Annotated in this window: 48 protein-coding genes, 12 tRNA genes, 3 rRNA genes, 1 pseudogene and 1 riboswitch (1 of these 65 running past the window's edge); of the genes and pseudogenes, 51 read left to right on the top strand and 13 right to left on the bottom strand. The window is 44.3% G+C overall.

Features of this window, described 5'->3' with window-relative positions:
• Positions 1–1,364, bottom strand: the 5' portion of a protein-coding gene (gene ltaS / locus BDD39_RS00320; RefSeq protein ID WP_166907153.1) for a lipoteichoic acid synthase. Its footprint begins 598 nt before the window's first position; 1,364 of the gene's 1,962 nt are visible here — the first part of the coding sequence; it begins with the start codon at positions 1,362–1,364; its stop codon lies off the left edge, out of view.
• A gap of 604 nt (positions 1,365–1,968) precedes the next feature.
• Positions 1,969–2,110, top strand: a riboswitch (cyclic di-AMP (ydaO/yuaA leader).
• A gap of 120 nt (positions 2,111–2,230) precedes the next feature.
• On the opposite strand from ltaS, the gene BDD39_RS00315 reads away from it, so the two are divergent.
• From BDD39_RS00315 to BDD39_RS00290, 6 genes are all read left to right on the top strand, one after another.
• Positions 2,231–4,066 (top strand): APC family permease, encoded by a 1,836-nt coding sequence (locus tag BDD39_RS00315; RefSeq protein ID WP_166907150.1) that lies wholly within the window; start codon positions 2,231–2,233, stop codon positions 4,064–4,066.
• Positions 4,067–4,176: 110 nt separating this feature from the next.
• A complete protein-coding gene (gene ytaF / locus BDD39_RS00310) occupies positions 4,177–4,839 on the top strand; it encodes a sporulation membrane protein YtaF (protein WP_166907148.1) in 663 nt (220 codons plus the stop codon).
• A gap of 106 nt (positions 4,840–4,945) precedes the next feature.
• A complete protein-coding gene (locus BDD39_RS00305) occupies positions 4,946–5,947 on the top strand; it encodes a sporulation protein (RefSeq protein ID WP_166907146.1) in 1,002 nt (333 codons plus the stop codon).
• A gap of 207 nt (positions 5,948–6,154) precedes the next feature.
• On the top strand, positions 6,155–7,075 hold the full coding sequence (locus BDD39_RS00300; protein ID WP_166907144.1) for an ROK family protein: 921 nt from the start codon (positions 6,155–6,157) through the stop codon (positions 7,073–7,075).
• Between the two features lie 228 nt (positions 7,076–7,303).
• The gene (locus BDD39_RS00295; RefSeq protein ID WP_166907142.1) at positions 7,304–8,182 is read left to right on the top strand and encodes an IS982 family transposase; all 879 of its coding nucleotides are present in this window, start codon (positions 7,304–7,306) and stop codon (positions 8,180–8,182) included.
• A 248-nt stretch (positions 8,183–8,430) separates the two neighbouring features.
• The gene (locus BDD39_RS00290; protein ID WP_166912181.1) at positions 8,431–9,252 is read left to right on the top strand and encodes an undecaprenyl-diphosphate phosphatase; all 822 of its coding nucleotides are present in this window, start codon (positions 8,431–8,433) and stop codon (positions 9,250–9,252) included.
• Positions 9,253–9,304: 52 nt separating this feature from the next.
• Here BDD39_RS00290 and BDD39_RS00285 read toward each other — a convergent pair.
• Positions 9,305–9,478 (bottom strand): annotated as a pseudogene (locus tag BDD39_RS00285) (response regulator transcription factor); the annotation flags it as partial.
• A 135-nt stretch (positions 9,479–9,613) separates the two neighbouring features.
• Here BDD39_RS00285 and BDD39_RS00280 point away from each other — a divergent pair.
• Positions 9,614–10,297, top strand: coding sequence for a hypothetical protein (locus tag BDD39_RS00280; RefSeq protein ID WP_243845959.1), 684 nt, complete (start codon positions 9,614–9,616; stop codon positions 10,295–10,297).
• A 641-nt stretch (positions 10,298–10,938) separates the two neighbouring features.
• Here BDD39_RS00280 and BDD39_RS16705 read toward each other — a convergent pair.
• The 3 genes from BDD39_RS16705 to BDD39_RS00265 form a co-directional block, all read right to left on the bottom strand.
• Positions 10,939–11,022, bottom strand: coding sequence for a putative holin-like toxin (locus BDD39_RS16705; RefSeq protein WP_223812257.1), 84 nt, complete (start codon positions 11,020–11,022; stop codon positions 10,939–10,941).
• A gap of 222 nt (positions 11,023–11,244) precedes the next feature.
• Entirely contained in the window at positions 11,245–12,729 is a 1,485-nt protein-coding gene (locus BDD39_RS00270; RefSeq protein ID WP_166907139.1) for an aldehyde dehydrogenase family protein, read from the bottom strand.
• A 715-nt stretch (positions 12,730–13,444) separates the two neighbouring features.
• Positions 13,445–14,518 carry an undecaprenyldiphospho-muramoylpentapeptide beta-N-acetylglucosaminyltransferase gene (locus BDD39_RS00265; RefSeq protein WP_208404308.1) on the bottom strand — a complete coding sequence of 358 codons (1,074 nt, stop codon included), beginning with the start codon at positions 14,516–14,518 and terminating at the stop codon, positions 13,445–13,447.
• Between the two features lie 332 nt (positions 14,519–14,850).
• Here BDD39_RS00265 and BDD39_RS00260 point away from each other — a divergent pair, with 332 nt between their 5' ends.
• The 7 genes from BDD39_RS00260 to cshA all read left to right on the top strand — a co-directional run bounded on the left by BDD39_RS00260 (position 14,851) and on the right by cshA (position 22,284).
• The gene (locus tag BDD39_RS00260; RefSeq protein ID WP_166907135.1) at positions 14,851–15,579 is read left to right on the top strand and encodes a polysaccharide deacetylase family protein; all 729 of its coding nucleotides are present in this window, start codon (positions 14,851–14,853) and stop codon (positions 15,577–15,579) included.
• Between the two features lie 12 nt (positions 15,580–15,591).
• Positions 15,592–16,188, top strand: a complete 597-nt coding sequence (locus tag BDD39_RS00255) for a DedA family protein (protein WP_166907133.1) — start codon at positions 15,592–15,594, stop codon at positions 16,186–16,188.
• Between the two features lie 11 nt (positions 16,189–16,199).
• Positions 16,200–17,342, top strand: coding sequence for an MGDG synthase family glycosyltransferase (locus BDD39_RS00250; RefSeq protein WP_166907131.1), 1,143 nt, complete (start codon positions 16,200–16,202; stop codon positions 17,340–17,342).
• 149 nt (positions 17,343–17,491) lie between these two features.
• Positions 17,492–18,616 carry a D-alanine--D-alanine ligase gene (locus BDD39_RS00245; protein WP_166907129.1) on the top strand — a complete coding sequence of 375 codons (1,125 nt, stop codon included), beginning with the start codon at positions 17,492–17,494 and terminating at the stop codon, positions 18,614–18,616.
• A 15-nt stretch (positions 18,617–18,631) separates the two neighbouring features.
• Positions 18,632–20,008, top strand: a complete 1,377-nt coding sequence (locus tag BDD39_RS00240) for a UDP-N-acetylmuramoyl-tripeptide--D-alanyl-D-alanine ligase (protein WP_166907127.1) — start codon at positions 18,632–18,634, stop codon at positions 20,006–20,008.
• 91 nt (positions 20,009–20,099) lie between these two features.
• Positions 20,100–20,795 carry an alpha/beta hydrolase gene (locus BDD39_RS00235; RefSeq protein ID WP_166907125.1) on the top strand — a complete coding sequence of 232 codons (696 nt, stop codon included), beginning with the start codon at positions 20,100–20,102 and terminating at the stop codon, positions 20,793–20,795.
• An 88-nt stretch (positions 20,796–20,883) separates the two neighbouring features.
• Positions 20,884–22,284, top strand: a complete 1,401-nt coding sequence (cshA, locus tag BDD39_RS00230) for a degradosome RNA helicase CshA (RefSeq protein ID WP_166907123.1) — start codon at positions 20,884–20,886, stop codon at positions 22,282–22,284.
• A gap of 170 nt (positions 22,285–22,454) precedes the next feature.
• Here the strand turns inward: cshA and BDD39_RS00225 are convergent, their stop codons facing one another.
• Positions 22,455–23,072, bottom strand: coding sequence for a rhomboid family intramembrane serine protease (locus tag BDD39_RS00225; protein WP_166907121.1), 618 nt, complete (start codon positions 23,070–23,072; stop codon positions 22,455–22,457).
• 132 nt (positions 23,073–23,204) lie between these two features.
• On the opposite strand from BDD39_RS00225, the gene acpS reads away from it, so the two are divergent.
• The 6 genes from acpS to BDD39_RS00195 all read left to right on the top strand — a co-directional run bounded on the left by acpS (position 23,205) and on the right by BDD39_RS00195 (position 29,453).
• A complete protein-coding gene (acpS, locus tag BDD39_RS00220; protein ID WP_166907118.1) occupies positions 23,205–23,564 on the top strand; it encodes a holo-ACP synthase in 360 nt (119 codons plus the stop codon).
• Between the two features lie 81 nt (positions 23,565–23,645).
• Complete coding sequence (locus BDD39_RS00215; RefSeq protein ID WP_166907115.1) at positions 23,646–24,659, top strand: LolA family protein; 1,014 nt, start codon at positions 23,646–23,648, stop codon at positions 24,657–24,659.
• 444 nt (positions 24,660–25,103) lie between these two features.
• Positions 25,104–26,270, top strand: a complete 1,167-nt coding sequence (gene alr / locus BDD39_RS00210) for an alanine racemase (RefSeq protein WP_166912179.1) — start codon at positions 25,104–25,106, stop codon at positions 26,268–26,270.
• Positions 26,271–26,391: 121 nt separating this feature from the next.
• Positions 26,392–26,673, top strand: coding sequence for an antitoxin endoai (locus BDD39_RS00205; RefSeq protein WP_166907114.1), 282 nt, complete (start codon positions 26,392–26,394; stop codon positions 26,671–26,673).
• A gap of 4 nt (positions 26,674–26,677) precedes the next feature.
• On the top strand, positions 26,678–27,028 hold the full coding sequence (ndoA, locus tag BDD39_RS00200) for a type II toxin-antitoxin system endoribonuclease NdoA (protein ID WP_003253417.1): 351 nt from the start codon (positions 26,678–26,680) through the stop codon (positions 27,026–27,028).
• 238 nt (positions 27,029–27,266) lie between these two features.
• On the top strand, positions 27,267–29,453 hold the full coding sequence (locus tag BDD39_RS00195) for a Tex family protein (protein ID WP_166907112.1): 2,187 nt from the start codon (positions 27,267–27,269) through the stop codon (positions 29,451–29,453).
• Here the strand turns inward: BDD39_RS00195 and cmpA are convergent.
• On the bottom strand, positions 29,448–29,561 hold the full coding sequence (cmpA, locus tag BDD39_RS00190) for a cortex morphogenetic protein CmpA (protein ID WP_017435866.1): 114 nt from the start codon (positions 29,559–29,561) through the stop codon (positions 29,448–29,450). The two genes, BDD39_RS00195 and cmpA, sit on opposite strands and share 6 nt — an antisense overlap.
• An 86-nt stretch (positions 29,562–29,647) precedes the next feature.
• On the opposite strand from cmpA, the gene BDD39_RS00185 reads away from it, so the two are divergent.
• The 20 genes from BDD39_RS00185 (at position 29,648) to tsaD (ending at position 39,937) form a co-directional block, all read left to right on the top strand.
• The gene (locus tag BDD39_RS00185; protein WP_166907110.1) at positions 29,648–30,115 is read left to right on the top strand and encodes a SprT family protein; all 468 of its coding nucleotides are present in this window, start codon (positions 29,648–29,650) and stop codon (positions 30,113–30,115) included.
• Positions 30,116–30,462: 347 nt separating this feature from the next.
• Positions 30,463–30,534: transfer RNA gene (locus BDD39_RS00180), tRNA-Asn, on the top strand.
• A gap of 5 nt (positions 30,535–30,539) precedes the next feature.
• Positions 30,540–30,632, top strand: a tRNA-Ser gene (locus tag BDD39_RS00175).
• A 16-nt stretch (positions 30,633–30,648) separates the two neighbouring features.
• Positions 30,649–30,720: transfer RNA gene (locus tag BDD39_RS00170), tRNA-Glu, on the top strand.
• A gap of 48 nt (positions 30,721–30,768) precedes the next feature.
• Positions 30,769–30,844, top strand: a tRNA-Asp gene (locus BDD39_RS00165).
• A gap of 13 nt (positions 30,845–30,857) precedes the next feature.
• A tRNA-Gln gene (locus BDD39_RS00160) sits at positions 30,858–30,932 on the top strand.
• Position 30,933: 1 nt separating this feature from the next.
• A tRNA-Lys gene (locus BDD39_RS00155) sits at positions 30,934–31,009 on the top strand.
• 4 nt (positions 31,010–31,013) lie between these two features.
• Positions 31,014–31,098 (top strand) — tRNA-Leu (locus tag BDD39_RS00150).
• Positions 31,099–31,107: 9 nt separating this feature from the next.
• Positions 31,108–31,190 (top strand) — tRNA-Leu (locus tag BDD39_RS00145).
• 79 nt (positions 31,191–31,269) lie between these two features.
• Positions 31,270–31,346 (top strand) — tRNA-Arg (locus BDD39_RS00140).
• A gap of 3 nt (positions 31,347–31,349) precedes the next feature.
• Positions 31,350–31,423, top strand: a tRNA-Pro gene (locus BDD39_RS00135).
• Positions 31,424–31,438: 15 nt separating this feature from the next.
• Positions 31,439–31,512 (top strand) — tRNA-Gly (locus BDD39_RS00130).
• 228 nt (positions 31,513–31,740) lie between these two features.
• Positions 31,741–33,297 (top strand): 16S ribosomal RNA (locus BDD39_RS00125).
• A gap of 268 nt (positions 33,298–33,565) precedes the next feature.
• Positions 33,566–36,496 (top strand): 23S ribosomal RNA (locus BDD39_RS00120).
• 161 nt (positions 36,497–36,657) lie between these two features.
• Positions 36,658–36,774, top strand: a 5S ribosomal RNA gene (gene rrf / locus BDD39_RS00115).
• Together the 16S, 23S and 5S rRNA genes with 12 tRNA genes alongside form the textbook arrangement of a ribosomal RNA operon.
• Before the next feature lie 201 nt (positions 36,775–36,975).
• Positions 36,976–37,049: transfer RNA gene (locus BDD39_RS00110), tRNA-Met, on the top strand.
• 270 nt (positions 37,050–37,319) lie between these two features.
• Entirely contained in the window at positions 37,320–37,778 is a 459-nt protein-coding gene (gene tsaE, locus BDD39_RS00105) for a tRNA (adenosine(37)-N6)-threonylcarbamoyltransferase complex ATPase subunit type 1 TsaE (protein ID WP_166907108.1), read from the top strand.
• On the top strand, positions 37,775–38,515 hold the full coding sequence (gene tsaB, locus BDD39_RS00100; protein WP_166907101.1) for a tRNA (adenosine(37)-N6)-threonylcarbamoyltransferase complex dimerization subunit type 1 TsaB: 741 nt from the start codon (positions 37,775–37,777) through the stop codon (positions 38,513–38,515). The genes tsaE and tsaB overlap by 4 nt, the downstream gene beginning before the upstream one ends.
• Complete coding sequence (gene rimI, locus BDD39_RS00095; protein ID WP_166907099.1) at positions 38,475–38,927, top strand: ribosomal protein S18-alanine N-acetyltransferase; 453 nt, start codon at positions 38,475–38,477, stop codon at positions 38,925–38,927. The genes tsaB and rimI overlap by 41 nt, the downstream gene beginning before the upstream one ends.
• Positions 38,924–39,937, top strand: a complete 1,014-nt coding sequence (gene tsaD, locus BDD39_RS00090; protein WP_166907097.1) for a tRNA (adenosine(37)-N6)-threonylcarbamoyltransferase complex transferase subunit TsaD — start codon at positions 38,924–38,926, stop codon at positions 39,935–39,937. Before rimI ends, tsaD begins: the two co-directional genes overlap by 4 nt.
• Before the next feature lie 310 nt (positions 39,938–40,247).
• Here tsaD and BDD39_RS00085 read toward each other — a convergent pair whose 3' ends face one another.
• Positions 40,248–42,194 carry an ABC-F family ATP-binding cassette domain-containing protein gene (locus BDD39_RS00085; RefSeq protein WP_166907095.1) on the bottom strand — a complete coding sequence of 649 codons (1,947 nt, stop codon included), beginning with the start codon at positions 42,192–42,194 and terminating at the stop codon, positions 40,248–40,250.
• Between the two features lie 119 nt (positions 42,195–42,313).
• On the opposite strand from BDD39_RS00085, the gene moaC reads away from it, so the two are divergent.
• Genes moaC through tatC form a run of 4 tightly spaced genes read left to right on the top strand, consistent with a single transcriptional unit; the run spans position 42,314 to position 44,397 of the window.
• The gene (gene moaC, locus BDD39_RS00080) at positions 42,314–42,835 is read left to right on the top strand and encodes a cyclic pyranopterin monophosphate synthase MoaC (protein WP_166907093.1); all 522 of its coding nucleotides are present in this window, start codon (positions 42,314–42,316) and stop codon (positions 42,833–42,835) included.
• A complete protein-coding gene (locus BDD39_RS00075; RefSeq protein WP_166907091.1) occupies positions 42,825–43,481 on the top strand; it encodes a redox-sensing transcriptional repressor Rex in 657 nt (218 codons plus the stop codon). Before moaC ends, BDD39_RS00075 begins: the two co-directional genes overlap by 11 nt.
• On the top strand, positions 43,478–43,630 hold the full coding sequence (locus BDD39_RS00070; protein ID WP_017434444.1) for a twin-arginine translocase TatA/TatE family subunit: 153 nt from the start codon (positions 43,478–43,480) through the stop codon (positions 43,628–43,630). Before BDD39_RS00075 ends, BDD39_RS00070 begins: the two co-directional genes overlap by 4 nt.
• Before the next feature lie 20 nt (positions 43,631–43,650).
• Positions 43,651–44,397, top strand: coding sequence for a twin-arginine translocase subunit TatC (gene tatC / locus BDD39_RS00065; RefSeq protein WP_166907088.1), 747 nt, complete (start codon positions 43,651–43,653; stop codon positions 44,395–44,397).
• Positions 44,398–44,411: 14 nt separating this feature from the next.
• Here tatC and BDD39_RS00060 read toward each other — a convergent pair whose 3' ends face one another.
• Complete coding sequence (locus BDD39_RS00060; RefSeq protein ID WP_341801479.1) at positions 44,412–44,552, bottom strand: YdiK family protein; 141 nt, start codon at positions 44,550–44,552, stop codon at positions 44,412–44,414.
• Between the two features lie 38 nt (positions 44,553–44,590).
• Positions 44,591–45,340 (bottom strand): CPBP family intramembrane glutamic endopeptidase, encoded by a 750-nt coding sequence (locus tag BDD39_RS00055; RefSeq protein WP_166907084.1) that lies wholly within the window; start codon positions 45,338–45,340, stop codon positions 44,591–44,593.
• 272 nt (positions 45,341–45,612) lie between these two features.
• Here BDD39_RS00055 and groES point away from each other — a divergent pair, with 272 nt between their 5' ends.
• The 4 genes from groES (at position 45,613) to BDD39_RS00035 (ending at position 51,181) form a co-directional block, all read left to right on the top strand.
• Positions 45,613–45,897 carry a co-chaperone GroES gene (gene groES / locus BDD39_RS00050; protein ID WP_043903404.1) on the top strand — a complete coding sequence of 95 codons (285 nt, stop codon included), beginning with the start codon at positions 45,613–45,615 and terminating at the stop codon, positions 45,895–45,897.
• A 72-nt stretch (positions 45,898–45,969) separates the two neighbouring features.
• Positions 45,970–47,589 (top strand): chaperonin GroEL, encoded by a 1,620-nt coding sequence (groL, locus tag BDD39_RS00045; RefSeq protein ID WP_166907082.1) that lies wholly within the window; start codon positions 45,970–45,972, stop codon positions 47,587–47,589.
• Between the two features lie 229 nt (positions 47,590–47,818).
• Positions 47,819–49,453: an APC family permease gene (locus BDD39_RS00040; RefSeq protein WP_166907079.1), complete on the top strand. Its 1,635-nt coding sequence runs from the start codon at positions 47,819–47,821 to the stop codon at positions 49,451–49,453.
• A 327-nt stretch (positions 49,454–49,780) separates the two neighbouring features.
• On the top strand, positions 49,781–51,181 hold the full coding sequence (locus tag BDD39_RS00035; protein ID WP_166907077.1) for an amino acid permease: 1,401 nt from the start codon (positions 49,781–49,783) through the stop codon (positions 51,179–51,181).
• A 79-nt stretch (positions 51,182–51,260) separates the two neighbouring features.
• On the opposite strand, the gene BDD39_RS00030 is transcribed toward BDD39_RS00035, so the two are convergent.
• The 3 genes from BDD39_RS00030 to BDD39_RS00020 all read right to left on the bottom strand — a co-directional run bounded on the left by BDD39_RS00030 (position 51,261) and on the right by BDD39_RS00020 (position 54,058).
• Positions 51,261–51,635 (bottom strand): DUF3147 family protein, encoded by a 375-nt coding sequence (locus BDD39_RS00030; protein WP_166907075.1) that lies wholly within the window; start codon positions 51,633–51,635, stop codon positions 51,261–51,263.
• Positions 51,636–51,655: 20 nt separating this feature from the next.
• On the bottom strand, positions 51,656–52,018 hold the full coding sequence (locus BDD39_RS00025; protein ID WP_208404306.1) for a DUF3147 family protein: 363 nt from the start codon (positions 52,016–52,018) through the stop codon (positions 51,656–51,658).
• An 870-nt stretch (positions 52,019–52,888) separates the two neighbouring features.
• Positions 52,889–54,058, bottom strand: coding sequence for an IS256 family transposase (locus BDD39_RS00020; protein WP_166907073.1), 1,170 nt, complete (start codon positions 54,056–54,058; stop codon positions 52,889–52,891).
• A gap of 289 nt (positions 54,059–54,347) precedes the next feature.
• On the opposite strand from BDD39_RS00020, the gene fumC reads away from it, so the two are divergent.
• From fumC to BDD39_RS00005, 3 genes are all read left to right on the top strand, one after another.
• A complete protein-coding gene (gene fumC / locus BDD39_RS00015) occupies positions 54,348–55,718 on the top strand; it encodes a class II fumarate hydratase (protein ID WP_166907071.1) in 1,371 nt (456 codons plus the stop codon).
• A gap of 233 nt (positions 55,719–55,951) precedes the next feature.
• Positions 55,952–56,902: an AAA family ATPase gene (locus BDD39_RS00010; protein ID WP_166907068.1), complete on the top strand. Its 951-nt coding sequence runs from the start codon at positions 55,952–55,954 to the stop codon at positions 56,900–56,902.
• An 8-nt stretch (positions 56,903–56,910) separates the two neighbouring features.
• The coding region (locus tag BDD39_RS00005; protein ID WP_166907066.1) for a DUF58 domain-containing protein at positions 56,911–57,671 on the top strand (761 nt) is incomplete at its 3' end.

The following is a 57,671-nucleotide window of genomic DNA, read 5'->3' as shown; positions in this document are numbered from 1 at the left end:
AAATAGCGAGCCGTTTGGAAATAACGGTCTACCGTGCTATCGCCGGTATCTGCCGGTCCGATCGTAGCATCTTCTTCGCTAATTGGATAAGGGAAGTGGTTCGATAGCGTGATAAACTTGACATAAAATGGTTCTTTTAGTGTTTCTAATAATGGAATGGATTCTCTAAAGAACGGTTTGTCCTTTAATCCATAGTTAAGAACATCATGATCATTCATATCATAATAGCTTGCATCAAAGAAGTGGTCGAACCCAAATGATTTATAAATTTCATCACGGTTCCAGAACGTTTTATAGTTGCCGTGGAACACCGCTGTTGTATATCCGTGCTGATGAAGAATCGCCGGCGCTGCTTGGTACGTGTTTTGCCCTTTTGTCGTAAACACGGCCCCTTTCGGCAGTCCAAACAATGAGTTTTCTAACATAAACTCAGCATCGGATGTTTTCCCTTGCCCTGTTTGGTGGAAGAAGTTATCAAAGTAAAAGGTGTTCGGATCATGCGTAAGCGAATTTAAAAACGGCGTTACCTCTTGACCGTGCAATTTAAAGTTGATCAAAAAGTTTTGAAATGATTCCAAATGAATGTAAATCACATTCATTCCTTTTGCCTTACCGAAATATTTCGGATTCGGTTTGGCGTACGTTGCTTGCACGTGGTTTAAAACCGTTGTTATATCGCTTTTATTCGCAAACGCGCGCTGTGTTGATGATTTCATGCTTTGAAAAGCGTCATAGATTAAATAGTTGTAAACCCCTAAATATTTCACAATGTAGTTGCGGTCAAACGTTCTTGTCAGCAGTTGCGGGCGATCCACTTCCGCTAACGCAAGGTTCAAGGTAAAAATGAGAGCAGCGGTCGCGAATATAATGCTTTTTTTGTAGCGTCCGGCCTGTACTGCTGGCAGAGAGAAACGTTTCGAAACGACAATCGTTATTAAAATAATCGTATCTAAAAAATAGAAAATATCGTACCACTTGATTAATTCCCAAACACTTCCGCCAAGGTCGCCAAAGTTTTTCGTTTGTGTCAGCGTTGGCAATGTAATAAAGTCGCTAAAGAAACGGTAGTATACAATATTGGCGTATAAAATAAACGATAAAATGAAATTAATAATAATAAGCCAAGCGTACGCTCGTTTTCCTTTCGCCAATAACGCTAAGCCTAAAAAGAAGATCGCTGAACTTACCGGGTTAATGAATAACAAAAATTCCTGCATGGAATTGCTTATGCCTAAGTTAAATTCCGCTAGATAAGCCACATACGTTTTCATCCAAAACAAAAATATAGCAAAAATAAAAAAACCAATATATTGGTTAGGGAGAGAACGGTATTTATTTAACAACTTTTCACCAATCCTCTTCACGTCCTCTTCGCCTCCTTGTTTGTTATTTCGAACAACTGGCGCAATGAATAGCACATATATGAACAACAGCTGCACAAAGTCCACCGTGCAGCATGTGAAGCATATGTCATCATTTTACATCGAAAAATCTCCACGTCAAGTAGCATAATACCTATTTTATATAAAGTCAAATGGAATGTTTTTTCTTTCCACGTCTATCTTATCTTCTGCTTCTCGCCACTCCCCCCTTTTTGCTTTGTCTGTTTTATATAGACGAAAGTGGAAATAAAATGGTTTCATGTTTATGGAAAAATTTTGTCCAAAATAATGGCCATGCCCTTTACCTATTTTATTAAGGGAATGATGCATTATGATAAAAAGTAATGGAATGTACTGGATTTTGCTGCTTTTTGGTATATTTTTGCCTGCATGAACCACAACGATTTAGAAAATGAAATGGATAAAAATATAAGCAAGACTGCAAAAATAAGCAAAAGCGTGAGAAAGAAAGAAAAAGGAAAGATAAAAAGCGATAAAATAATCAAAACCTTATTGAATCCCTTCTTTTTGCTCCTTTACAGTGAAGGCAGAAGAGAGTAATATAGCAGCTATAATTTAACATTATGTACAAAAATCGCTGAATCCTTGATGGAGCGGGGGAACCGAGTTAGTAACGTATGTTACTTGGGGTGAATCCTGGAAAGGAAGGGCAATCTCTCCATGCCCTAACCCGACAGCTAACTCCGCAAGCGTTTTGGGAGGGATGTAAAGGGAATGTTTGTCTTCACCTAGCCGTTGAGTACATCCTCAACGGTTTTTTCGTTTTGGACTGATAATCGATAAGAAAAAAGAAAATAATAATCGAGAGCGAAAGAGGGGGTAAATGGATGGCTTCTTTAAAACGGTGGATCATTGGTTCGCCAATGGAAACAAAACAGCTAAAACATGAAAAGTTGCCGAAATGGAAAGCATTGGCGGTATTTTCTTCTGATGCGCTTTCATCGGTGGCGTATGCGACGGAAGAGATTTTATTAGTATTAATGTTGTTAGGAACGAGCGTGTTTTTTTATTCGCTGCCGATTGCAATTGCAATCTTGGTATTGTTGCTGCTTGTGACGTTATCCTATCGCCAAATCATTTACGCATTTCCGTCCGGCGGCGGAGCTTACGTAGTTGCTAGAGATCATTTGGGAACGGCGACAAGCCTCGTTGCCGGCGCGGCGTTAATGATTGATTATATTCTTACGGTAGCCGTCAGCATTAGCTCAGGAGTAGCGGCATTAACATCTGCGTTTCCAAGCTTGTTGCCGTGGAAAGTACAAATCGGAGTGGCGCTTGTATTGCTGCTAATGATTTTAAACTTGCGTGGAATCACCGAGTCAGCCACAGTGTTTGCGTACCCAACGTACTTGTTTATTATTTCCGTATTAGTGCTTATTGCCGCAGGAGGATGGCAGCTGTGGCATGAAGGATGGCATGGGTTTAATTACAAAGAGCACGCTTCCGCTGAACATCTTTTTGCTTCAGGCTATAGTGTGTTTATTTTATTAAGAGCATTTGCATCGGGATGTTCGGCGATGACAGGGGTAGAAGCCATTAGTAACGGCGTCCCGTCATTTAGACCGAATAGCTCGAAAAATGCAGCCATAACGATGGGATGGATGTCCGCTTTATTAGGAACGATGTTTTTAGGAATTACCATTTTAGCAGCGGGATTTGGCGTGACACCGCTTGAGCATAAGACCGTTATTTCCCAAATCGGCCATCATGTTTTTGGCGATAGCATTTTCTTTTACTTGTTTCAAATGGTTACGATGCTCATTTTAGTGCTGGCCGCAAATACAAGCTTTGCTGGTTTTCCACAGTTGGCTTCCATTATCGCCAACGACCGGTTTTTGCCGAGAAGATTGGCGGCACGCGGCGACCGCCTTGTATTTTCGAACGGAATTATTCTGCTAAGTATTTTTGCTATAGTACTGATTATTACATTTCACGGTGAAACCCATTCACTGATCCCGCTGTATGCGGTTGGTGTGTTTCTTTCGTTCACGATCGGCCAAAGCGGAATGCTAAAGAAAATATGGAAAGATAAAGAAATGCGAAAACCAACAACGATGCTGACCATTGCGGCAGGCACCATTGTAACGGGGCTGGTCACCATCATTACGGTAGTGGCAAAATTTACGCAAGGCGCATGGTTAGTCATTGTCGCCATTCCATTGCTGGTATGGATGTTTTACCGCATTCACGATCATTATGAAAAATTAGGCGAACAGCTAAAACTAGATGAACAAGAATGGATGCTTCGTGAAAAAATGTTAAAACCAAAAGTGATTATCCCAATTTCAGGGGTAAGTAAAGTAGTCGCGCAATCGGTGCAGTACGCACGAAGCATTTCCAACGATATTACGGCGGTCTCCGTGATTTTTCATGAGGAAGAAGAACAAAAGTTAAGAGCTAAATGGGAAAAATTTTATCCCGATATTCCATTACAGGTGATCTATTCACCGTATCGGACGATTTTGTGGCCAATATTAGACTATATTAATGAGGTGGAAAAACAGGCCAACGGTTCGCCGGTTACGATTTTAATGCCGCAATTTATCGTGAAAAAATGGTGGCATACGCTTTTGCATAACCAAACGGCGATTGTTTTGCGCTTTTTCTTGATTATGAAAAAGGACATTGTCATTGCAACATTGCCGTATCATTTACGGGAATAATGTGTCGATAGAAGCAGAAATATTTCCTTGGAAATCGACATATGTCGAATAGACGAAAGAAGTTCCTTCTGCGTGAATCATTGCATATAGTAACGTAGGGGGAACGAATAATGTGGAAATATATATCGATGATCATGTTGGCCTTTGCCGTTAGTATGGACAGTTTAAGCATTGGAGTGACATACGGAATCAGGAAAATTCAATTTCCACTTCGCTCCAAGCTGGTTATCGCATGTATGTCTGGCGTGATGTTGTTATTATCCATGTATGTCGGCAGTGTTCTTTTGTTGTTTTTGCCGATGCAGGTGGAACGATGGCTCGCTTCCGCTATATTAATTGCTCTTGGCGTTTGGGCGATTTATAATGTAGTTAAAGAAGAAGAGGATAAGTACGAAACGCTTGAACCATTGGTGGCGGCCCCACCCCGCATGAAAGTATGGAGGTTTCAATCGGAGCGGTTTGGCATTGTCATTCAAGTGCTAAAGCGCCCGACGTTAGGGGATTTGGATCATTCTGGAAGCATCAGTATGAAAGAGGCGATATTGATTGGTTTCGCGCTGTCGATGGATGCGTTTGGCGCGGGAATCAGCGCCTCCATTTTAGGGTATTCGCCATTGATTCTTGCTTTGCTTGTATGTACATTAAATATTGTTTTTATCGGTTTAGGGTTAAAAGCGGGAAATCTGCTCTCCAAGACAAAGGCAGTGAAGAAGGCTACGGTCATCCCTGGAACGATTTTAATCTGCCTCGGCATCACGAAAATGTTTTTTTAGAGAATCCTAAAGGCAATGCCTTTAGGATTCATTATGTTGAATCTTTTTGGCCGTTATATTCGTAACTATTCGTAGAAACATTATTTCCATGGGGAGAGATGAACGAATGTGGAAAAAGCTTTTGTCTAAACTTGGAGTAGGAGCTGCGAAAGTAGACCTTGTGCTGCATCGTCCTCATGTACGTCTTGGAGAAAAATTGGAAGGAGAATTTTTGATTGAAGGCGGGGCGGTGGAACAACAAATTCGCAAGCTGGAAGTGGAATTGCAGCTCACCGTTCAAGCCGATGGAAAAGCATATCGCCGAACGGTGGCCGTCATTCCCGTCGCTTCTTCGTTTGCCATTCAGCCTGGGGAAAGAAAGGTATTGCCGTTTTCTTATGTTCTTCCGCTGCATTTGCCAATTACCCGTCATAATGTGCGCTATACGTTTGTGACGCGTTTGGACATTGCGGATGGAGCCGATGCTTTTGACCAGGATGCGATTCATATTCTTCCGCCGTTAGCGCTCGAGAAATTGTTTCAAGCGTTTGCGAAACTTGGTTTCCGTGAAAAGCCTTCTTCAGGAAAAATAAGCGCGTATGGCCAGGAGTTCGCCTTCTTCCCGACGAACATGTTTCAAGGAACGGTACAAGAAGTAGAGTTTTTTGCCCTGATCGAAGAGGAAGGAGTTCGGTTGTATCTAGAAGTAGACGTATGGAATGGATTGGCTGGGCTGCGTGAAAGAGAGATGAAACAAGAGCTATTTTTGCGTTATGAAGAGCTGGATGATGTGGAAGGAACGGCTCACACGCTGCAGCATGCAATCGAAGAAGCGGTTCAAGCCGTTCAGCAGTCTTCTTTCCATGCCGGCACCAACTATGCGCCGCATATGCCGCCATATACTCCTCCACATGTATATTATCCTCATCCGGAATATCATCATGAGGGACATCATTATGGCAGGCATGGCATGATGGGAGCGATTGGCGGATTTGCGGCAGGAATGCTTGCGGGAATGGTGGCTGAAGAATTGTTGGAGGACGTCGTTGAGGATGCGCACGATGACCATGATCTGGGAGACATGCTGGATGTCGGTGATTGGTTCGACGGCGGGGATGATATTATATAAGGTAAAAGAGGGTGTTTCCAAAAGCGGGGACACCCTTTTTTTCTACCTCAATGATCGTGAATCTAAATCGGATATTTATAAATGATGCCCGTTGTATTTCCGATCGATTCGATCATGAACGTCACTTTTGTAAGCGGTTTTAATTAAAATTATAATTAAATCAAGATGAATGTGGATGAATCAAGCAGTACGGGAGAGGGGGATGCAATGAAACAGTATATCGTATTTGATATTGGCGGCACCTATGTAAAACATGCCGTCATGAATGAAGCAGGCAGTTTTTTAGAAAAGGGCAGTTACCCTTCCGAACGAAACGATTTTGAGAAATTTAAAGAAGATTTGCTGGCTGTCGTACGGCAGGCAAAGGAGCGTTATGAAGTGGCGGGAATTGCAATGAGCTGCCCTGGCGGAGTAGATAGTGACAGCGGTGTGATTGGAGGGAGCAGTGCTCTTCCTTGTATTCATGGTCCGAATTTTAAAGAAGTATTTGGAAGCGAAACAGGCCTTCCGGTGGAATTGGAAAATGACGCAAATTGCGCGGCCCTTGGAGAGCTTTGGAAAGGGGCGGCGAAACATAATCGAGATGTTTTATTTGTCGTAGTAGGAACGGGAATCGGCGGAGCGGTTGTCAAAGACCGAAAAATTCATAAAGGCGCCCACCTGCATGGCGGGGAGTTTGGTTATATGATGATGGATGTCCGCAACGAAAACGGGGATATAGAATGCAAAACATGGAGCGACATTGGCGCGACCGGAGCGCTTGTCCGCCGCGTTGCTGAAGAAAAAGGATTAAGCGTCCATGAGCTAAACGGCGAAAAGGTTTTTGCGATGGCGGAACAAGGAGACCCGCAGGCGCAAAAGGCAATTGATGAATTTTATTTTGCGTTAGCGCGGGGAATTTTTAATATTCAATATGCATACGACCCGGAAAAAATTATTCTCGGCGGTGCAATCAGCAATCGCGAGGATTTTATTGAACAAATCGAAAAAAGACTATCTTTGCTTATGTCCCATATAGATATTGCGAAAGTAAGGCCAGTTATCGAAAAATGCCATTTTAAAAACGACGCCAATCTGCTCGGCGCGCTTTATCATTATATGCAACGGCGCGGGGAGTTAATAGAGTAAGAAAAGAAGAGGCTGACTTCAAAAGGTCGGTTCAGCGGCCTTTTGAGTCAACCTCTTTTGATTTTCTATTGTTTATCATTTGTTTATCATTATTTCATTATTTCTTAATCTTTATTATATATAATTTACCCGTGGTGCTAGATAAAATCAGACAAGCATAAAAATAGCCCTTGCATGAGGATCTCCTTAAAATGAAAGTGCAACCAAACATCAAAAGGAGAAGTTCCCATGCAAGAGCACTTTCATTTTACAACAGATCGTGTCAAACTTCAAAAACAATATGCATCGATTTTGCTTTTTGTATCGGCTCAACTATCGAGTATCCAGATTCATCTTCAACGTCGAAATCGTCATTTGTTGAAACAGAAAGACGAAGTCATCATCACCATCCATGTCCTTGGAAAGTTGTTGGGCTTCACTTCCGAACGGGCTTGGCACCGGTTTGTGATTGGGAATTTGTTTCCCAAGGCCTTGTTCCCTGAGCGTTCTCGGTACAACCGTCGCTGCCGAGCGCTTAGCTTTGCGATCAAGTGGATTCGACACCAGTTGGCCAAGCGCGGGCAACACCATGCGTATGCGGTCGTGGACAGCTTGCCGATCGAGCTGTGTCATTCAGCTCGAATGCATCGCGTCAAACGATTCCGTGGAATTGCCGATATTGGCTATTGTGCTTCCAAAAGGATCACTTTCTATGGGTTGAAACTTCACCTGCAGGTCACCGACCAAGGGCTTCCGATGGGATATGTTGTCACCGAAGCGTCTTGTCACGACCGGGTGGCCGCTGAAACCGTCATGACGCAAATTCCACATCCGTATAACCTCGGTGACAAAGGGTATATCAGCCAAAAGCTGCAAAAGAAGCTGTACGAAGAGCACCGGGTCGCTTTTTGGACGCCCGTTCGAAAAAATCAGCGAATTCGCCAATCGGACGCATGGAAACAGTGGATGAAGCGAAAACGTAAAGTGGTGGAAACCGTGTTTTCGATTTTAGTCGATTCGTATCGGATCACCGAGATTCGAGCGAACTCGGTTTCTGGATTTGAAACGGCGCTGGATGGTATTTTACTGGCTTACTCCCTTGTTGTTCTTGGGCTAGTTGAGTGTTAAAACTCAACTAGCACCACGGGTATAATTTATATATAATCTTCATTTGGCTATTTGGATTTTTCGCATCGTTTCTATGGTGGTAGGCAGAAAAATTTTGTAGTACAATAAAACAGGTTGAATTTTAACGTTCTGAAAAATAGATCGATCATCAAATGAATTTTTTCTAGTATAAATATAAAAGTGACATTGATGGAACCGCATGTTGTCATGAAGAAGGCTATCTTTTGAAGAGAAAGGAATGCTTGGCAATGGATATTATTACGATTATTAAAGCGATCATTTTAGGAATGGTTGAAGGATTAACAGAATTTGCCCCGGTTTCCTCGACAGGCCATATGATTATTGTCGATGATACGTGGCTGAAATCGCAGGAATTTTTAGGGAAGTATGCGGCAAACACTTTTAAAGTCGTTATTCAGCTCGGCTCCATTCTCGCTGCCGTTGTTGTGTTTAAAGACCGTTTTATCGACTTGCTTGGGCTGCGCGGACGCCATCGGGATGGACAGCCGCGCCTGAAGCTGACGCAAGTGATTGTCGGACTCATTCCGGCGGGGGTATTAGGGGTATTATTGGAGAATTATATTGACGAACACTTATTTTCGACAGCGACCGTGCTAATCGGGTTAGTGCTTGGAGCGTTGTTAATGATCGTCGCCGATGTATTGGCCAAAAAGAAGCCAGAGGCGCAAACCGTTGATCAAATTACATATAAGCAGGCGATCATCGTCGGTCTTTTTCAGTGTTTGTCCTTATGGCCAGGATTCTCCCGATCCGGCTCGACAATTTCCGGCGGTGTACTGTCAGGAATGAGCCACAAAGCGGCCGCTGATTTTACGTTTATTATGGCTGTTCCGATTATGGCCGGCGCAAGTGGCTTGTCGCTGTTAAAAAACTGGCAGTACGTGACGGCAGCCGATATTCCGTTTTTCATCGCTGGCTTTATTAGCGCGTTTATATTTGCGCTTATCTCCATTCGCTTTTTCTTAAAACTCATTAACAAAATCCGCCTTGTACCATTTGCGGTGTACCGCATTGTTTTGGCGCTGCTGATTTATATCGTCTATTTCTAAAATGTTTTTCCATACAAAACAGCCCGATGGAACCATCTCCTTCGGGCTGTTATTATTCAATCAATTTTAGCTTCATCGCTTTGACGACCGCTCCAACCCGCGAGTCGACATCCAATTTTCGTAAAATCGAAGATACGTGGTGTTCGACCGTTCTTCTGCTGATGTTTAACAGCTCGCTAATTTCTGCGTTTGTCCTATCCTCGGAAATGAGTTGGAGAATTTTTAACATTTTTCCCGAGAAGTCTGCCTTCCTTTAAACGGAGTGAAGGAGGGAGAGGAATCGGGAAGTTTTTGATTCCTAAAAACGAACGTATGTGCTATAATCAAACCATCCATCAAACAAAGAAAGAAGGAAATGCTCGTGCTTCGTGGCCAAAAGTGTTCTTCCGAGCATCGAAAGCGGATTTGGACCGATTGTATGCCTGTAATCGCGAATCTGCCCGTGGTTTGGAATGAATGCCTCCGTTTAGCCAAAGAACACTTTCTCCAGCATGGGCGCTGGATCACCAAAAGCGAACTGCAAAAACAAACGAAAAGGAAGTTCCATCTTCACAGCCAATCGATTCAAGCAGTCTGCCACAAATACCTCTTTGCAAGACAATCTGCTCACCACGCGATCCAGCAAGGACATCCTGCCCGCTACCCCTACAAGAAAAAGAAGCACTTCCCAACGAAATGGGCGAAAGACGATTTCAAAGTGTATGAAAACGGAAAAATCGAACTGTCGATGGGCATTCATCACGGAAAACGGGAAAAGCCGATCGTCGTGTATGCGTCGCGTCTGCCAAAAGGAACGATCAAAGAAATCGAATGCTGCTGGGATCAAGGTCTTTATTTGGCCGTGACATATGAAGATGGACAAAAGGCCGAAGCGTACAAACAGGGTTCCTCCGTCGGAGTCGATCTTGGGGAAGTACACACCATCGGCGCGTTTTGCGAAAACGGGCAAGCTCTCCTTATTACGGGAAGAAAAATACGCTCCCCTTACCGGCTTATGTTGAAGCTGGTCCGGACGGAGAAAGATTTTTGCGTCCAATGCATCTAGGGAATATCGAGATTTTTTACTGGGAAGGGAAGTTTAATGAAAGAGATATCAACCCAATAGCTCTTTCTGCCGATAAAAAGCCAAAATATTACTATGGTTTTTCTAAAGATGAACAATATGATGATCTAAGGACAATACAATGGCATGAATATCATTAGTTTCTACGTGAAATAAAAATAGGGTTTTTACTCATTAGCCCCGGACACACGATAAAGGTTATTTTTTATAATCGTAGTGACAATGGGGCGTGTGATAGATGAAATGGAGAAAGTGTTTGAAGGACTTTAAATTACCAAGCATTCTAAATTCATGTGGAAAGTATCTATAAAAGGAGGGAACTGGATTAGATCCCGAAATTTGTATAAAAAGAAAACGGCAAAAAATGATTTTGTTTTCCGGTGATCCAAGTTCAATGGACTGAGAGCGAAATTTTACACAATCGTTAGGGCTTGATCAACATCAAACATAAGCCTTCATTTTACGACACTAATCATGTATAATATATACAGAAGGTTCGTATAAATAAAATAGACCAAGGGTGCTGCAACACCCTTGGTCCTGCAATAGAACGGTTCCCTGCAAGGGGGATCGGCAGTAGGGCAGAAATAATCCACCCGTAGCTCCGACAACTCAAGGGTGGATTATTTCTTTTGGTTGTAAGACAGTATTGAAACGATGAGACTTGCGAAAGCTATCGCAAACATTAACGCTTCAAACACTGTCATCGGCATCACCCCCTTTCTGCATATAAAGGGGTACAATGCCGACCCACCCTTGAGTTTTCCCGTACTATTGCCTTCCTATTATACTATATATTTACAACTGTTGAAAACGGAAGATAGTAAGGCTTATCTTCTGTTTTTTTGTTGGAAAGTAGATACTTTGTAGGACATTTCAGCTTGTCGACAAGCTGAAAGCCCGTCGGAAAAACTCGACGGGCTTTTTCATTAGTTCATATTGATCCAGACGCTTTTCACTTCGGTATAGTTGTTTAAAGCATAGCTACCCATTTCGCGGCCGATACCTGATTGTTTATAACCGCCAAATGGAGAAGCAGCGTCAAAGACGTTGTAGCAGTTTACCCATACTGTTCCAGCTTGCAGCTTATGAGCAATTAGGTGAGCTTTTTTCAAGTCTTGAGTCCAAACGCCAGCCGCAAGGCCATAAATGCTGTCGTTCGCTTTTTTAACTAGATCATCAATATCATCAAATGGCATTGCTGCAACAACTGGTCCAAAAATTTCTTCTTTGGCGATGGTCATACTGTGATCGACATCTGCAAAGATGGTTGGAGAAACGAAGTATCCTTTTTCAAATGGAATCGTTCCACCGGTTACGAGTTCCGCGCCTTCTTCAATTCCTTTGTCAATGTAACCTTTTACACGAGCTTGTTGTTGTGCTGAAATAAGTGGACCCATTGTAGTATCCGGGTCTAAACCATTACCTAGTTTAATTGATTTTGCAGCAGATGCTAAATCAGCTACTACATTGTCATACATTTTCTTTTGGACGTATAAACGGCTTCCAGCAGCACAAACTTGTCCTTGGTTGAACATAATTCCTCTTAAAGCCCCTGGAATGGCTTTTGAAAGGTCAGCATCTGGAAGAATAATATTAGGAGATTTGCCGCCTAATTCAAGAGTCACGCGTTTTAATGTATTCGCAGCAGATCTCATAATAGATTTACCTACATTAGTAGAACCAGTGAACGCAATTTTATCCACTAACGGATGATCTACTAGTGCTTGTCCAGCAGTTGGACCAAAGCCTGGCACGATATTGATTACACCTTTAGGGAATCCGGCTTCACTAATTAATTGAGCTAAATACAAAGCGGATAATGGAGTATTTTCAGCTGGTTTTAACACGATTGTACATCCCGTTGCTAAAGCAGCGCCCAATTTCCAAGCCGCCATCAATAACGGGAAGTTCCAAGGAATAATTTGCCCTACCACTCCAACAGGTTCGTGTAAAGTATAGTTAAAGTAATTGCCTTGAACAGGAATGGTTTGTCCAACAATCTTTGTAGCCCAACCAGCGTAATAACGGATGTGTTCAATAGCTAAAGGAACATCAGCCTTTGATGTTTCAATAAATGGTTTACCATTATCTAAAGTTTCTAGCTGTGCTAGCTCTAATTGATGCTCTTCCATCAGGTCAGCTAATTTATAGATCAATCGGCTGCGTTCCGCAGTGCCCATTTTTCTCCAAGGACCGTTATCAAATGCTTCGCGAGCTGCTTTAACAGCTAAATCGATATCTTCTGCAACCGCTTCGGAAACAGTTGCTAATACTTCACCTGTAGCAGGGTTAAATGTTTGGAACGTTTTCCCGGAAACGGAATCGACAAATTCCCCATTGATGTATAATTTTTTAACACCTTTTAAAAATTCTACTAATCTTGGACTTAACTCAGTTGCTGTTGTTGTCATGACAAATTCCTCCTTTGAGTAATTAATATATGGTGAAGCGCTTTCTATAAAGCGCTTTCTTGGCATTCAAATAAAAAATACTTGTGAATCTTCCTGGCTAAATCAAAACTTGATAGTCGGGATATCTATATCTTAAATACAGCTATGTTAACGCTATCAAAAAACTACGTACCATCCACACAAAGATTCAACGAAATCCATACCTCTTTTTGGACGTTAAGGATCTTATACATGTATATATATTTTTACGTTGGAACAGATTCTTCCCTTCTATCATTCGACTATTAAAGATCAAATACTTTGACTTTACGCAAATTTTATCATATTTCTACTAAAAAAACAATAGAAATATAATTTTTATTCGAGATTAACCCCTCTTAATACTTCGCATTAGCAAGGGAAAATACCGCGTTATTCTGTTCAATAGGTACAATAATGGACAAACTAAAAATTATTACAAAAAAATTTATTCAGATTTTTAATTAAATAAAAAATCTTCGAAATATATAAAAATATAGAAATATAAAAATATATAAATTTTAAAATTTTAATAAGGTATTAAAAATTGGATAGATATACGGTACCAACAACATTGAAACAATTCATACTTTGGATTATTATTTGGTTATATTTGGTTGGATGAAGTTGCTTTGTGAGGTTGACTTCAAAAGGTTGATGCAACAACCTTTTGAGTCAACCTCTCATCTTTTTTTACTTAATTTTTCCTTGCTTCCTCAATCAGCGACAACAATTTTTCCAACGCATCTCCCGCATCGGATCGCTCCATGTTTTGCTGGTAGCGGTCTTTGTTTTGGTAAAGATGATAAATAGCGCTTTGCAGTGATTCGTTCGTTAAGTCTTCTTCCATCAACACTTCGGCGTAGCCCGATTTTTTGAAAGAGCGGGCATTTAAAATTTGGTCGCCGCGGCTCGCTTCTTTTGATAGAGGAATGAGAAGCATCGGCTTGCGCAAGGCGAGAAACTCAAAAATCGAGTTGGCGCCGGCGCGTGATAAGACGATGTCAGCCATCGCCATCAGATGAGGAAGCTCTTCATGAACATACTCAAACTGCTTATAACCCTTTTTATTCGCCAATTTGGCGTCTATATTTCCTTTTCCGCAAATATGCACGATTTGAAAATCGGCAAGAAGCGTTTGCAAATTGGCGCGCAACGCGTCGTTAATCCGCTTCGAGCCTAGACTTCCGCCCATGACGAGAAGAACAGGCTTTCCTTTTTCAAACTGGCAAAGCTTTCGCCCTTTGTCAGCGTCCCCCCGCTTTAATTCCTGACGAACGACTGCACCGACGTAGACGCCTTTTTCTTCCTTGACGTGGCGTATTGTTTCCGGGAATGTGACGCAAATTTTGGTCGCAAACGGCATCGCGATTCTATTCGCCAGTCCTGGGGTAATATCCGACTCATGAATGATGGACGGCACACCGCTTAACCACGCACCGATGATGACAGGCACGGACACAAATCCGCCTTTGGAAAAGATGATGTCCGGCCTTTCTTTTTTGATGATGCGGTATGCTTGCCAAATACCCTTCAAGACTTTAAATGGATCTTTAAAGTTGTTCCAGTCGAAATAGCGGCGCAATTTCCCTGTTGAAATCGGAAAGTACGGCACACCGTCCATTTTTGTGATAATTTCCCGTTCAATGCCTTGGTGAGAACCGATATAGGCAATGCTCCAGCCCTGTTCTTTCAATTTCGGAATCAGAGCGACGTTCACCATGACATGTCCGGCCGTGCCGCCGCCGGTAAGGATAATTTTTTTGCTCAACATTGATCACCTGTCTTTTTCAGCATGATGCAATAGCTTATTAGCTTTTTTCCATGTATCGTATTGTATTATAGCAGATACTTTCCGTTTCATGTGTGAAAACGCGAAACCGTTCAGTGTTGTTTACGTATACACTTAAAGAACCAGTTTCTCGTGTTTCACCAAATTTTCATCATTTTCTTCTTTAATTTTTATTAACGTGTTATATAATGTTTAGTCTGTAAATATAATATATGGCTTGTTTTGATATGGTGATAGATTCAAATCTGTTTATTTTTTCTATTTTCAAAGAAAAGAAATATTGGTAAAGTACAAATAAAGAGGTGAAAACGATGCTGTGGATTATTTTGGCTTGCCTTATTGGTGGGATACTATTATATGGCATCGTTCCAACAATCGTTATTCGAAAAAAACGGTTTCGTATTTATTGCGAGGGAGCGTCCGTGAATAATATTGCTTTGACGTTTGATGACGGTCCTGACCCGTATTATACACCAAAATTGTTAGATTTATTAAAAAAACATCAAGTGAAAGCGACGTTTTTCGTAGTCGGACACAAAGCAAAACAATATCCTGATATTGTCAGACGGATGCATGAAGAAGGTCATGAAATCGGGGTGCACAATTACCGGCATATCAGCAATTGGCTTATACTTCCTCCTTTTTTGGAAAAAGGATTGCAAAAATCAGCAGATATTATTGAACAGATTATTGGAAAGCGGCCCATCTATTATCGTCCGCCTTGGGGACATTTTAATTTGTTTACCCCGCTTGTGCAAAAGAAATATATTACGGTGATGTGGACATACATTCTTGGTGATTGGAATGCAAGGCTTGGCAAGATGGAATTGTTCCGCCGCCTTCAACGTAGTATGAAGGGCGGGGCTATTATCGTTCTGCATGACAATGGTGATACGCTTGGTGCTCACAAGCATGCACCTGGACAAATGCTGGAAGCATTGGAATTATTGCTAAGTGAAGAAAAGGCAAAAAAGATGCATTGGGTGACGATTACAGAATTTATGAACGCGCAAACTAATAAACAAATCTCATCAATGTAATATGGGGGATGTATGGATACAGATATTCTTATGTCTTATGTGCAATCGTACGGATATGTCATCATTTTTCTGTTTTTGTTTTTTGGTATTGTCGGCATTCCCGCGCCAGAAGAGAGTTTATTATTTTTTCTTGGCATTGTGATTGCCAGGCAACAGTTGGTATGGGAATATTGTATTATCACCAGCTGGTGCGGCGTGATCATAGGGATGATCATCGCTTATAGCATCGGGCGTTTTTTTGGCGCGCCATTTATTCAAAAATACGGAAAGTATGTAGGCATTAAAGAAGAAAAGTGGGAGCGGGCAAGAGAGCTGTTTCATCGCTATGGAAAGTGGGGTATTTTGTTCGGCTATTACATTCCGGGAGTTCGGCAAATTTCTCCGTATATGGCAGGGGTTATTCACTTTCCGTTTCGTTTGTTTTTATTGCTTGCTTCGCTTGGAGCAACGGCGTGGATTGTTCCCGTTATGCTTGCCGGGATGCTGCTCGGACAGCATATACAAATTCCGTTGTTTTATTTTCCGCTGATTGGGTTTGCGTTGTTTGTATTGTTTTTATTTGCAGCATGGATTGGGCAGCGAATGCGCAAAAAATCTTTTGAAAACTAAGGGAGCTAACGATGATGAAAATTCTTGTGTTACCGCTGTTCCAAATGAATACAGGACATCATAAGGTAGCCGATACGTTGATTGATTTTCTGCGAAAGCAGTTTCCATATGTACTTTGCAAAAAAATCGATTTTTTAAGCTATTGTAATGAATTGATGGAAAAAATGGTATCGGAAATGTATTTGCGCTGGATTCGCTCTCATCCCGCTTCGTACCACCGTGTTTATAAGACGTTCATGTATCATGATATTCACCGGTTGGAATTCGTTTCTTTCGAGCCATGGCTTCCTTACTTTGAAAGTAAAATGAAAAAAATGTTAGAAAGAGAAAAGCCGGAGTTGATTATTTGCACCCATTCCTTTCCTTCTCGCATTTTGCAGCGGCTTAAGCGGAAGAAAGTGATTCGCATACCAGTGATCAACGTTTATACAGATTTTTTTATTAATAGTGTGTGGGGAAAGCGCAATATCGATTACCACTTTGTCCCACATGCCGACGCAAAACGGGAATTGATGACGAAATATTGTATTGATGAAAGGCGAATTATCGTGACAGGAATTCCTGTCCATGAAGTGTTTATGACGAAACATCCAGAGATAAAAAGAAAAAGACGTCCATTTCATTTACTATTGGCAGGCGGAAACCAAGGATTAGGAAATATGATCGATTTTCTAAAAAAGGCAAGAAACTCCCATTTATTTCGTTATTCTGTACTATGTGGAGCGAACAAAAAACTTTATGATGAAATTGCCAGCTGGGAGCTTCCGCATATCCGTCCTTTCCCGTATATATCTAGCCCACACGAAATGAATCGTTTATATAACGAGGTCGATGCGGTGATCACAAAGCCGGGCGGTGTGACGGTAAGCGAAGTATTGCATAAACAATTGCCGATTTTTACGATGGATTATTTACCTGGTCAGGAACAAATTAATTTGCAGTATCTTGAAAAACAAGGGTTGGTTTATAATTTGTCTGGCCTTCACCATTACGAGCAAAAAATCTTTCATGTGCTTACAGATGAAGTTGAGAAAAACCGCTTTTATCGTCGGGTGCACGATTATTTTGCGAAGATAGAAAAAACGGCCCAAGACGCATTAGAAGAGATAGTGGCGACGATGTGCCAAGGATCATACCGTGCCCTCCGAAAATAGCGATTTCACCATCTAACGAATCGGTTAGATGGTGTTTTTGCTGTTTTTGAAGTGGCGAAACAACCTGTATTGCTCATATAAAAATACCATACGATTGCGCGTGAAACGTGTTAAAATAGGAACGATGGAAGCAAAGAGGAGGAACCTACATGAAAACGAGAGTCGGGATTTTATACGGCGGCAAATCGCCGGAACATAACGTATCGTTATCGACGGCGATGGCGGTCATGAACGCCATTGATAAAAATAAATTTGATGTCATTCCGATTTATATTACCGTCGAAGGACAATGGATCAAAGGAGAGCGGTTGACAGGAACGATCACGGAAGTGAAGCAGCTGCAGTTCCAGTCGGATGCGAAAGCGATGATACCGGTAGCGTTGAACCAAGTGCCGACATTAGCGGATGGTAAGAATCCGTCTCCTTCGGTAACGGATGACAACAAGGAATCGGAAACAGCCATCGACGTGATTTTTCCATTATTGCACGGGCCAAATGGAGAAGATGGCACCGTACAAGGCTTGCTTGAGATTTTGAATATTCCATATGTCGGAAACGGCGTGCTTGCCTCAGCGGTTGGCATGGATAAAGTGGTGATGAAAAACTTATTTGCCCAAGCCGGACTGCGCCAGGCGAAATACGTATCGTTTACGAAGCGGGATTGGAGTAAAGATGAAGAAGGGGCGTACGACCAGGTCGAGCAAAAACTCGGCTACCCTTGTTTTGTCAAGCCGGCAAACGCTGGATCAAGCGTCGGCATTACGAAATGCAAACAGCGCGCCGATTTGAAAGCAGCTTTTATCGAAGCATTTAAGTATGATCGGAAAATTATTGTGGAAGAAGCGATTGTCGGCCGTGAAATCGAAATCGGCGTGATCGGCAATGATGAACCGATTTGCTCGGTGGTGGGAGAAATTATTCCAAAAAAAGAATTTTATGATTACCAAGCGAAATACGAAGACGGCAATACAGAACTCATCATTCCGGCAGAAGTGACAGAAGAACAGTATGAAACGATCAAGCAGATGGCGATTACCGCCTTTAAAGCGCTCGATCTTTCCGGGCTTGTCCGCGCCGACTTTTTCTTAGCGGAAGATGGCACGGTGTATATTAACGAAATCAATACGATGCCGGGGTTTACGCCATACAGCATGTTCCCATTGCTATGGAAACATAGCGGTGTTCCGTATTCAGAATTAATTGAGCGCCTCATTCAGCTAGCAATCGAGCGGCACGAAGAAAAGCAAACGATCACGTATACGTTTGAGAAATAAAGAAGGTGGAGAAAGATGATCACTCGCACGTTAAAGGAGATACAAGCGATGGCGGATGGCCGCGGGTTGGCCGATGAATTTGCGGATGTCACGATCAGCGGTGTCTCGACCGACACGCGGACGATTCAGCAAGGCAATCTATATGTTCCGCTCAAAGGGGATAAGTTTAACGGGCATGCGTTTGTGCAAGAGGCGCTTGCAAAAGGTGCCAGTGCGGTGCTTTGGTCGGAAACGGAAGGAAATCCGCCGGAAAACGCTCCAGTGATTGTTGTTGATGATACGTTGCGCGCGCTGCAGCGCTTGGCTCACCGGTACCGCAGACAGCTGAATGTAAAAGTGGTCGGCATTACAGGAAGCAACGGCAAAACAACGACAAAAGATATGACAGCGGCGCTATTAGCCACCTCTTATAAGGTGCAAAAAACAGAAGGAAATTTAAACAACCATATTGGCGTGCCATTGACGCTTCTTCGCTTAGCGGAAGATACGGAAGTGGCGGTCGTCGAAATGGGAATGAGCAATTTTGGCGAAATTGAACTTTTGTCCAACATCGCTGAGCCGGATGCGGGGATTATTACGAACATTGGGGAATCCCATTTGCAAGAATTAGGTTCGCGTGCAGGAATTGCACAAGCGAAATTGGAAATTTTATCTGGCTTGCGCAAAAACGGCCTGTTTGTTTATCATGGCGATGAGCCGTTATTGACAAGCCGTGTGCCGAGTTTGCCGCTGCCGGAACATGTCATAACGTTTGGCCAAGAAGCGAAAAACGATTATTATCCGTATGCGGTGCGGATGGAAGCGAAGGGGACGACATTTACGATCAACCAGCTTCCAGATCGAACGTTGTTTATTCCGATTTTAGGGAAGCATCATGTTTACAACGCACTGGCGGCCATTGCGGTGGCCCGCTTTTTTGGTGTCAGCTGGGAGAGCATTCAAGAAGCGCTTGCCCGTTTAGAGGTTACCCGCATGCGCATGGAGTTGATCGAGACGAAACATGGTTTTACGATCATTAACGATGCGTACAATGCCAGCCCTACTTCCATGAAGGCGGCTTTGCGGCTGCTCGGGGAATTGACAGGATATACGAAAAAAATTGCGGTGTTAGGCGATATGTTGGAGCTCGGTGACCAAGAAGTAGCGTTTCATCACGAAATTGGCGAGATGCTTCGCCCGGAAATGGTCGATTATGTTTTCACCTATGGACCGCTGGCGCGCCATATCGCATTGGCAGCTGCGCCGTTTTTCCCGGACGGACGGGTGAACGCATACGATGAGAAAAAAGCATTAGTGAACGATTTGCTTACCATCGTTTCTTCAGGTGATGTGGTTTTGTTAAAGGCTTCCCGTGGGATGAAATTAGAAGAGCTGCTTTGCGATTTGCAATAACAGGATCATGGTGTAAAATGAAAACAACGGTGAAAAATAAAAGCGGCGTTGTCCATCGCCGCTTTTGATTTTTTAGGAAACGGTGATAATCATGATCGGCTGTCTATGTATACATGGATTTACGGGAAGCCCGGATGAAGTCGCTCCGCTGGCAGAGTATTTGCGAAAGCGGACGGATTGGATGATCAAAACCCCCACTCTTCCCGGTCACGGAGAAGAGCTGCGGCTGAAGGGAATTACGTATGATCAATGGTTTCAAGCGGCGGAACGGGAGCTGCAAGCGTTAATGGCCGAGTGTGAAACGGTATATGTCATCGGTTTTTCGATGGGCGGAGTGATCGCCGTCTATTTAGCGGAAAAATATCGCATTGATAAGTTAGTGCTGTTAAGCGCCGCATTTTATTATGTAAATCCAATCCAATTATGGAGGGACATTCTTGATATGTTTCGCAACGGATGGCGGCGCATTGGCGAACATCCGCTGTTTATCCGTTATAAAAATAAGATGCGGTCCACGCCGATTGCTGCTGTATTAGAATTTCGCAAGCTAGTCAATGAAGTCCGGCCGCGTCTGCCCTATGTTCATGTCCCGGTGCTGATTGTGCAGGGAGAAAAGGATGGGATTGTTCCACCAAAAAGCGCCCATTATTTATACCAAAAGATTGGTTCATCCAAAAAGAAACTATTATTTTTGCCCGAATCTTATCATCATGTCTGCCATAGCGCAGACCGTCACCTATTGTTTGCCGAAGTCGAAAAGTTTTTATGGGAAAATGGTAATGATTGAAAATGACAGATGAAAATGGTATGATAACTGTCAAAACATTTTTATTTTATATTGATCAGTAAGGATTATTAAAGGAGTTTGAATAACATTGACGACATTTCAAGAGTTAGGATTAAGCAATGAATTAATGAAGGCGATCAGCCGCATGGGGTTTGAAGAAACGACCCCGATTCAAGCGAAGACGATTCCGTTAAGCTTGCAAAATAAAGATGTGATTGGACAAGCGCAAACCGGTACCGGGAAAACAGCGGCGTTTGGCATTCCGCTTATTGAAAAAGTGGATGTGAAAAACGAAGCAGTGCAAGGATTGGTCGTGGCTCCAACGCGTGAGCTAGCCATTCAAGTATCGGAAGAACTATATAAAATCGGCGCCGTCAAACGAGTACGCGTATTGCCGATTTATGGCGGACAGGATATTGAACGGCAAATTCGCGCGTTGAAAAAACATCCGCACATTATTGTCGGGACACCGGGGCGAATTATCGACCATATCAACCGCAAGACGCTGCGGTTAGAGCAGGTGCATACGGTGGTGCTCGATGAAGCGGATGAAATGCTGAATATGGGATTTATTGACGATATTGAGGCGATTTTAAGCAATGTTCCGAAACAGCGGCAAACGTTATTGTTTTCGGCGACCATGCCGGAACCGATCCGCCGCATTGCCGAGCGGTTTATGAATAATCCACATCTCGTAAAAGTAAAAGCAAAAGAAATGACCGTTCCGAATATTCAACAATATTACCTCGAAGTGCAGGAAAAAAAGAAATTCGATATTTTAACGCGTTTATTAGATATTCAGGCGCCGGAGCTGGCAATTGTGTTCGGGCGGACGAAGCGGCGCGTCGATGAATTGGCGGAAGCGTTAAATTTGCGCGGCTATGCAGCGGAAGGGATTCACGGCGATTTAAGCCAAGCGAAACGTCTCTCTGTGTTGCGCAAATTTAAAGAAGGAGCGATCGAGATTTTGGTCGCCACGGATGTAGCTGCACGCGGACTGGATATTTCCGGTGTGACGCATGTGTACAATTTTGATATTCCGCAAGATCCGGAAAGCTACGTTCACCGCATTGGCCGCACCGGCCGAGCGGGGAAAACGGGCGTTGCAATGACGTTTGTGACACCAAGGGAAATCGGACAGCTTCATAATATTGAACGGACGACAAAGCGGAAAATGGAACGCATGAAGCCGCCGACATTGGATGAAGCGCTTGAAGGGCAGCAGCGCATTGCGGTGGAAAAATTGGTGAATGTAGTGGAAAACGAAAACTTGTCTTTTTATAAGCGGGCTGCTGAAGAGCTATTGGAGGAACATGATTCGGTTTCGTTGGTGGCGGCATGCATTAAAATGCTGACAAAAGAACCGGATACGACGCCGGTGCAGTTAACGGAAGAGCCGCCGCTACCGGTTAAGCGGGAGAAAAAGCGAGGAAGCCGCGCGGATGGGCCATCTCGAGAACGTGGAAAAAAACGGCGCGTTGCCCGTTAGAAACGGTGCGACAGGCGCCGTTTTTTGTGCATGGCCTGAACGATATATGTCGCCATGAGCGTTCATTTGCAGTATTGCACCCCATCGCAAACGTCATCGTTTGCGATGATCGATGGCGCCAGTTTTATCATCCGCTAATTTATCAGCACCCTTGCTCTTATCAACAATGGTTAGCGGGTAAGAAGAAAAGGACGATGTGGACGCAGGTGGGAAGAAATAAAAGGAGCGATAATCCCTCCTGTTAAAAAACCAAATAGGTGGGCGACCATATTCACGTCAGGAGCAGTAAATGCGATAAATAAACTAATACTGATGACAGCAAGAAGAAGGCGGGAGTGCTGCTTGTCGATCATATCGCGGCGGAATACGATTAAATAGCCATACATGCCGAACAGGCCAAAAATGGCACCAGACGCCCCAACGTGACTGTACATGGCCGACAGAAGGAAAAATGTTGCGATGTTGGCACCGGTTCCGCTTCCTATATAGAGAAGCAAAAACTTGCTTTTCCCCAACATTTGCTCCAGCGCTGGTCCGAATAAAAGAAGGGAAATGGAATTGATCATCATATGTTCAAACCGCACATGCAAAACAAGCGGGCTTACGAGCCGCCAATACTCTCCTTGGCGTATGGCGGCATTAAATCCAATCATTCGTTCCCATAACGGTTCCATGATGGAAAAGCGTACAACAAACATAAGCCACACGACTATATGAAGAATAATCAGAATCGAAACAACAGGATAAAGCCGAAAAAAAGCACGAGCATTTTCCCTGCGCACAAACATGTCTATCTCTCCTTATTTTATTTATCGAAAATAGCCGGGAAAGATTTCTGCTTCAGTGTGCAAAGTTGGGCAAACGGGAGACGAATTGGCTTATTAAAATGGTATGTAATAGATAGGAAGGATAGAAGGACGATGATTATCGGGGTTGGCATTGATATTGTGGAATTAGAGCGGATTAGACAGCTAATGGAAAAAAACGAAAAATTGATCGACCGCATTTTAACGAATGAAGAAAAAAATGTATTTTCGCAATTATCGCCAAAACGCAAAGTGGAATTTTTGGCAGGGCGATTTGCGGCGAAAGAAGCGTACGCAAAAGCTATCGGTACAGGAATTGGCAAACATGTATCATTCCACGATATTCAAATTATGAACGACTTACATGGAAAACCAATTGTCGTTTCGGATGCGAATGACTGCCGCATTCACCTCTCGATTTCTCATAGCCGTGATTATGCGATCGCTCAAGTAATTATTGAGCGCTTGTCATAGCTAGTCTGCATATTCCCCGAAGTTGTCTCATATATTGTAATGCAAAAGTGGAAATCGATATGAGGCAAAGGGGTTGAAATGATGAGGAGAAAGGTGCTCAGTGTATTCGTTGGCATCATATTGCTTATTGCTTTAGCTGGCTGCGGGGCAAAATCACAGGAAGATGTCATCAAAGCGCTCAATGAAAAAATGGATGAAATGACAAGCTATCAAGCAGAGGCCAAAATGACGTTTCAAACAGGTTCAAAACCGCAAGTATATCATGTCGAAATCTGGTATAAACAGCCTTCCTATTACCGTGTCAGCTTAAAAAATGCGGACAAAGGGCAAAGTCAGATGATTTTGCGCAATGATGAAGGGGTCTATGTGTTTACGCCGGCGCTCAATAAAAGCTTCCGCTTCCAAAGCGATTGGCCGAAAAACAGCAGCCAGGCTTATTTGTATGAGTCGTTAGTCAAAGATATTTTGAGCGATTCGAAGGCGAAGTTTAAAGCGACGAAAGATCATTACGTATTTGAAACGAAGACAAATTATCCGAACAACAATGTCGTGCCGACGCAAGAAATTACGTTAAACAAAAAAGATTTATCGCCGGTATCGGTCAAAGTGATGGATACCGACCGCAAAGCTTTGTTAACCGTGCAATTCTCCAAAGTCGAATTTAACAAAAAATTTGATGACGATGCGTTTGACACATCGAAAAATATGACAGGAGCGCGTTTAGAAGTGCCGACGATGGCAGAGGCGAAAGAGAAAGCGATGGAAGTTATGTATCCGGAGCAGCTGCCGAAAGGAGTAAAGCAAATCGATGAGAAAGAAGTTGCCAGTGAAAACGGAAAACGGGTGATTATGACGTTTGGCGGTAAAAAAACATTTACATTAGTTCAAGAAACAGCAAAAGTACTTCCGGCAACAAGCACGCCGGTGCTTGTCAATGGCGAGCCGATCGATTTAGGTTTTGCGATTGGCGCGCTGACGGACAAAACATTGACATGGTCGTATAAAGGTGTCGAATTTACGATCGCTTCCGATGATTTAACACCAGAAGAAATGGTCATGGTTGCCCGTTCGGTGCAAGGAAAAGCGATTAAATAATGGATTGCCAGGCAACAGGCTCGTTTACCGAGCCTGTTTTCTTTTCGGAAAAGGTAGGCTGTTTTTGCAATAATCATACCCCCTCTACAATGATATATTTCTTCCTTGCTTAAGATAAGCGAGCGAGAATCCTTTCCATTTTCAATGGGGCAGATGAAAGTGGGCGTTGCTCGACATCTCATTCATAGGGATGTTCAGGGCGACCATTACTGCTGATTGAGACGCAAACGCCGAAAGAAACATCTTGAAAAAGCCATCTATCCGGCATGGGACTTGTCTTCGTGGATGGATGTAGTAGCTGCGCCAAATGAAGCGAGAAGCTCGTCACTTCTAGTGGCGATGCAGTTCACAAAGTGGTAAACTAAAAAAGGATAGCGTCAATTAGAGCGTTTATATTCGAAAGATAACTCCGATCTGCTAGACAAGGAAGGACAGCGATGTATGATGAATTCATTTTATCGTGATACGTGGGCTGAAATTGACTTAGATGCGATTTACCACAATGTTTCCCAACTACGAAATTTTTTGCCAAACGAGACTCGTATTTTGGCAGTGGTAAAGGCGAATGCATACGGCCACGGCGATGCGCAAGTGGCGAAAACGGCGCTGGAGGCTGGTGCTTCCTATTTGGCGGTGGCTTTTTTAGATGAGGCGCTTGCGTTGAGGAAAAAAGGAATTACCGCTCCGATTCTCGTATTAGGCGCTTCTCGTCCTAACGATGTCCATCTTGCCGCCAAACACCAAATCACGCTTACGGTATTTCAGCCGGAATGGGTCGAGCAAGCGGCCAACTTATACAAGGGAACGGAACGAGTGCGATTCCATTTAAAAATGGATACGGGGATGGGACGGCTAGGAGTAAAAGAAGAGGCGGAAACAAAGCGCGTCATTGAGTTAATCGACCGTCACCCGTATTTTTCATTGGAAGGGGTTTATACTCATTTTGCCACGGCAGATGAAATCAACACCGACTATTTTTCTTTTCAATACCATCGTTTTTTGCAAATGCTCGAGTGGCTTCCGTATAAACCATCGCTGATCCACTGTGGAAACAGTGCGACCGCTTTACGTTTTCCAAATAAGGTGTTTAATATGGTGCGCTTTGGCATTTCAATGTATGGATTGTCGCCTTCGCCGGACATAAAACCATATTTGCCATACGAGATAAAAGAAGCTTTTTCTTTGCATAGCCGTCTCGTACATGTGAAAAAGCTGAAACCTGGAGAAAAGGTGAGCTACGGGGCAACTTATACCGCAGAGACGGAACAATGGATCGGCACTGTTCCGATCGGCTATGCGGACGGTTGGCTGCGCAAACTGCAAAATTTCCATGTGTTGGTGAATGGAAAAAAAGCACCGATTGTCGGGAGAATTTGCATGGATCAATTCATGGTCCGTTTGCCGGAACCCATGCCAATCGGAACGAAAGTGACCTTAATTGGACGGCAAGGTGACGAATATATTTCCGTTGATGATGTTGCCCAATATCTTGATACGATCAGTTATGAAGTTCTTTGTACAATAAGTTATCGCGTTCCCCGTATTTTTTTCAGAAATAAGAGTATAATGGAAGTGAGAAATGTTGTTTTGAATGGCAATGATTATGTATAAACTGAAAAACTTTTCAGAAGATAATACGTGGAAAACGCAGAAATGACTTTGCAGCGTCTTTATTTAGTGGTATGATGAAATGGAAGTAATGACTGGCTGCAGTTCGTGGAGGTGTATATTCGTGTCGGAGTCTAGCGCAACAACGGAAATCGTCGTTCGTTTGCCTCAATCATTAGTAACGGAACTGGACGTGCTGGTGAAACAAGAAAACGGCAATCGCAATGAACTGATTTACCAAGCGACGAAAATGTATATTCGCGAGCGGAAAAAACGGCATATTCGCGAGGCAATGAGACGCGGTTATATGGAAATGGCAAAAATCAATTTATCGATTGCGTCAGAAGCGTTTCTTGCGGAGTACGAGGCCGACCACACCGTTGAACGTTTAGTTAGCGGGGGGTAATGCTTTGATTGTTAAACGTGGCGACGTTTATTTTGCGGATCTTTCCCCGGTAGTTGGCTCAGAGCAGGGCGGTGTTCGTCCCGTATTGGTCATCCAAAATGACATTGGTAATCGCTTTAGCCCAACGGTGATTGTGGCCGCGATTACAGCGCAAATTCAAAAAGCGAAGCTGCCAACGCATGTCGAAATTGATGCAAAACGCTACGGGTTTGAGAGGGATTCCGTTATCTTGCTAGAACAGATTCGGACGATTGATAAACAGCGGCTTACCGATAAAATCACTCACTTAGATGATGAAATGATGGATAAGGTAGATGAAGCGCTGCAAATCAGTTTAGGACTTATCGATTTTTAAGCGGCAGTGCTTGGTCATGTCACATTCTTGTTTCCGAAAAATAGGTTTATTTTATAGTTGCAGTGATGCGCTGAGCCATCTATCGCCTCCGTAATGGATAACGAGCGGCGGGTAGTTTGTTTTGTTATGCGCAAAAAGGGCAGATCGAGGGGATAAACGATCTGTCCAACTATTTTTATATCGCTTATTGGAATAGCTGCATTTTTGTAGCTATTTTTATTATTGGAGGGGTATTAATTTGTTGAATAGAGAAGCGTTGATCAGCTTGATCGCTAATGAGTTGCAGTTGTCTGCCAAGCAAGTTGGCAATGTCATTTCCCTTTCTGAAGAAGGAAATACCGTGCCGTTTATCGCCCGCTATCGCAAAGAGATGACAGGCGCATTAGATGAAGTGCAAATTCGCGATATTTTAGAGAAATGGAGCTATTTGCAAAACTTAGAGCAGCGTAAAGAAGAAGTGCTTCGTCTTATCGAGGAGCAAGGGAAATTAACAGATGATTTAAAAAATGCGATTATCCATGCTACGAAACTGCAGCAAGTGGAAGATCTGTATCGCCCTTATCGACAAAAACGGCGCACCAAAGCTACGGTCGCAAAAGAAAAAGGCCTAGAGCCGCTTGCGGAGTGGCTATGGACGTGTCCATTGGCGCCAAAGCCAGAAGAAAAAGCACAGGAATTTTTGAATTCGGAAAAAGAAGTGTTTACGGTAGAAGAAGCGCTCCAAGGAGCAAAAGATATCATTGCTGAGAAAGTATCCGATGATGCGCAATTCCGTCAATGGATTCGCCAGCAAACGTGGAAAAAAGGCATCATCTCATCGGCGGCCAAAGCGCCGGAAAAAGATGAGAAGAAAGTATATGAAATGTATTACGAATATGAGGAGCCTGTACATAAGATTGTGCCACACCGTGTGTTAGCGCTAAACCGAGGAGAAAAGGAAGAGGTGCTGCGTGTTGCCATTAAGGCGCCGGTAGAAGAGATTATGGCGTATTTACAAAAACACGTCATAACAAATCCACAATCTTCTGCCGCCCCGCTTTTGTCCCAAGCAATAGAAGATGGCTATAAACGGCTTATCGAACCAGCCATTGAACGGGATATTCGCAATGAATTGACCGAAAAAGCAGAAGAGCGGGCGATTCATATTTTTGCCGAAAACTTGCGAAAACTCTTGCTACAGCCGCCATTAAAAGGAAAAATTGTGCTTGGAGTCGATCCTGCCTACCGCACGGGATGCAAACTCGCTGTTGTCGATGAAACAGGCAAGCTATTGAAAATTGATGTCATCTATCCGCATCCACCACAGCAGCGGGTAGACGAAGCAAAGGAAAAATTCATTCGACTGATTGAAGAGTATCATGTGGAAATGATCGCGATCGGGAATGGAACGGCATCGCGGGAAACAGAGCAGTTCGTTGCCGATACGCTAAAGCAGGTAGATAGAGAAATCTTTTATTTAATTGTCAATGAAGCGGGGGCTAGTGTGTACTCCGCCTCAGACCTTGCTCGTCAGGAATTTCCAGATTTACAAGTCGAAGAGCGGAGTGCCGTTTCCATCGCCCGACGTGTACAAGATCCATTAGCAGAATTGGTGAAAATCGATCCAAAGTCGGTCGGTGTCGGCCAATATCAGCATGACGTTTCTCAAAAGAAACTAGCCGAATCGCTGCGCTTTGTCGTCGAGACCGTCGTGAACCAAGTTGGCGTCAATGTCAATACCGCCTCTGTCTCCTTGTTGCAATATGTATCCGGGCTGACGAAGACGGTGTCGGAAAATATTGTAAAGCGCCGTGAAGAACAAGGGAAATTTAGAAACCGTGAAGAATTAAAAACGATACCGCGGCTTGGTGCGAAAACATATGAGCAGTGCATCGGCTTTTTGCGCATTATTGACGGAGATGAACCGCTTGATCGGACGCCGATTCACCCAGAGCGATACGAAGAAGTGAAAAAGCTATTGCGTAGTTTAGGTTTTTCCACAGAGCATATCGGAAGCGAGGAACTTCGCGAGGCGTTGCAATCACTTCATATTTCCGATACTGCTTCCCAGCTTGGCATCGGAGAATTAACATTACAAGACATTATCGACGCTTTAATTCGCCCAGAGCGCGACCCACGCGATGAGCTGCCGAAGCCGTTATTGCGAAAAGATGTTTTAAAAATGGAAGATTTAAAAGCGGGGATGGAGCTAGAAGGTACCGTACGGAATGTCGTTGACTTCGGCGCGTTTGTCGATATCGGAGTCAAGCAGGATGGGCTTGTGCATATTTCTAAATTAAGCAAGCAGTACGTACGGCACCCGCTTGATGTTGTATCGGTCGGCGATGTCGTGAAAGTTTGGGTGGAGCATGTAGATGTGAATAAAGGAAGAATCTCTTTATCGATGATTCCGCCAGAGGAGCTAGAGAAAACACTGCCTTCATGAGCAGTGTTTTCTCTGATAAAAGAACCAGCATTGATTTAGCAATTTGATTTGATAACGATTTTTCTCATAATAGGCTCGTCTCATTTGATTTTTTAACCATGTTGGCATGGCATTCAACCTCCTGTAACGAAAAGGTTAGTATAATGTATGTGCTGTCAGTCTGTCCTGTGCCAAAAAGTGAGGAGTAAAGAGCAATGGAACAAAGTGACTTACAAAAACTTGTCGAAAGGGTATCTTTGCAATTTTTCCAAAAACCATTTCAACATACAGCAACATTTAATCCTCGGCTCCGAACGACAGGAGGGCGTTACATACTACAAACTCATAATATTGAGCTAAATAAAAAGTATTATGAATCATTTGGCGAAGAAGAGCTGATCGCTATTATTAAACATGAATTGTGCCATTACCATCTTCATTTAGAAGGGAAAGGCTATCGTCATCGTGACAAAGACTTTCGCGATCTATTGCGGCAAGTTCAAGCACCGCGTTATTGCCGCCAGCTTCCGCAACAAACGCAAAAGAGGGCAAAAAAGATATACGTGTATGTTTGTTCCAAGTGTGGTTTGACATATCAAAGAAAGAAGCGTGTCAATACAAATCGATACGTTTGCGGGAAATGCGGCGGCAGGCTAACGTCAGATGATAGCGGTGAAGCATAAGTAAAAAGAAGTGTGTCGTTTTCTAATTTTGTTCATGACGAGCAACCAAAAAATTTATAAAAAGTTATTGACACCGATTATTTGTATATGCTAAATTATAAAAGCCGTCGTTAAACGGCGACGGGCTGAAAAAAATGTTGACAACACTAAGTTGCCTAAATATAATAGAGAATGTCGATTGTGCGAGACAGATGAGTGAATTAATTATTCCGCAATAGCTCAGCGACGAGCATTACATCTATGAATATGCTACGAGTTGCCTCGACGCATCCAACATCTTTGAATTTGCTAGTAGAGGAAGAGGCAACGAATATGCCAAAAGGCGATGCGATGTTCGCTTTCATTATTCCGCAATAGCTCAGCGGTAGAGCAACCGGCTGTTAACCGGTAGGTCGTAGGTTCGAATCCTACTTGCGGAGCCTTTGGAGAAGTACCCAAGTGGCTGAAGGGGACGGTTTGCTAAACCGTTAGGTCGTGTCTTTACGGCGCGCGGGTTCAAATCCCGCCTTCTCCGCCACTTTGATATATATGATGGCCCGTTGGTCAAGTGGTTAAGACACCGCCCTTTCACGGCGGTAACACGGGTTCGAATCCCGTACGGGTCACTTTTATCAGATGTTGGGGTTGCAAAGCACCAACCCCATTTTAACGATGGTCCCGTAGTGTAGTGGTTAACACGCCTGCCTGTCACGCAGGAGATCGCGGGTTCGAGTCCCGTCGGGACCGCCATTACATGAATCGTTGGGCCATAGCCAAGCGGTAAGGCAACGGACTTTGACTCCGTGATGCGCTGGTTCGAATCCAGCTGGCCCAGCCATGAGCCATTAGCTCAGTAGGTAGAGCATCTGACTTTTAATCAGAGGGTCGGAGGTTCGAGTCCTCCATGGCTCACCACCTTGCGGGTGTGGCGGAATTGGCAGACGCACCAGACTTAGGATCTGGCGCCTCACGGCGTGGGGGTTCAAGTCCCTCCACCCGCACCAGTTGAATATGCGGTCGTGGCGGAATGGCAGACGCGCTAGGTTGAGGGCCTAGTGGGGGCAACCCCGTGGAGGTTCAAGTCCTCTCGACCGCATAACATAAATACAAAAAAACACTTGCGTTTTATAATTTATTGTGTTACAATGAAATTTGTTGGTTAAAAATTATAATGTGCGCTCGTAGCTCAATTGGATAGAGCATCTGACTACGGATCAGAAGGTTAGGGGTTCGAATCCTCTCGAGCGCGCCATGACGGGAAGTAGCTCAGCTTGGTAGAGCACATGGTTTGGGACCATGGGGTCGCAGGTTCGAATCCTGTCTTCCCGACTTGTTTAGTAATATGCGGGTGTAGTTTAGTGGTAAAACCTCAGCCTTCCAAGCTGATGTCGTGGGTTCGATTCCCATCACCCGCTCCATAAAAATGTTCCTTGAAAACTGAACAAAACGAAGCGTCCACAAAGAAAAGCGAAGGCGACTGATTAGCCCCGGCAGGCGCTGGAGGGCTCGCGAGGAGGCTGTTGCCGCCACAGCGAGACCGAAGCGGCCCGAGGGGCTAGGAGCCGGAGCTGGACAATAAGAAAAGCGAAGGCGCCGCGACACCTTATGGTGTCGGTGCTGAAGCTTGGAAATAAGCCAATCAACTTTCTATGGAGAGTTTGATCCTGGCTCAGGACGAACGCTGGCGGCGTGCCTAATACATGCAAGTCGAGCGGACCGAATAGGAGCTTGCTCTTGTTCGGTTAGCGGCGGACGGGTGAGTAACACGTGGGCAACCTACCCGTAAGACCGGGATAACTCCGGGAAACCGGAGCTAATACCGGATAACACCGAAGACCGCATGGTCTTCGGTTGAAAGGCGGCTTCGGCTGTCACTTACGGATGGGCCCGCGGCGCATTAGCTAGTTGGTGAGGTAACGGCTCACCAAGGCGACGATGCGTAGCCGGCCTGAGAGGGTGACCGGCCACACTGGGACTGAGACACGGCCCAGACTCCTACGGGAGGCAGCAGTAGGGAATCTTCCGCAATGGACGAAAGTCTGACGGAGCGACGCCGCGTGAGCGAAGAAGGTCTTCGGATCGTAAAGCTCTGTTGTTAGGGAAGAAGAAGTACCGTTCGAATAGGGCGGTACGGTGACGGTACCTAACGAGAAAGCCCCGGCTAACTACGTGCCAGCAGCCGCGGTAATACGTAGGGGGCGAGCGTTGTCCGGAATTATTGGGCGTAAAGCGCGCGCAGGCGGTCCCTTAAGTCTGATGTGAAAGCCCACGGCTCAACCGTGGAGGGTCATTGGAAACTGGGGGACTTGAGTGCAGAAGAGGAGAGCGGAATTCCACGTGTAGCGGTGAAATGCGTAGAGATGTGGAGGAACACCAGTGGCGAAGGCGGCTCTCTGGTCTGCAACTGACGCTGAGGCGCGAAAGCGTGGGGAGCAAACAGGATTAGATACCCTGGTAGTCCACGCCGTAAACGATGAGTGCTAAGTGTTAGAGGGGTCAAACCCTTTAGTGCTGCAGCTAACGCGTTAAGCACTCCGCCTGGGGAGTACGGCCGCAAGGCTGAAACTCAAAGGAATTGACGGGGGCCCGCACAAGCGGTGGAGCATGTGGTTTAATTCGAAGCAACGCGAAGAACCTTACCAGGTCTTGACATCCCCTGACAACCCTAGAGATAGGGCGTTCCCCCTTCGGGGGGACAGGGTGACAGGTGGTGCATGGTTGTCGTCAGCTCGTGTCGTGAGATGTTGGGTTAAGTCCCGCAACGAGCGCAACCCTCGACCTTAGTTGCCAGCATTCAGTTGGGCACTCTAAGGTGACTGCCGGTGACAAACCGGAGGAAGGTGGGGATGACGTCAAATCATCATGCCCCTTATGACCTGGGCTACACACGTGCTACAATGGGCGGTACAAAGGGCTGCGAACCCGCGAGGGGGAGCCAATCCCAAAAAGCCGCTCTCAGTTCGGATTGCAGGCTGCAACTCGCCTGCATGAAGCCGGAATCGCTAGTAATCGCGGATCAGCATGCCGCGGTGAATACGTTCCCGGGCCTTGTACACACCGCCCGTCACACCACGAGAGCTTGCAACACCCGAAGTCGGTGAGGTAACCCTTTTGGGAGCCAGCCGCCGAAGGTGGGGCAAGTGATTGGGGTGAAGTCGTAACAAGGTAGCCGTACCGGAAGGTGCGGCTGGATCACCTCCTTTCTAAGGATGATATGTGTGTGAAATAAGAGGGACGCTTACGTTTTGTTCGGTTTTGAGGGAACATATTTATGTTCTCTTCAATTAATCCGTTTTGCGTCTGCGTCTTCTAGTGAATTCAGAGAAGCTGGATTCCTCGACGCAAAGCTGCAAAGAAGCGAATGCAATGAAGCAGCTTCGTTCCTTGAAAACTAGATAACCGAAAAGAAAAGCGGAGGCGCCGCGGTTAGGCGCCGAAGTTAGACAAAGGAAGAAGCCGAGAAGCGCTAATGGTTAAGTTAGAAAGGGCGCACGGTGGATGCCTTGGCACTAGGAGCCGATGAAGGACGGGGCAAACGCCGAAACGCTTCGGGGAGCTGTAAGCAAGCGTTGATCCGAAGATGTCCGAATGGGGGAACCCACTGTCCGTAATGGGACAGTATCCATACCTGAATCCATAGGGTATGGAGGGCACACCCGGGGAACTGAAACATCTTAGTACCCGGAGGAGAAGAAAGCAATAGCGATTCCCTGAGTAGCGGCGAGCGAAACGGGAACAGCCCAAACCAAGAGGCTTGCCTCTTGGGGTTGTAGGACCACTCACATGGGAGTGACAAAGGAACGGGGTAGACGAAGCGGTCTGGAAAGGCCCGCCAGAGAAGGTGACAGCCCTGTAGTCGAAACTTCGTTCCCTCCCGAGTGGCTCCTGAGTACGGCGGGACACGGGGAATCCCGTCGGAAGCAGGGAGGACCATCTCCCAAGGCTAAATACTCCCTAGTGACCGATAGTGAACCAGTACCGTGAGGGAAAGGTGAAAAGCACCCCGGAAGGGGAGTGAAAGAGAACCTGAAACCGTGTGCCTACAAGTAGTCAGAGCCCGTTGATGGGTGATGGCGTGCCTTTTGTAGAATGAACCGGCGAGTTACGATGACGTGCGAGGTTAAGTCGAAGAGACGGAGCCGCAGCGAAAGCGAGTCTGAATAGGGCGTTCAGTACGTCGTCGTAGACCCGAAACCAGGTGATCTACCCATGTCCAGGGTGAAGGTAGGGTAACACCTACTGGAGGCCCGAACCCACGCACGTTGAAAAGTGCGGGGATGAGGTGTGGGTAGGGGTGAAATGCCAATCGAACTTGGAGATAGCTGGTTCTCCCCGAAATAGCTTTAGGGCTAGCCTCAAGGGAAGAGTCTTGGAGGTAGAGCACTGATTGAGCTAGGGGCCCTCATCGGGTTACCGAACTCAGTCAAACTCCGAATGCCAATGACTTATCCTTGGGAGTCAGACTACGAGTGATAAGATCCGTGGTCGAGAGGGAAACAGCCCAGATCACCAGCTAAGGTCCCTAAGTGCACGTTAAGTGGAAAAGGATGTGGAGTTGCCCAGACAACCAGGATGTTGGCTTAGAAGCAGCCATCATTTAAAGAGTGCGTAATAGCTCACTGGTCGAGTGACTCTGCGCCGAAAATGTACCGGGGCTAAACGTGCCACCGAAGCTGTGGGATGACCTTCGGTCATCGGTAGGGGAGCGTTCTAAGGGCGTCGAAGCGAGATCGGAAGGACTCGTGGAGCGCTTAGAAGTGAGAATGCCGGTATGAGTAGCGAAAACAGAGGTGAGAATCCTCTGCACCGAAAGCCTAAGGGTTCCTGAGGAAGGTTCGTCCGCTCAGGGTTAGTCGGGACCTAAGCCGAGGCCGAAAGGCGTAGGTGATGGGCAACAGGTAGAGATTCCTGTACCACCTCCTCACCGTTTGAGCGATGGGGGGACGCAGGAAGGTAGGGCGAGCAGGCTGCTGGAATAGCCTGTCCAAGCGGTTAGGCTGCCAGATAGGCAAATCCGTCTGGCGCAAAGGCGGAGCCGTGATGGCGAAGGGACCATCGGTCCCGAAGTCCCCGATCCTACACTGCCAAGAAAAGCCTCTAGCGAGGTGAGAGGTGCCCGTACCGCAAACCGACACAGGTAGGCGAGGAGAGAATCCTAAGGTGCGCGGGAGAACTCTCGTTAAGGAACTCGGCAAAATGACCCCGTAACTTCGGGAGAAGGGGTGCTCTCTTGGGTGAATAGCCCGAGGGAGCCGCAGTGAAAAGGCCCAAGCGACTGTTTATCAAAAACACAGGTCTCTGCGAAGCCGAAAGGCGAAGTATAGGGGCTGACACCTGCCCGGTGCTGGAAGGTTAAGGGGAGCGCTTAGCGCAAGCGAAGGTGCGAACCGAAGCCCCAGTAAACGGCGGCCGTAACTATAACGGTCCTAAGGTAGCGAAATTCCTTGTCGGGTAAGTTCCGACCCGCACGAAAGGTGTAACGACTTGGGCACTGTCTCAACGAGAGACCCGGTGAAATTATACTACCTGTGAAGATGCAGGTTACCCGCGACAGGACGGAAAGACCCCGTGGAGCTTTACTGCAGCCTGATATGGAATTTTGGTATCGCTTGTACAGGATAGGTGGGAGCCTGGGAAGCCGGAGCGCCAGCTTCGGTGGAGGCGCCGGTGGGATACCACCCTGGCGGTATTGAAATTCTAACCCGCACCCCTGATCGGGGTGGGAGACAGTGTCAGGTGGGCAGTTTGACTGGGGCGGTCGCCTCCCAAAAGGTAACGGAGGCGCCCAAAGGTTCCCTCAGAATGGTTGGAAATCATTCGTAGAGTGCAAAGGCACAAGGGAGCTTGACTGCGAGACGGACAGGTCGAGCAGGGACGAAAGTCGGGCTTAGTGATCCGGTGGTTCCGTATGGAAGGGCCATCGCTCAACGGATAAAAGCTACCCCGGGGATAACAGGCTGATCTCCCCCAAGAGTCCACATCGACGGGGAGGTTTGGCACCTCGATGTCGGCTCATCGCATCCTGGGGCTGTAGTCGGTCCCAAGGGTTGGGCTGTTCGCCCATTAAAGCGGTACGCGAGCTGGGTTCAGAACGTCGTGAGACAGTTCGGTCCCTATCCGTCGCGGGCGCAGGAAATTTGAGAGGAGCTGTCCTTAGTACGAGAGGACCGGGATGGACGCACCGCTGGTGTACCAGTTGTCCCGCCAGGGGCACCGCTGGGTAGCTATGTGCGGAAGGGATAAGCGCTGAAAGCATCTAAGCGTGAAGCCCCCCTCAAGATGAGATTTCCCATCGCGTCAAGCGAGTAAGATCCCTCGAAGATGACGAGGTCGATAGGTCCGAGGTGGAAGCGTGGCGACACGTGCAGCTGACGGATACTAATCGATCGAGGACTTAACCACACGAAAAGCGCACGAAAAGCGGAGGCGACTGCTTAGCGCCGAGCGGACACAGGCGACTGGCTTCTTCCAAACAGACGGTTATCTAGTTTTGAAGGAATGAACTCCTTCTTGACAACATCGATTAGATGGATATAATAATACATGTCCAATTGAAATACTTGCCTAGTGACTATAGCGGAGAGGAAACACCCGTTCCCATCCCGAACACGGAAGTTAAGCTCTCCAGCGCCGATGGTAGTTGGGGCCAGCGCCCCTGCAAGAGTAGGTCGTCGCTAGGCAGTTTCTATTATTACAAGGGAATTACCAGGGAGTGAAACACGCCTATTCCCTTTACTTTTTTTATTCGCTGTTCTTTAATGTAAATCGAGGAAGGGACAGCGAACAAGAAATTTTCGATGAGTTGCCTCACGCATGACCTAGTAGAGGAAGAGGCAATGGATTAATTAAAGCTTTCTAAATCAATTATTCCTTTCTATCGCCGCGGGGTGGAGCAGTCCGGTAGCTCGTCGGGCTCATAACCCGAAGGTCGCAGGTTCAAATCCTGCCCCCGCAATCCAACTAGCCTTAGGAAATACCGATTTCCTAAGGTTTTTTTATTTGTTTTTTACTACAGTGTCAGCTGCCTTTTCCCTCTAACGGTAAAACTGGTGTGAAGACTAGTGTGTAGCTATGTGGGAGTGCTCTTCTTGATTACGATCGATAAGATAATAATAAAATCATCGTCACCTTTCCTCTATAATGAAAAGTGGTAACGAGTGGTGGAAATATGGTAAAATTTCAAAAGCAAAGGTTATCAAATTACAATATAATAAGGTGACATTTCATGAAACATTACGAATGGGTAATGCATTCCCCGGAAGAAACGATGAGCCTTGCTCGCAAATTAGGGGAAAAATTAGAAGCAGGATCTGTCATTACGCTAGAAGGAGATTTAGGGGCAGGGAAGACCACCTTTACAAAAGGATTGGCGAAAGGACTAGGAATCGAAAAAACGATTAATAGTCCTACCTTTACGATCGTAAAAGAGTATAAAGGGCGCCTTCCTCTTTATCATATGGATGTTTACCGCCTAGAGGATGAGATGGAGGATCTTGGCTTTGACGAATACTTTGAAGGAGATGGCGTTACTGTTATTGAATGGGCACACCTTATCGAGGCGCAATTACCAAAAGAAAGATTAAACATTTATTTGTTTCATCATGGAGATCATCAGCGCAGATTAGTGATGGAACCAGTGGGAAAACGATATGAACAGTTATGTAAGGAGATTTTGGAAACATGAAAATATTGGCGATTGATACATCCAATGTCGTAATGGGAATCGCATTAGTTGAGGATGATGTAGTAAGAGGGGAAATCGTCACCAATATAAAAAAAGACCACTCGACACGTGTGATGCCGGCGGTTCAGTCATTGCTAAAGCAATGCGGCGTCGTTCCGAATGAATTAGGGCTTATTGCGGTGGCAAAGGGGCCTGGTTCGTATACAGGTGTGCGCATCGGTGTGACAATTGCCAAGACCTTAGCATGGGCGCTAAATATTCCGATCGTCGGGGTATCTAGTTTAGAGGTGCTCGCGGCCAATGGCAGATATTTTTCCGGCTTGATTTCTCCGTTTTTTGATGCCAGAAGGGGACAGGTTTATACGGGCTTATACCGTTATGATGGGGAAGAGCTCGTATGTATAGAAAGCGATCGCATCGTTTTAGCGGAAGAATGGGCAAACCAACTCAAGGCAAGAAAAGAAGCGGTGTTATTTATTGGAACGGATGTTGCTTTATATAAAGATCTGTTCCAAACACAGCTTGGGGAATGGGCACATTTTGCTCCTTCTTCGTTGCAACTGCCGCGGCCGAGTGAACTAGCACTCCTTGGAAAGAAAAAAGAGCGGGAAGACGCGCATGCATTCGTACCGAATTATATCCGTTTGGCGGAGGCAGAAGCCAAATGGCTTGCCAAGCAAAAAGGGGAAAAGAATAATGGGGATGGATATTCAATTTCGATTCATGACGTTAAATGACATTGATGCTGTGTTGCAAGTAGAGCGTGCCTCGTTTACCGTGCCTTGGAGCAGGGAGGCATTTTATAATGAGCTTGTCCACAATCGTTACGCGAAATATATCGTTATGGTGCATGAAGGTCGCATCATCGGTTATGCCGGGATGTGGGTAGTGATCGATGAGGCGCATATTACGAATGTGGCAGTATTGCCGGAATTTCGCGGCAAAAATTTAGGAGAAGCGCTCATGCGCAAATTGATGGAAACGGCCAAACAGCTAGGGGCTGTAACAATGACGTTGGAAGTTCGAGTTTCTAATCATGTTGCTCAGTCGTTATATCGAAAGTTAGGGTTTCGCAATGGCGGCATTCGTAGACATTATTATCCAGATAATTTAGAAGATGCGCTAGTAATGTGGGTGAATTTATCATGAATCACGACATATATGTGCTTGGAATTGAAACGAGCTGCGACGAAACAGCAGCAGCAGTAGTGAAAAACGGCAAAGAAATTCTCTCCAATATTGTCGCTTCACAAATGGAAAGCCATAAACGTTTCGGTGGTGTCGTACCGGAAATCGCCTCGCGTCATCATGTTGAGCAAATTACACTTGTGATTGAAGAAGCGATGAATAAGGCAGGCGTTTCCTTTTCGCAATTGCACGCAATTGCGGTAACGCAAGGCCCAGGACTGGTCGGCGCGCTGCTAATTGGGGTCAACGCGGCAAAAGCGTTATCATTTGCCTACAATATTCCGCTGGTTGGCGTTCATCACATCGCTGGTCATATTTACGCGAATCGGCTTGTTACAGAAATGAAATTTCCATTACTATCCCTTGTCGTTTCTGGCGGACATACGGAACTTGTGTACATGAAGGAACACGGCAAGTTTCAAGTCATCGGCGAAACGAGAGACGATGCAGCGGGAGAAGCGTATGACAAAGTGGCGAGGGCGTTAAACCTTCCTTACCCAGGTGGACCGCATATTGACCGTCTTGCGCATGAAGGGAAGGTGACAATTGATTTGCCGCGGACCTGGCTCGAAGAAGGATCGTATGATTTCAGCTTCAGCGGTCTGAAATCGGCCGTATTAAATACGCTTCATAATGCTAAACAGCGCGGCGAAGAAATAGATGCGAAAGATATGGCGGCGAGCTTCCAGGCAAGCGTCATCGACGTGTTGGTGACAAAAACAATTCAAGCGGCAAAAGAATATCACGTCCGTCAAGTGTTGCTTGCAGGCGGGGTTGCCGCTAACCGAGGATTAAGGGCGGAATTGCAAAAGCAAATGGCGAAATTAGACAACGTCGAGCTGGTGATACCGCCGCTATCGCTATGCACCGATAATGCGGCGATGATCGCAGCGGCAGGCACTGTGTTGTTTGCGCAAGGAAAACGGGTGGATATGGCATTAAATGCGGATCCGAGTTTGGATTTGGAATAAGGCAAATCATAAAGGACTTTTTTCAAGATCTATTCTTGAAAAAGGTCCATTTTTTATTAAAAAAATAATAGTTGTGCATACATTTATCCACAACCTGTGGATATTGTGGAAAATGTAAAAAAAACTTACTATAGTAAGGAGAAAATAATCACAGTTTTTTTCATATAAAAGAGGCATTTTTTGTGGATAATGTGGAAAAATCGGTGAATAACTTGAATGACGGGGAAAAAAATGGGGATAAGTTTGTGAATATGTGATTAACTAAAAACATCCACCGTGAAGAAGTTGGTGGATGTTTTTGTGTATTTTATTATTGCAATGTATAAAGTTTTTCCCATTCTACTAATAACAAATCCAGTTTTTGTTTCATTTCCTCGTTCTTTTTTGTTAGTTGTTGCACTTTTTCGCGATCTTGGTAAATTTCAGGATCACATAATTGTTCTTCAACGTGTGCGATTTGTTGTTCTAATTCGCTAATTTCTGCTTCAATTTCCTCTATGCGGCGCTTGCGTTGCCGTTCCAGTTTTTTTGCTGCTTTTTCCTGTTCGTAGCTCGATTTTTTCGTTATTTCGCCATCAGGATGGCTAAGCTGTGCTTTCGGCTGCTCCATGGCGGCGAGGCGTTCGAGTTCGCGCATTTCTTCCTTTTTGGCGATGTAGTAATCATAGTCACCCAAATATTCCGTAATCCCGTCACTCGAAAGTTCAAATATTTTCGTGGCGATGCGGTTGATAAAGTAACGGTCATGGGAAACGAACAAAATCGTTCCGGGATATTCGATTAAGGCGTTCTCGAGTACTTCTTTGCTGTCTAAATCAAGATGGTTGGTCGGTTCATCTAAAATAAGGAAGTTCGCTTTTTGCATCATTAGTTTGGCGAGCGCCAGTCTGGCTTTTTCACCGCCGCTAAGTCCTGATACAGGTTTTAATACGTCATCTCCGGAAAATAAAAAGTTTCCAAGCACGGTGCGGATTTCTTTTTCCGTTTTGTCAGGGTATTCATCCCAAAGCTCATCGAGCACGCGTTTATTCGATGATAAGTCGGCCTGGTTTTGGTCATAGTAGCCGATCTGTACGTTCGAGCCGTAGCGGAATTGCCCTGTTTGCAGAGGCAGCTTGTTGACGATCGCTTTTAATAACGTCGATTTACCGATTCCGTTCGGTCCAATCAGGGCAATACTTTCCCCGCGTGTAATACGAAAGTGGATGTTGCGAATAATTGGTTGGTCCGCATCGTATCCTACTGACACATTTTCGGCGGTCAACACGTCATTACCACTTTGCCGTTCGATCTCGAAGGAAAACGAAGCGGCTTTTTCATCCCCGACTGGTCTCTCCATTCTTTCCATTTTTTCAAGCCGTTTTCTTCGGCTTTGCGCGCGCTTGGTGGTCGAAGCGCGGGCGATATTGCGCTGAATAAACTCTTGCAGCTTTGCGATTTCTTCTTGCTGTTTTTCATATAGTTTTCGTTCCCGTTCGTATTCCTCTGCCCGTTGCTCTAGGTAACGGCTGTAATTGCCGCTATACCGCTTTAATGTCGCACGTGACAGTTCGTATACTTGGGTAACAATTTTATCGAGAAAATAGCGGTCATGGGAAACGATTAAAATCGCGCCAGGATACGTTTGTAAATATTGTTCCAACCATGTTAATGTTTCTAGGTCTAAATGGTTGGTCGGCTCGTCTAAAATAAGCAAATCGGGTTTCATTAAAAGCAATTTTCCGAGTGCCAGACGCGTTCGCTGTCCGCCGCTTAGCGATTGGACAGGAGTCGTCATATAATCGTACTTAGAAAACTGCAAACCGTGTAAAATGGAGCGAATATCAGCTTCGTATTGGTAACCGCCTTGTTCTTTATAGCGTTCTTGCAACGCGTCATAGTCTTTTAATAGTTTTTCGTAACGGGAAGCGTCCGCAAGCAAATCGGGATCGCCCATTTGCATTTCCATCTCGCGTAATTGCTTCTCCATTGCCTTTAACGGTGCAAATACCGTCATCATCTCTTCCCAAATCGACAAGGAAGAGTGAAGCCCACTGTCTTGGGCGAGGTAGCCGATCGTCACTTCTTTTGGTTTAATGATTTCTCCGCTATCGTAAGAAAGTTCTCCGGCAATGATTTTTAATAATGTCGATTTTCCTTCTCCGTTTCTCCCGACGAGAGCGATGCGGTCTTTGGATTGTATTTCTAATTTTATATTCGATAAAATAAGGTCAGCGCCAAAATATTTTGTCAGTTGGTTGACTTGTAAAATGATCATTGTTATTCACCTCTCGTTTAACAATAATAGTGTAGCGTAATTTGTTTTCTTATCGCAATAAAACGATAAAAGACAGATGACGAAAAATAGTGTATAGTTTATAGTGGGAGGAGATTACGTTGTCATCATTTACCCATTTTAACGAACAAGGCCGGGCAAAAATGGTCGATATTTCAGACAAAGAGGATACGGTTCGCATAGCGGTCGCTCAAACAAGTGTGACAGTAAATAAGGAAATTTATGAAAAAATGACAAACAACGCGATCGAAAAAGGGGATGTGCTTGCTGTTGCGCAAATAGCTGGCGTTATGGCCGCAAAAAAAACGCCAGATTTAATTCCAATGTGTCATCCGCTTATGTTAAAAGGTGTCGACATTCAATTTGCGTGGCATGTGGAGGAAGAAAAAGCGTTATATCAATTACTGATTACTGTCACAGTGAAAACGAAGGGCAGCACAGGGGTGGAGATGGAAGCGCTAACGGCCGCCTCTGTATGCGCACTGACGGTGTATGACATGTGCAAGGCGCTTGATAAAGGGATGGTGATTGGCCCAACCTATTTGGTAGAGAAAACTGGTGGGAAGTCGGGCCATTATCAACGGGAAAAAAGAAGTGCTGGGGGATTCATCGATGAGCAATGAACAGCCAAAAATTCCGCAAGCAACGGCAAAACGCTTGCCGTTATATTATCGTTTTTTAAAAAATTTACATGCTTCCGGAAAGCAACGTGTTTCTTCTGCCGAATTGAGCGAGGCGGTCAAAGTCGATCCCGCAACGATCCGTCGCGATTTTTCCTATTTTGGTGCGCTCGGAAAAAAAGGGTATGGATATAATGTCAACTATTTGTTGTCATTTTTCCGCAAAACGCTCGATCAAGACGAAGTGACCGAAGTCGCGCTATTTGGAGTCGGGAACTTAGGAACGGCATTTTTAAACTATAATTTTTTGAAAAACAATAATACGAAAATTGTCATGGCATTTGATGTGGATGAGAAAAAGGTTGGTACAACAGTCGGCGGGGTGCCTGTCTATCATTTGGACGAATTAGAAGGGCGTCTTCACGAGGGAATTCCAGTAGCGATTTTAACGGTGCCGGCTCATGTTGCGCAATGGATTACAGACCGTCTTGTCGGAAAAGGAATTAAAGGGATTTTAAATTTTACGCCGGCGCGCCTGAACGTGCCGAAACACATTCGCGTCCACCATATTGACTTAGCTGTCGAATTGCAGTCACTCGTCTATTTTTTAAAAAATTATCCGCTCGATAAAGGAGAGAACGAAACGTGAAATATTTATTAATCGTGCTTGTTATTTTATTATTGTTTGGAACAAAAAAGCTTCCGGAACTGGGCAAGTCGCTCGGGCAATCGCTCCGCGAATTCAAGGATGCGACGAAGGGATTAGCCGATGAGGATGAAAAAAAAGCCGACCAATAATAAGTTAGGATGGTTGACATATGAACGATAAAGAAATGTCGGTATATGAGCACCTAGGTGAATTGCGAAAACGGCTGATTATTGTTCTTATTTTTTTTAGCGTTGCCTTGATCGTGAGCTTCTTTTTTGTAGAACCGGTCATTTTGTATTTGCAGCGAACCGGTGAAGCGAAACAATTAACGATGAACGCGTTTCGTTTGACAGATCCGATCAGAATTTATTTTCAGTTTGCGTTTGTCATTGCCTTTATTCTTACCGCACCGGTTCTGCTTTATCAAATTTGGGCGTTTGTCAGCCCTGGGTTATATGAAAAAGAACGAAAAGTGACGTTAAGCTATATTCCAATTTCCATTTTCCTCTTTTTAGCCGGCGTTAGTTTTGCGTATTTTGTCTTATTTCCGTTTGTCGTTCGCTTTATGCAAAATTTGGCGAACGATCTTGGCATTCATCAAGTCATCGGCATTAATGAATATTTCGAATTTTTGCTTCAGCTCATCTTGCCGTTTGGCATTGTCTTTCAGCTGCCGGTAGTTGTGATGTTTTTAACAAGGCTCGGCTTGATTACGCCGATGTTGCTGATCAAAATACGGAAATACGCGTATCTGGTCTTATTGATTGTGGCTGCGATCATTACGCCGCCGGATGTATTATCGCAAGTGATTGTGATGATTCCGCTTTCGATTTTATATGAGGTAAGCATTTGGATTTCGAAATTTGCTTATCGCAAAGTTTTGTTGGCGCAACAGGAACAGGAAAACCTCCCGTGAATCGAACGGGAGGTTTATTTGCGAAAGTGGAGTGCGAAGAGACGTATTGCTGCTCCAAAATCAAGCGTAGCCAGTATGGCAAGCACAATCGTAAAAAAGTTCCAAATCGTATCTTTTGCGCTTTGAACAGATAAGTAAGTAAATAGTATCCCCATCAGAAAATAGAAAAAAGCGAATTGTAATGGCGTCCTTTTCATTGTATTAAAAGCCCCCAATGCCCAATAATGAGTTGTATATGTTCCGTCTGCCGCATCATTCTTTCAATTTCATCGGCAAACAACGTTTGCATCACGACGACGAACGTATTCATCGTAACGTGAGCGAAAATCGGAACAAAAATGCGCCCTGTTTTCGCATAAAGAAAGGCAAACGTAAATCCCATTGCCGCATATAAAAGCAGATGCTTCAATTCCATATGGACTACCGCAAATAATAGCGAACTGATAAGCGCGGCAATGAGGAAATTGTATTTTTGATATAGCGCCCCGAAAATAATCTTGCGAAAAATAATTTCTTCTAAAATCGGGCCGATAATGGAAGTAACGATGATCAATATCGGGGTGACTCGAATGATTCCGACAATGCGTCTCGTGTTTTCCGAGCCTGGCTCGATGCCAAGCAAATGCCATTCAATATTAGCGGCAAGGCTTTGGGCAAAGAGCGCCAAAAAAACGCCGCCGACCGCCCACATCCAAGCGACAGGCAAAGAAACGCGATAACGAGTATGCCGTTGTTTTATATCTTCGCGCAAGAAAAAGAGAATAATCAAAAACGCAATAGCAAAGCTAATGACTGCCCAATAGCCAGAGGCGATCTCTGCGGCAATGAGTTTATTTTTGGCATGTTTCCCCACACCGAGAAAGCGCAGAAGCGGAACACCTATAATACCAGACAGCTGCATGACGACATACGTAATAATGACATACCAATATTGTCGTTTCAAGGAAACTTACCCCTTTGCCAACAAAATAGTGATGCTTTCCGTATTTTAGCACATCTTTTGCAAAAATATAAAAAAATTAACCACAGCTGTTTATCAGCCATAGAAACGTGAAATACTTGAAAAGGATTTATAATAAAGAAAAGCAGTTATTTTTTTGTATTTCCTACTTGCAAAAAAAAGAGAAGTTCATTAATATTATAAGTGTGTTAGCACTCAATTGAGATGAGTGCTAATAAGAACGGCGAAAATTATTGTTAAGGAGGTTGTTTTCCGTGTTAAAGCCATTAGGTGATCGCGTTGTCATTGAAGTAATTGAAACGGAAGAAAAAACTGCAAGCGGTATCGTATTGCCAGACACTGCGAAAGAAAAACCGCAAGAAGGCCGAGTAGTTGCTGTTGGCAAAGGACGTGTGCTTGACAGCGGTGAGCGTGTAGCTCCAGAAGTAGAAGTTGGCGATCGCATTATCTTCTCGAAATATGCCGGCACAGAAGTAAAATATGACGGCAAAGAATACTTAATCTTACGTGAAAGCGATATTTTAGCTGTTATTGGTTAATATACAGCGTTGATAACATAGATATGCAAAAAATACTTAATACAATTTCATTTTATAAGGAGGTAACGGGGTATGGCAAAAGAAATTAAATTCAGCGAAGAAGCTCGTCGCGCGATGTTACGCGGTGTGGATAAACTAGCAGATGCAGTAAAAGTAACATTAGGTCCAAAAGGCCGTAACGTCGTATTAGAGAAAAAATTTGGTTCGCCATTAATTACAAACGACGGTGTAACAATCGCGAAAGAAATCGAATTAGAAGACCCATTTGAAAACATGGGTGCGAAACTTGTTGCGGAAGTAGCAAGCAAAACAAATGATGTTGCTGGGGACGGTACAACAACGGCAACAGTTTTAGCGCAAGCAATGATCCGCGAAGGATTGAAAAACGTTACAGCTGGCGCTAACCCAATGGGCATCCGCAAAGGTATTGAAAAAGCGGTCGCTGTGGCAGTAGAAGAATTAAAAGCAATCTCGAAACCAATCAGAGGAAAAGAATCGATTGCCCAAGTTGCTGCGATCTCTGCGGCTGACGAAGAAGTTGGTCAATTAATCGCAGAAGCAATGGAACGCGTCGGCAACGACGGTGTTATCACATTAGAAGAATCAAAAGGTTTCACAACAGAATTAGATGTTGTCGAAGGTATGCAATTTGACCGTGGTTATGTATCTCCATACATGATCACAGATACAGAAAAAATGGAAGCAGTGCTTGAAAATCCATACATCTTAATTACAGATAAAAAAGTTTCTAGCATCCAAGAAATCTTGCCTATCTTAGAACAAGTTGTTCAACAAGGAAGACCGCTATTAATTATCGCAGAAGATGTTGAAGGCGAAGCGCTCGCAACATTAGTCGTCAACAAACTTCGCGGTACATTCAATGCGGTAGCGGTAAAAGCGCCTGGCTTCGGTGATCGTCGTAAAGCAATGCTAGAAGACATCGCAATCTTAACTGGCGGTGAAGTCATCTCCGAAGAACTAGGTCGTGAATTAAAGTCTGCAACAATCGCATCGCTTGGCCGCGCTTCGAAAGTAGTTGTAACGAAAGAAAATACAACAATCGTAGAAGGCGCTGGCGATTCTGAACGCATTAAAGCTCGCATCAACCAAATCCGTGCGCAATTAGAAGAAACTACTTCGGAATTCGACCGCGAAAAATTGCAAGAACGTCTTGCAAAATTAGCTGGCGGCGTAGCGGTAATCAAAGTTGGTGCGGCTACAGAAACAGAATTGAAAGAACGCAAATTGCGCATTGAAGACGCACTCAACTCTACTCGTGCTGCTGTCGAAGAAGGTATCGTAGCCGGCGGTGGTACGGCATTAATGAACGTATACAACAAAGTTGCTGCGATCGAAGCAGAAGGCGACGAAGCAACTGGTGTGAAAATCGTTCTTCGCGCAATCGAAGAGCCAGTTCGTCAAATCGCGCAAAACGCTGGTTTGGAAGGCTCTATCATTGTTGAACGCTTGAAAACAGAAAAACCTGGCATCGGCTTCAACGCAGCTACTGGTGAATGGGTAGATATGATTGAAGCTGGTATCGTTGACCCAACAAAAGTAACTCGTTCTGCTCTGCAAAACGCAGCTTCTGTTGCCGCTATGTTCTTAACAACGGAAGCGGTTGTCGCTGACAAACCAGAAGAAAACAAAGGCGGCAATAATGGAATGCCTGACATGGGCGGAATGATGTAATAAAATATATTCCATCGTAAGGACTACTTCCTATATGAGAGGAGGTAGTCCTTTTTTGTCATTAACTGAAGAGTTTTAATGCTATTAGATTCTCATACCAAAAATTTGATTTATTACTAATTTGAAAATGTTTGTGATATTATTAAAATACATACACTGATTGCCCCCCTGTATCAAGCAATCTTCTCTCCCTATAGTTACTACCATACTTATGAAAGGGGTAAAATGGATGAATACGATGCATCGAAAGATGGGAACTTTCGCGCTTATGATGACGGGGCTTGGATCCATCATAGGATCTGGTTGGTTATTTGGTGCCTGGAAAGCCGCCAAAATCGCCGGTCCAGCGGCTATTTTTTCTTGGATTATTGGGATGGTTGTTATCCTATGTATCGCTCTTTCTTATAGTGAATTAGGTGCTATGTTTCCCGAAGCGGGGGGAATGGTAAAGTATACGCAGTATTCTCATGGATCTTTTGTGGGATTTCTTGCTGCTTGGGCGAACTGGATTGCTATTGTTTCGGTTATTCCGGTGGAGGCAATCGCTTCTGTGCAATATATGAGCTCATGGCCATGGGAATGGGCGAAGTGGACACATAGTTTAGTAGAAAACGGAGTGCTTACGCCAAAAGGTCTTGGTATTGCCTCTGTGTTAATTCTTGTTTACTTTTTCCTCAATTACTGGACTGTAAGTTTGTTTGCCAAAGCAAACTCACTTATAACCATATTTAAAATTATCATCCCAGGATTAACCATTGGGGCACTTTTGTTTGTTGGCTTTCACGGAGAAAACTTTACTCACGGGCATAGTATGGCACCTTATGGATGGCCAAGTGTGTTGACAGCGGTGGCTACGTCGGGCATTGTCTTCGCGTTTAATGGATTTCAAAGTCCAATTAATATGGCGGGAGAAGCTAAAAAACCAGGCCGATCCATTCCTATCGCGGTAGTGGGTTCTGTTCTGATTGCAACGGTTATATATGTCCTGTTACAGGTTGCCTTTATCGGTTCTGTTGATCCTTCCATGCTTGTACACGGTTGGCATCATTTAAACTTTAACTCGCCATTTGCCGATTTAGCGATTGCTTTAAATATAAACTGGCTAGTGATCTTATTATACCTGGATGCTTTTGCTTCTCCTTCTGGTACAGGAACAACTTATACCGCTACAACAGCACGTATGATTTACGGTATGCAAAAGAATGGATATTTGCCGAGTATTTTAGGTAAACTGCATCCTATTTACGGAGTTCCACGTCCAGCTATGTTTTTTAACTTGGCTGTATGTTTTATTTTTTTGTTTTTGTTTAAAGGTTGGGGCGTATTGGCAGAGGTAATTTCCGTTGCTACCTTAATTTCTTATATTACCGGTCCTATTACCGTCATGACATTAAGACGGACAGGAAAGCATCTGTATCGCCCTCTCCGCCTCAAGGGGCTACGTATTATTGCGCCATGTGGATTTATCTTTGCTTCTTTAACGCTATATTGGGCGCGTTGGCCACTTACAGGGCAGGTATTGTTCATTATGATCATCGGGCTTCCTGTTTATTTCTACTATCAAGCAAAAATGAAATGGAAGGGTTTTCGCCAAGATTTCCGGGCAGGTAGTTGGATGGTTGTCTACTTGTTATCCATGATGTGCATCTCTTATTTGGGAAGTGAAAAGTTCGGGGGTATAAACGTCATCCCATATGGTTGGGATATGATTGTTATTGCATGCTTATCCCTTGGTTTTTACGCTTGGGCCGTAAAAAGTGGGTTTGAAACAGAATACCTGCAAGAAGCTAATAAAGTAAATGAAGAGATGAGAGGCAGAAACGTGGTTATGATGGCTGATTCCAACCAGAAAGCAGCTTTGTAAAAAACTGATTGTTGAAACAGATAGCTATTTAAAAAAGGGAATTCCTGTGAATAAGGAATTCTCTTTTTACTGTACAATACAGCCTTATCACACAAAATTTATATTTTATTGATGTGATTCTTGATCATTAGGCTAGGGAGAAACGATGAGCTCCTTGCTAAAGAGTAACATCTTTTTTTAGAATTATGGATATTTTTTGTATATTTAGTTCTCTTTATTATAAATTGTAGAAAATAAAAATTAACAATGTGTCGAAAAAGATCGAAATATGATATAATACCAAATTGCTTGGCATTTGAACTAGTTGCATAAGAGAAAGGAGACGCCATGAATTTACTTCAGAAAAAGTCAATTGCTCGCTTGTTAAGTCAAAAGAAAACATTGCAGAAAACATTAGGTGCCTATGATTTAATATTGCTTGGTATTGGAGCGATTGTTGGGATTGGCATTCTTGTGTTGACAGGTGTCGCGGCAGCAAATGATGCAGGTCCTTCGATTATCTTTTCGTTCATGCTGGCAGCACTGGTGTGTGGATTTGTAGCGTTTTGTTATGCGGAAATAGCATCGGCTCTTCCTGTTTCCGGAGGTGTCTATACGTATGCGTATGTGACCATTGGGGAAGTAGTTGCGTATTTAATAGGATGGACGCAACTTTTAATTTATGTTTTATCCGTTGCGGCAGTGGCAAATGGATGGTCTGCGTATTTTCGTTCATTGTTAGAAGGATTTCATTTGCATATCCCGAAAATGCTAAGTGCAGTCCCTCAGCAAGGCGGAATGGTGAACTTGCCGGCTGTCTGCATTATTTTACTTATGACATGGGTGCTGTCAAAAGGTGTGCAAGAAAGCAAGAAAGTGAATAATGCGATGGTAGCCATCAAATTATCCATCATTTTATTATTTGTTATTGTCGGAATATTCTATGTTCGGCCGAGAAATTGGGATCCGTTCATGCCGTTTGGGTGGAAAGGAGTTCTCGCAGGAACTGCTACGGTGTTCTTTGCATTTTTAGGGTTTGATGCAGTTGCAACCGCGGCAGAAGAAGTGAAAAAACCGCAGCGTGATTTGCCAATTGGCATTATTGTTTCTTTAGTGGTGTGCACTCTTTTATACGTTATTGTTTGCTTAGTCTTAACGGGAATGGTTCCATATCATTTATTAAATGTTTCCGACGCGATGGCATTTGCGCTTCATGCAGTCGGACAAAATTTTGTTGCGGGAGTTATATCAGTTGGAGCCATTGCTGGCATCACAACCGTTATATTTGTTTATCTTTACGCAACGGTGCGCGTTCTGTTTTCTATGAGTCGCGATCGTTTGCTGCCAAAACCGTTTTCAGCAGTTCATTCCCACTCTCAAGCACCTGTTTTTTCGACGTGGATTGCAGGATTGACAGGAGCGTCCATTGCTGGATTTATTGATTTGAGAGCATTGTCCAACTTAATCAATATTGGCGCTTTGTTAACATTTGTGATGGTTGCCTTATCCGTTATTGTACTGCGCAAAACACATCCAAATCTGCAAAGAGGATTTAGGGCGCCGCTTGTTCCATATCTTCCAATTTTGACGATTGCGTGTTGTATTTTCTTAATGACTCGCCTTGCACTTGAAACGTGGTTGTATTTCTGCATTTGGATGATTATCGGTTTAAGCATTTATTTTCTCTATCGAACGAAGCGCCAAAAAGATTCATCCCAAGAGCAAGCGTATATGAAAAAAGCAAACTAGAAAAGCAGGATGATCATAAAATAGAACAGCCAAGCTCTTTCAAGAAAGCTTGGCTGTTTTTTATATTGTAAACCTAGTATTATTTGACACTTGGTACTCTTTTTTCCTTTTTATGCTCTCGAATGTGTACAAGGAATAGGGAACTTGCAAACCATGTAACTAAACCAAAGATAAAACTTCCCCACCAGTTTTGTGTAAATTGTAGAGAAAATAAAACCGTTAACACACAAATGAGACAACCAATCATTCCATAAACAGATCCTTGCGCTGTTTTCGCCGCTTCTTTCGATCCTTTCTTCATACCAACCATCATCACGGCAACAACCATAACAGCCGGAAATGCCGCAAAAATTCCCCCGATCACTTTCCATGGCAGTAGTTTTGCCGTTACATCACTTAACACAACGGCTGATCCGCCGAATAAAAAACGGAACAATAAATCACGTCCATCCATAAGATCACCTGATAACTATATTAAAAATATCCTGAAATAACAGCATAAATAATGGAAACAAGAAACCATCCAGCTACTGACTGTGTAAGCCCACGTTTCCAACCTTGCTTAGTGCAAAAATAAACAACCGCTATTGCACACAAAATATTAATCAACATCCCAACGACTGCTCCTTGGGATAGAACAATCGACTTTTCCACTAACTCACTGCCCTTTACATCGAGCCGAAGTGTCAGTAATGCTGCTAAAAATACAGCGGGAAAAGCGGCAAAAATTCCTCCCATTTTTGATCCTAATTTTCTTGAGATAATGGTAGAAGCGACGACCGCTCCTCCGCCCAATAAAAATCGAATAACTATTCCACTAATCGATAATGCCCCCAAGATAGATTCATCCTTTCTTTGATGTCCAATCTAGCAGGATAAATATTATTTTTATATATTTATTTGTGATTGTTTTCACGTATATATATTGTAAACGATGATGGAACAAACACTTGTGAACTTTTAATTAATTTTTTTCTTGTAACGCTTACACTTCCAAATTTATGACAAATATTTGAACCGACACCCTCAAGCATTTAGGATGAGTACAACTGTATTTAAGACAATGGATGCCCCGACTAGAATTTTTGATTTAGTCGGGGGGGTTCAAAGCACATTCAGACGATTACATTCGCTATTTTGCGAGCGATAACAAAAAAAGCCGCTTATTAATAGCGGCTTAAATGCGAAAGAAATCAGTTGGCTTTACGTTTCGATCATCCTTTTTTAATGCAAATATATTATTCTAAATCAAATCAGAGGCTAATGTTTAATCAAAAAACCGTACAGAAGCAGGGCATTCATCAGAATCATATATAGTATAAACTGAACAATGATCATCGTTGCTACTCCTTTAAACTTCTCAGCAAAGAACACAGAAGCTAAACATCCTACAAGAAACTCAAGCAATGGAGCCCACACTATCAACCAATTCATATACTTTCCTCCACGTGCATCTTTGAAGTCTAATTTTTATGTAATTTAATTAGGAAAATTTTACATATGAATTTATAAAACTGTAATAATAATTATAAAGTTTTTTCAACAATTGGGTACCGTCAAGAATTTTGTGTAATGTAAGATAGATAGGGTATCTCTGAAATGGATTTAGAATAGAGGGGGGATATTTCCTCCACACGAGAGACTGAATATTCAGTCTCTTGTGTGGAAAGGGAGAATCCTCCTATTTTGTTTATTTACAATATTTGGTTAACAATAACGTTCTTCAAACATTCGTTGAAGAGCTTCCTGCGCTTCGGCAAATCCTCTTAACTTTCGCCCTGCCCATTTCTCATTAAAATCTTGGATGGTCAAATACACGACTTTTTCCGCGGCTTCTAAACTGCTCAAACTGTTCATCGGCTTTAGACGTTTCCGAATCTCTTTGATCGTTCGTTCGATGACATTCGTCGTGTAAATCACACTTCGAATACTGCTTGGATAATCCATAAATGTAAGGAGGACATCCAACTCATTGGCCCAAGACTGAACTTCTCTTGGATATTTGCTGGACCATTTCGACTCAAACTGTTGAAACATTTGTAACGCCATCTCCTTATTCGGCGCGCGATAAATCAGCTTGAGATCCTCGGCCACTTCGAATTGGTCTTTTTTCCGAACACGGCTGAGGGTGTTGCGGACTTTGTGCACGACACAGCGCTGCACATCGGCTTTCGGATACACCGCCTTAAAGGCTTCCTCCAGCCCCGGAAGGCCATCGAAGACGCCAAGAAGCACTTCCTTGACGCCTCTTTGGTAGAGGTGTTGAAGAATTTCCTGCCATCCATAGGCGCTTTCTTGTCCTCCCACGAAGAAATCCAGAATTTCTCGATACCCTTCTTCATTCACTCCTAACACCACATAAATGACTTCTTTCTCTACCGTATCGCGGCGAAGTTTCACGTACAAGCCGTCCAAATATAAGACAGAATAACGTTTGGATAGTGGACGATGGTGCCATTTCTCGATGTCTTCTTTCACGACATCGGTAATACGGCTGATCGTCGCTGGAGAATAAGCATTTCCTAGAATTCGTTCGATAAACTTGCCAATTTCCCGTGTACTCATGCCACTTTGATACATCCTAATGATGGCTTCCTCCAGCCAGCCGGTGTGGCGTTGATAAGGGGCAAACAACTGTGTTTGAAATTCCCCGTTTCGGTCTCTTGGAACCAAAAGACCCTCAATCCGGCCATATTGCGTATCTAGATTTCGCTGATAGTAGCCGTTTCTCATATTCGGCGTTCCAGCCTGTTCGATTTCGAGGAAATGTTTGATTTCTTCCCGCATAATCAGCTCTAATTTTTCCTTCACAAACTGACGAATGACACTTTCCAGTTGATTTGCCCAGTCGACATTCGGTATACTTCTTTTAGACATAGGTAGGGTACTCCTTTCTCTAAGATTTTTGGTCCAATCAGAGAATACCCTACCTTTTTTCTTTTGTTCTAGCAAAATGCTTTACACAAACTTTTATACATCATCAACAATTGCATACCGTAATATTATGCATCCATAGGCGGTCGCCGATGGTCTTGATGATGCCGGCGAAGTAATGAGAAACATGCTTTCTTTTCATCGATGCTACACTCCCGCTTAGAAGGTTTACTTTGGACGGAATGGGTATAAAACATAATAGGCGATCAAAATGATAAAGGAGGATTATTCCATGAATGAAAGAATCGAGCGCGATTCGTTAGGAGAGGTGAGAGTGCCGGCCGATAAATATTGGGGTGCGCAAACGGAACGAAGCCGCAATAATTTTAAAATCGGTACGGAAAAAATGCCGCTGGAGCTGATTTACGCCTACGCCCGGCTCAAAAAAGCGGCGGCGATCGTTAACCATGAGTGCGGCAAACTAAGTGAGACAAAGATGCGAGCGATTTCTAGCGCCTGTGAGGAAATATTGGCGGGCAAATGGGATGAACATTTTCCACTCGTCGTTTGGCAGACAGGAAGCGGAACGCAAACGAATATGAATGTAAACGAAGTCATCGCCAGAAGAGCGAACGAGCTGTTGCCGGAAGGAGAAGGCCGTATTCATCCGAATGATGATGTTAATATGTCGCAAAGCTCGAACGATACGTTTCCAACGGCGATGCATATTGCCGTCTACATGAAACTGTATGAGCATCTATTGCCGGCGCTAGACGGCTTGATCAGCACCTTTTTCGAAAAAGAAGCGAAATACAAGAACACGATAAAAATCGGACGGACGCATTTGCAAGATGCCACACCGCTGACCTTCGCTCAAGAGATTTCCGGGTGGCGGGTGATGCTTGAAAAAAGCAGGGACATGATCAAGCAGGCAAGCGAGCAACTGTTAAATTTAGCGATCGGTGGGACAGCGGTCGGCACGGGATTGAATGCGCCGGCTTCGTTTGGCGATAAAGTAGCTGAACAGTTACATAAACAAACAGGCTATCCGTTTCGTTCAGCGTCTAATAAATTTCATGCCTTAACAAGCCATGATGAAATCGTTTACGTTCACGGTGCCTTAAAAGCGCTGGCGGCCGATATGATGAAAATCGCCAACGATGTGCGCTGGCTGGCAAGCGGTCCGCGCTCCGGTTTAGGCGAGATTACGCTTCCAGCCAATGAACCGGGAAGCTCAATCATGCCGGGGAAAGTGAACCCGACGCAAAGCGAGGCAGTGACAATGGTGGCAGTGCAAGTATTTGGCAATGATGCGGCAATCGGATTTGCCGCCAGCCAAGGGAATTTTCAATTAAACGTATTTAAGCCAGTCATTCTTTATAATGCGATGCAGTCGCTGCAACTGTTAGGCGACGCCATTCATTCTTTTGATAGACACTGCGCTAAAGGGCTTAAAGCGAACGAAGGCAAAATGAAAGAATATGTCGACCGTTCGCTCATGCTGGTGACTGCCTTAAGCCCGCACATTGGCTATGATCGAGCGGCTGAAATAGCGAAGCTGGCGTTTAAGGAAGGATTGACGCTAAAAGAAGCGGCGCTGAAAACGGGATATGTCAACGCCGAGCAGTATGACCAGTGGGTGAGAGCGGAGAACATGGTGTGACAATAGGACAAATCATCCTGGTGGCCCTAGGATGATTTTTTTTATTTAGGAAATAAGTTGGACAGCCAATGATTTCGCACTTTTTCCGGCATTTTTATTGGCACTTCCGCCGCTACCCCTCATTATAAAAATTATTCAAAAAATTACGTATATTGGTTATTATATTTTATAGTAGAAACACGAAATGTCTACGTCTAATTGACCACTATCTTAAAAGCAAAGGAGCTCCATTCATGAGGGTGAAAGAAAATTTACAGCCATCGATGGAACGGGTTGTGGAAAATATCGAGAAAGTGATTGTGGGAAAAAGAAATGTGGCGATATTAAGCCTTGTCGCTTTGCTTGCCAAAGGGCATGTGCTTTTGGAAGACGTCCCCGGCGTCGGCAAAACGATGTTGGTGCGCGCGTTAGCCAAATCGATTAACGCGCAGTTTAAGCGGATTCAATTTACTCCTGACTTGCTGCCAAGCGATGTGACAGGCGTGTCCGTCTATAATCCGAAAGAGATGCAATTTGAGTACAAGCCTGGCCCGATTATGGGGAACATCGTGCTGGCCGATGAAATTAATCGCACGTCCCCGAAAACGCAATCAGCGCTTTTGGAAGCGATGGAAGAGGGAAGTATTACGGTGGATGGGATAACAAGGCCGCTGCCGCGTCCGTTTTTTGTCATGGCGACGCAAAACCCGATTGAATATGAAGGAACATATCCGCTTCCAGAAGCCCAGCTAGACCGCTTTTTATTGAAGCTAAACATGGGATATCCATCCCCTGAGGAAGAAGTGGAAATATTAAGCCGTGTGGAAAAAGTGACGCCTATTGAGGAAATTCGCCCTGTAATGGCTTTGGATGAGCTGCTGGAGTTGCAGCAGAAGGTGGCGGAAGTATACGTCAGCGATCCTATTAAGCGTTACATCGTTGACATAGTGCAGCGAAGCCGTTCGAACGCGTCCGTTTACCTAGGGGTAAGCCCGCGCGGTTCGGTGGCGCTGATGAAAGCGGCCCAAGCCTATGCGTTTATCCATGGACGTGAATTTGTCATTCCTGATGATGTCCAATTTTTAGCTCCGTATGTGCTATCCCATCGCATGATTATGAAATCGGAGGCAAAATTTGATGGGCTTACCGCAGAAGAAATTGTCGGACAAATGATTGCCCGAACCCCGGTGCCGATTCAAAGGTAGTGAAAAGAATGAAAAAGAAAAAAAGATTTATTGCACAAATATTGATTTTATGCAGTTTGTTTGTCATATTGTTCGCCTATGCGATGTTTCAAGGTGGATTTGTCAGCTGGTTTTTGTTTTATAGTTTTTTGCCATTTTCATTTTATTCTTTTGCGATTGCCTTATATCCATGGCGGCGTGTGACGGTGAGACGTATTGTTTCACGACGGCAATATCATGCTGGCGAACAGCTCACTGTTACCATCGAAGTGCAGCTCCCAATTTGGTTTCCATTTTTCGCTATCATGATTGGCGAAGAAGATATTCTGGCGCTGAACATGCGGCCGTCCAAAAGGATTATCCCCTTCATTTGGAAAAAGAAATTTTCCTATACGTATGAGCTGGAACATCTGCCGCGCGGCGAGCATACGTTCACATCCATTTATTTGACGGCAAGTGACTTTTTGGGGCTGATGAAAAAAACATCGTTTTACGCCATTAAAGATACCATTGTCGTATATCCGCGCTATATCGCTATGACGTATCGCCAGGTGCGGGAACTTTTTGAGCAAGGAACGGCCGCTTCCTCGCTACAGCTTCATCGTGATCAAACGATGGCGGTCGGGGTTCGTGAGTATGTGCCGGGAGACAGATTTTCGTGGGTGCATTGGAAGGCATCGGCGCGCAAGCAGCAATTAATGACGAAAGAATTTGAAGAACAGCGGAGCGACGACTTCCTCGTAGTGCTCGACCGCACACCGACGCCGCTTTTTGAAGAACTTGTCACGTT

It is taken from the genome of Saccharococcus thermophilus, from assembly GCF_011761475.1.
GTDB classification, from domain to species: Bacteria; Bacillota; Bacilli; order Bacillales; family Anoxybacillaceae; genus Saccharococcus; species Saccharococcus thermophilus.
The sequence above is the reverse complement of the archived record's forward strand: the minus strand, read 5'-3'. Positions and strand labels throughout refer to the sequence as shown.

What these genes read in the sequence shown, in the direction of transcription:
- fumC (WP_166907071.1), top strand. Translation starts at nt 54,348, where the DNA reads ATGAATGAAAGAATCGAGCGCGATTCGTTAGGAGAGGTGAGAGTGCCG.
- groL (WP_166907082.1), top strand. Translation starts at nt 45,970, where the DNA reads ATGGCAAAAGAAATTAAATTCAGCGAAGAAGCTCGTCGCGCGATGTTA.
- BDD39_RS00030 (WP_166907075.1), bottom strand. Translation starts at nt 51,635, where the DNA reads ATGGATGGACGTGATTTATTGTTCCGTTTTTTATTCGGCGGATCAGCC.
- BDD39_RS00270 (WP_166907139.1), bottom strand. Translation starts at nt 12,729, where the DNA reads ATGACAACAACAGCAACTGAGTTAAGTCCAAGATTAGTAGAATTTTTA.
- alr (WP_166912179.1), top strand. Translation starts at nt 25,104, where the DNA reads ATGAATTCATTTTATCGTGATACGTGGGCTGAAATTGACTTAGATGCG.
- BDD39_RS16705 (WP_223812257.1), bottom strand. Translation starts at nt 11,022, where the DNA reads ATGACAGTGTTTGAAGCGTTAATGTTTGCGATAGCTTTCGCAAGTCTC.
- tatC (WP_166907088.1), top strand. Translation starts at nt 43,651, where the DNA reads ATGAACGATAAAGAAATGTCGGTATATGAGCACCTAGGTGAATTGCGA.
- BDD39_RS00035 (WP_166907077.1), top strand. Translation starts at nt 49,781, where the DNA reads ATGAATTTACTTCAGAAAAAGTCAATTGCTCGCTTGTTAAGTCAAAAG.
- BDD39_RS00255 (WP_166907133.1), top strand. Translation starts at nt 15,592, where the DNA reads ATGGATACAGATATTCTTATGTCTTATGTGCAATCGTACGGATATGTC.
- BDD39_RS00315 (WP_166907150.1), top strand. Translation starts at nt 2,231, where the DNA reads ATGGCTTCTTTAAAACGGTGGATCATTGGTTCGCCAATGGAAACAAAA.
- BDD39_RS00260 (WP_166907135.1), top strand. Translation starts at nt 14,851, where the DNA reads ATGCTGTGGATTATTTTGGCTTGCCTTATTGGTGGGATACTATTATAT.
- BDD39_RS00215 (WP_166907115.1), top strand. Translation starts at nt 23,646, where the DNA reads ATGAGGAGAAAGGTGCTCAGTGTATTCGTTGGCATCATATTGCTTATT.
- BDD39_RS00295 (WP_166907142.1), top strand. Translation starts at nt 7,304, where the DNA reads ATGCAAGAGCACTTTCATTTTACAACAGATCGTGTCAAACTTCAAAAA.
- BDD39_RS00010 (WP_166907068.1), top strand. Translation starts at nt 55,952, where the DNA reads ATGAGGGTGAAAGAAAATTTACAGCCATCGATGGAACGGGTTGTGGAA.
- rimI (WP_166907099.1), top strand. Translation starts at nt 38,475, where the DNA reads ATGGGGATGGATATTCAATTTCGATTCATGACGTTAAATGACATTGAT.
- BDD39_RS00290 (WP_166912181.1), top strand. Translation starts at nt 8,431, where the DNA reads ATGGATATTATTACGATTATTAAAGCGATCATTTTAGGAATGGTTGAA.
- BDD39_RS00020 (WP_166907073.1), bottom strand. Translation starts at nt 54,058, where the DNA reads ATGTCTAAAAGAAGTATACCGAATGTCGACTGGGCAAATCAACTGGAA.
- BDD39_RS00235 (WP_166907125.1), top strand. Translation starts at nt 20,100, where the DNA reads ATGATCGGCTGTCTATGTATACATGGATTTACGGGAAGCCCGGATGAA.
- BDD39_RS00085 (WP_166907095.1), bottom strand. Translation starts at nt 42,194, where the DNA reads ATGATCATTTTACAAGTCAACCAACTGACAAAATATTTTGGCGCTGAC.
- ytaF (WP_166907148.1), top strand. Translation starts at nt 4,177, where the DNA reads ATGTGGAAATATATATCGATGATCATGTTGGCCTTTGCCGTTAGTATG.
- tsaB (WP_166907101.1), top strand. Translation starts at nt 37,775, where the DNA reads ATGAAAATATTGGCGATTGATACATCCAATGTCGTAATGGGAATCGCA.
- tsaD (WP_166907097.1), top strand. Translation starts at nt 38,924, where the DNA reads ATGAATCACGACATATATGTGCTTGGAATTGAAACGAGCTGCGACGAA.
- acpS (WP_166907118.1), top strand. Translation starts at nt 23,205, where the DNA reads ATGATTATCGGGGTTGGCATTGATATTGTGGAATTAGAGCGGATTAGA.
- BDD39_RS00240 (WP_166907127.1), top strand. Translation starts at nt 18,632, where the DNA reads ATGATCACTCGCACGTTAAAGGAGATACAAGCGATGGCGGATGGCCGC.
- BDD39_RS00060 (WP_341801479.1), bottom strand. Translation starts at nt 44,552, where the DNA reads ATGGGGATACTATTTACTTACTTATCTGTTCAAAGCGCAAAAGATACG.
- tsaE (WP_166907108.1), top strand. Translation starts at nt 37,320, where the DNA reads ATGAAACATTACGAATGGGTAATGCATTCCCCGGAAGAAACGATGAGC.
- BDD39_RS00245 (WP_166907129.1), top strand. Translation starts at nt 17,492, where the DNA reads ATGAAAACGAGAGTCGGGATTTTATACGGCGGCAAATCGCCGGAACAT.
- BDD39_RS00250 (WP_166907131.1), top strand. Translation starts at nt 16,200, where the DNA reads ATGATGAAAATTCTTGTGTTACCGCTGTTCCAAATGAATACAGGACAT.
- BDD39_RS00040 (WP_166907079.1), top strand. Translation starts at nt 47,819, where the DNA reads ATGAATACGATGCATCGAAAGATGGGAACTTTCGCGCTTATGATGACG.
- cmpA (WP_017435866.1), bottom strand. Translation starts at nt 29,561, where the DNA reads ATGCCAACATGGTTAAAAAATCAAATGAGACGAGCCTATTATGAGAAA.
- BDD39_RS00225 (WP_166907121.1), bottom strand. Translation starts at nt 23,072, where the DNA reads ATGTTTGTGCGCAGGGAAAATGCTCGTGCTTTTTTTCGGCTTTATCCT.
- BDD39_RS00300 (WP_166907144.1), top strand. Translation starts at nt 6,155, where the DNA reads ATGAAACAGTATATCGTATTTGATATTGGCGGCACCTATGTAAAACAT.
- BDD39_RS00305 (WP_166907146.1), top strand. Translation starts at nt 4,946, where the DNA reads ATGTGGAAAAAGCTTTTGTCTAAACTTGGAGTAGGAGCTGCGAAAGTA.
- BDD39_RS00075 (WP_166907091.1), top strand. Translation starts at nt 42,825, where the DNA reads ATGAGCAATGAACAGCCAAAAATTCCGCAAGCAACGGCAAAACGCTTG.
- BDD39_RS00185 (WP_166907110.1), top strand. Translation starts at nt 29,648, where the DNA reads ATGGAACAAAGTGACTTACAAAAACTTGTCGAAAGGGTATCTTTGCAA.